The following is a 56227-nucleotide window of genomic DNA, read 5'->3' as shown; positions in this document are numbered from 1 at the left end:
GGCCTTCTCACCAACTGCGGGGGGCGGCGTTGCCGGGCTGTTGAACGTGTCGAGCGAGACCGTGTTGCCGCCGATGCCGACGCGAACCCGGATGACCGATCCGAGGAAATGCACTTCGGAGATTTCTCCGGATAGGCTGGAGTCACGGCCAGGCTGGCGGCCCAGCGAAATAGCTTCCGGACGCAGCGCCAGGGACAGCGTGTCGCCCGACTTGGAACCGTTGAGCTTGCCCTTGAGCGAGACCTGTTCGGAATTGACCCGCACCGTGCCCGCGGCGGCATCGGTGACGGTGCCTTCCAGCACATTCAGCGTGCCGACGAAATTGGCGACGAACTTGGTTGCCGGCCGGTTGTAGATCTCGAATGGCGTGCCGACCTGCTCGGCCTTGCCGCCATACATGACGGCGATGCGGTCCGAGATCGACAGCGCCTCTTCCTGGTCGTGCGTGACGAAGATGGTGGTGATGCCGAGCTTCTTCTGGATCGACCGGATTTCCTCGCGCAGCGACACGCGCACCTTGGCGTCGAGCGCCGACAGCGGCTCGTCGAGCAGCAGCAGCTTTGGCTTCGGCGCGATGGCGCGGGCTAGCGCGATGCGCTGCTGCTGGCCGCCCGAGAGCTGGTAGGGATAGCGATCCGCCATCTGCGGCAGCTTGATGATGCCGAGCATCTCGGCGACGCGGGCATCGATGTCCGCCCTCGGCATGCCGGCGACCTTCAAGCCGAAGCCGATATTCTGCGCCACGGTCAGGTTCGGGAACAGCGCATAGGCCTGGAACACCATGCCGACATTGCGCTGGTTGGGCTTCAGTCTCGTAATGTCCTTGCCGCTGACGACGATCGTGCCCGCGCTCGGCTCCTCGAAACCGGCAACCATGCGCAACACCGTCGTCTTGCCGCAGCCGGATGGCCCGAGGAAGGAGACGAATTCGCCGCGCTCTACGTCGAGATTGAAATCCTCCACCACCGTGGTGGCGCCGAAGGATTTTCGAACGTGCTGGATGGAGAGGAATGGGTCGGCCATGGCGTGGTTCTCTCGATCAATTTGGGCGGTTCGCCGATTTCGGCGCGAAGCGGGACAGGATCTGTATCAGCGACATGCAGCCCCAGGTGATGGCGAAGGCGATCACTGCAAGGGCTGCGGGCTCGTATGCACGGTTGGCGCCGATGTTCTGCAGATACGGGCCGAAAGCCGGACGGCTGAGCAGGCTGGCCATTGTAAACTCGCCAATGACGATGGCGAAAGTCAGGAATGCGCCGGACAGCACCGCGATCAGCACATTGGGCAGGATGACGCGGGTGATGATGGTGCCCCAGCCCGCACCCAGAATTTGCGCGGCTTCGGTCAGCGTACGCACATCGATGGTGCGCAGACCGGTGTCAACGGCCCGATACATGTAAGGCAGAGACAGCGTCGTATAGCCAATGACAAGCAACGCATTCGCACCCCAATTGCTTGCCAAGAATGGCAGCGGCGAGTTCGAGCCGTACATCCTGATATAGCCGAAGACGATGACGATTGCCGGAATGACCAGCGGCAAAAGGGTGATGAATTCGACGATTGGCCTGAGCTGAGGCAGACGCAGCCGGATCCAGTATGCCGCCGGCACCACGATCAGCACCCCCAGGATAATGGTGCAGAGCGCAGCGATGACTGAAAAAAGGAAAGTTGACTGGAAGCGCGCGTCTCCCAGCACGACTTGATAGGCGTCGAAGGAATGGACGCCGCGCCGCATGCGCAGCGAGAACTCGACCGTCGCCATCAACGGAATAAAGAAATAGGCGGCCCCGACAACAAAGACGACCCAGGCCCAGAACTTACCCGACTTCATTTGAGCCACCTTTCGGACCGAGTCCGAAACCAGATGTAGAAGACATTCGCAAGCCCGGTGATGACGATCATGCCAAAGGCTATGGCATAAGCGAGTTGCGGGTTGTGCAGCACGTCGCCGTTCATCTGCGAGTAGAGCTTGATCGGAACGATATTAAGCGTCGGACCGGCAAACGCATAAGCGGTGGCGATGGCGCCGAAGGCGTTCGCAAACAACAGGATGACCGTACCGAGAAAACTCGGCCATATCACAGGGATGACAACCATGCGCCAGTACTGCGCCTGCGTGGCACCGAGCGTGGCCGCAGCCTCGCCCCACTCCTTCTTCAAGCCGTCGATGGCTGACACGATGATGACCACCATCAGGGGAATCTGAAAGAACAGATAGACCGCGATCAGGCCCGTTGTGGTGAGAAAATTGAAGCCCATCGCGTAAATGTTGATGTTGAGCACGTCACGCAGAAGCGTCGTGACGATACCGACACGGCCGAGCGTAGCCAGGAACGCGAAGGCGAGCGGCAAGCCGGCAAAATTCGAGGCGACGCCCGAAAACGTCAGGGTCGCGGAGCGCGTCCAGCTTGGCAGTCCGCCGCGCACGATCGCGATCGCGATGGCGAGCCCGGCAAACGCCCCGATGATGGCCGACCAGAAACTGATCTTGATCGAAGACCAGTAGGAATTGCTGATCGACGGATCGCTGACCAGCTGCAGAATATTGTCGAGCGTGAACCCGCCTTCACCGTTCCGGAAGGCTCCCACGACGAGATAGAGCGTGGGCAGGATCAAGAACATTAGGGCAAAGATGAAGAACGGCGCCACGCCGATCCATTGCGTCGGCAAGCGGAAGGCGGTCGCCTCCTTCGGCGGCACCGGCTTGGTGGCGAATGCCTGATTTGAAAGCGAGAGATCGGTCATGCGCCGGCTACCGTCTTCGAGGAAGGACCGGGCGGCCTCGCGGCCGCCCGGTGGATTTCAGTCTTACTTGACGTTGGCGCCGACAGTGGCGTCCCAGTTCTTGCTGATAGCTTCCTTGGCCTTAGCCTGCTCGTCGAGCGACGGGAACGCGGCCGAGGCATAGGATTCCGCCGGCGGCAGCTTGGCCAGCACGTCCGCCGGGATCTTGCCGTTCTTGGCGAGATCGTTGAAGCGGATCGGGTGGCAATAGCCCTTCAGCCAGCCGATCTGGCCTTCGTCGGAGTAGAGGTATTCCATCCACAGCTTGGCTGCATTCGGATGCGGCGCGTAGGCGCTGATCGCCTGCACGTAGACGCCGGCAACGACGCCGGTCTTCGGCACGATGACGTCGACGGGCGGGTTGCCCTTCAGCGTGTCGCGGCCGGCGAGCGCGTTGTAGTCCCAGTTGATCAGGATCGGGGTCTGACCCTGGGCAAGCGTTGCCGGCTTGCCCACGACCGGAACGAAATTGCCGGCGGCGTTGAGCTTCTTGAAGAAGTCTAGGCCAGCAGTGCCGGCAGCTTCACCGGCTGCGGCGCCACCGGAAAGGCCGGCGGCGTAGACAGCCTGGATGGCCTGGTTTGAAACGCGCGGATCGCCGGCAAGAGCGACCGCGTTGGCGAATTCCGGCTTCAAGAGGTCGGCCCAGTCGGTGGGCGATTCCTTGATCAGGTCCTTGTTCACCATGAACGACAGAACGCCGTAATAGTCGCCGTACCAAAAGCCGTCGGCATCCTTGGCGCTGTCGGGGATCGAGTCCCAGGTCGACACCTTGTAAGGCTGGATCAGGCCATCGGCCTTGGCGGTCGGGCCGAAGGACAGGCCGACGTCGATGACGTCGGGCGCCTGCGGGCCCTTGTTGTCCTTGTTGGCCTTGATCGCCTCGACCTCGTCGCCGGAGCCGGCGTCGGGGTTGAGTTCGTTGACGGTGATTTCCGGATACTTCGCCTTGAAACCTGCGATGACATCGCCATAGCCGCACCAGTCATGCGGCAGCGCGATGGTGGTGAGCTGGCCTTCCGCCTTGGCAGCCTTGACGAGATCGTCCAGCGAATCCGCGGACGAAATCACCGTCGACGCGAAAAGCGCCGCGGCCGAAAGGGAAAGCACTTTCCCCGTGAACTTGAACATGTGTTCTCTCCGTTGAACTGACGCCGTTGGACGCCTGCGATGCGGTATCGTTTTCATGTGACAGCCAGATGAAAGCTTTGTGAAAGCGGCTGCTCGCAGTGCGAAAAAGTAAACTCTTTTTAACCTGATGTAGCAATCGCTCCGCGATTCTTTTTCCGGCTAACTAGTTTGTGCCTTGCCCGTCATCCTCCCCCTTGTTTTCCATAGCCCCTTTTCAGATCACTTTGCGGCGCGGAAAACGCCTCAGACCGTGCCGGCAATGGCGTTTTCGAGCAAGGTCAGCGCCGCCTTCTTGGTCAGCTTGACCGGGTTGCCGCCGGCGGTCGGATCGACCACCGCCATGTCGGCGATCAGCGCCTTGCGTTTCTTGTCCATGTCGAGCCCCTTGATAAGGCCCGGCAGCGCATGCGGCACCTTCAATTCCTTGCGCAGCTTGATAATCGCCTTGGCGAACCCGTCGAAGCCGCCCTTGATGCCGCAATAGGCGGCGAGCCGGCCGATACGCTCCTCGATGGAGTCACGGTTGAAGGCGAGCACATAGGGCATGAACACCGCATTGGTCATGCCGTGATGGGTGTCATAGAGCGCACCGACCGGATGCGACAGCGAATGGATGGCGCCGAGCCCCTTCTGGAAGGCAGTGGCGCCCATGGCGGCGGCGCTCATCATGTGGGCGCGCGCGACGAGATCCCTGCCGTTGGCATAGGCCTTCGGCAGGTTCTCGAAGACCAGCCTCACACCTTCGACGGCGATGCCGTCGGCCATCGGATGATAGCCCGGCGCGCAATAGGCCTCGAGACAGTGGGCGAGCGCATCCATGCCGGTGCCGGCGGTGATGAAGCCGGGCATGCCGACCGACAGCTCCGGATCGGCAATAACGATTGCTGGCAAAAGTTTCGGATGGAAGATGACCTTCTTGGTGTGCGTCGCCTCATTGGTGATAACACCGGCGCGGCCAACTTCCGATCCGGTCCCGGCGGTGGTCGGCACGGCGATGATCGGCGCGATGGCGTCCGAATTGGCGCGCGTCCACCAGTCGTCGACATCCTCGAAATCCCATACCGGCCTGACCTGCCCGGCCTGGAAGGCGATCAGCTTGCCGAGATCGAGCGCCGAACCGCCGCCGAAGGCGATGACGCCGTCATGTTTGCCCTTCTTGAACACGGCGATGCCGGCGGTCAGATTGGACTCGACCGGGTTAGGCCTGACCTCGGAGAAGACGCCGTAAGGAACCTTGGCGTCGTCGAGTATCTTCAGCGTCGAGGCGACGACCGGCAGTTTCGCCAGTCCAGGGTCGGTGACGAACAACGGCCGCTTGATGCCGGTGGCCGCCAGCACCTCAGGCAATTCCTTGATGCGGCCGGCGCCGAAGCGGACGGTGGTGGGGTAGTTCCATTTGGAGATCAGCTTGGACATTTTTGTCTTTCAATAAATCAGATGGCTTCGCGCAGATGGAATGATTTCGGCCGGGTCAGATTGTCGTAGCCGATGGCCGACAAGCCCGCACCCTTGCCGGTGTCCTTGACGCCGGTCCAGACCAAGGCCGGGTCGAGGTAGTCGCAGCGGTTCATGAACACCGTGCCGGTCTCGACGCGGTTGCCGATCGCCACGGCATGCTCGGTATCGCGCGTCCAGATCGAAGCGGTCAGCCCATAGGGACTGTCGTTCATCAGCGCGATCGCCTCTTCGTCGTTGCGCACCTTCATGATGCCGACGATCGGGCCAAAGCTTTCCTCGCGCATGACGCTCATCTGATGATCGACTTCTGTCAGCACCTCAGGTGCCAGATAAGGCGAACCAGCCTTGTCGTTAGCCACCTTCATGTTGATGTGCGCCTTGGCACCCTTGCGCAGCGCTTCCGCCTTCTGTTCACGGATCAGGTCAGCAAAGCGCGCCTGCGCCATCGGTCCCATCGTTATCGCCTGGTCGAGCGGATTGCCGACGACATAGTTCTTGGTCTCGGCGATGAAGCCTTCGACGAATTCGTCATAGACCTTCTCGTGCACATAAACGCGTTCGATGCCGCAGCAGCACTGGCCGGAATTGTAGAAGGCGCCGTCGACCAGATTGGCGACCGCATGGTCCATCTTGGCGTCGGGCAGCACATAGGCCGGATCCTTGCCGCCAAGCTCGAGGCCGAGCGTCATGAAGGTGCCCGCCGCCGCCTTTTCGATGGCGCGGCCGCCGCCGACCGAACCGGTGAAATTGACGTGGTCGATCTTGCCCGAGCCGAGCAGCCTTTCGGTCTGGGCGTGGTTCAGCACGACATTCTGGAACACGCCCTTGGGCAGGCCGATCTTGTCGAAAGCCTGCTGAAAGCGCTCGCCGACCAGCAGCGTCTGCGCCGCATGCTTCAGGATCACGGTGTTGCCGGCCATCAGCGCCGGCACGATGGTGTTGACGGCGGTCAGATAGGGATAATTCCACGGCGCGATCACCATGACGACGCCGAGCGGGTCTTTCTTCACATAGCGGCGGAAACCGTCCTTGGGGTTGGAGGCCGGCACCGATTTGAGCGCCTGCTCGGCGATCTCGACCATGTAGTTGGTGCGTTCCCTGACGCCGCCGAATTCGCCGCCATAGCGCACGGGGCGCCCCATCTGCCAGGCGATCTCCGGCACGATCTCGTCGGTCATCGCGACCAGCGCTTCCAGCATAGCCAACATGTACTTGCCGCGCTCGACGATAGGTGTCTCAGCCCACTTCTCTTGCGCCGCCTTGGCGCGTTCCACTGCGGCGTTGATCGCCTGGTCTGTAGCAATCGGCCGCTCGGCATAGATCGAGCCATCGACGGGGGTAATGAGTTTGACCGTCTCGGTCATTTTGTAAGTCCTCGTATTCTACAACAAAATCGTATGGCCTGGCGCTGCCCCTCATCTGCCTGCCGGCAGCCTCTCCCCACAGGGAGAGGCTAAGAGTGAAGGGGGGCGCCAACGAACCGTCGATACCTAATACCGCTCGAACCCTCTGTGCAGTTCCCAATCCGTAATCCGGCGGTCGTATTCGAACTGCTCCCACTTTGCGGTGTGGACATAGTGTTCGAGCACATCCTCGCCGAGCGCCTGCTTGAGCATCTTCGACTTCGCCAGCGTGTCGGTGGCATCGCGCAGCGTCTTCGGAATCTCCGGCAGGCGAGATGCCTGATAGGCATCGCCGACGAACGGCTTCTGCAATTCCAGCTTTTCGTCGATGCCGGCAAGGCCGGCGGCGATCAGGGCTGCGAAAGCAAGATACGGGTTGAGGTCGGCGCCACCGATGCGGCATTCCATGCGGATGCCCTTGGTGCCCTCGCCGCACAGGCGGAAGCCTGCGGTGCGGTTGTCCTCGCTCCACATGATCTTGGTCGGCGCGAAGGTGCCGGCCTGGAAGCGCTTGTAGGAGTTGATATAGGGCGCCAGGAACCAGGTGAATTCCTTGGCGTATTTGAGCTGGCCGGCGGCCCATTGCTGGCCGAGTGTCGACAGCGTCCAGTCGGCCTTTTTGTCGAAGAACAGCGGTGTCTTGCCGTCGGCGCTCCACAGCGAATTGTGGATGTGGCTGGAATTGCCGGCGAGCCCGTAATTATACTTGGACATGAACGAAATCGCCTTGCCCTCGGACTCGGCGATTTCCTTGGCGCCGTTCTTCAGGATGACGTGGCGGTCGGCCATGTCGAGCGCCTCGGCATAGCGCACATTGATCTCTTCCTGGCCAGGACCCCACTCGCCCTTGGAATTCTCGATCGGAATGCCGGCCGCTTCCATTTCGTTGCGAAGCCGGCGCATGACGCCTTCTTCCTTGGTGGTGATGCCGATCTGGTAGTCGCCGATATAGGGCGATGCGGTGTCGAGACTTTGCCAGTGCTTCTTGCGGGCCGAATCGTAGGTCTCGTTGAACAGATAGAATTCGAGCTCGGATGCGAAATAGCCGATATAGCCGCGCTCGCTCAGCCGCTTGACCTGCTTCTTCAAGATGGCGCGCGGCGAATGCGGCAGGTCGTCATGCGTGTGGTGGTCGAGCACGTCGCAGATCACGAGCGCGGTCTTTTCCAGCCAGGGAATGCGCCGCAGCGTGGCGAGATCCGGCTTCATGACGAAATCGCCATAGCCCTTCGACCAGCTCGCCGCCTTGTAGCCCGGCACCGGCTCCATATCGATGTCTGCGGCCAGCAGATAATTGCATCCATGCGTTTCGTCATGCGCGGAATCGACGAAGTACTGCGCCAGGAAGCGTTTTCCCGCCAGCCGTCCCTGCATGTCGACGATGCAGGCCAGCACGGTGTCGATCTCACCGCTGGAGACCGCTTTCTTCAACTGATCGAACGAGAAATTTCCGGCCATTCCTTTGGCACTCCAGCGCTTGGGCTTTGAATGAGTTGAACGAAACCATGGCCGGCACGATGCCGGCCATGGCCATGGTCGAGGTCAGTGGCCGGTTTCGCCGACTGCCTGTTCGGCCGCCTTGATGGCCGCCTGACGCGCCGCAATGATGTCGCCGAGCGGCGGCCCCTGGAAGCGGCGCTTCTCGAAGCCGAACCAGACGACTGCCGTCAGGATGAAGAAGCCGACGGTGATGTAGAGCGCCCAATCGTTCGGCGGCTGGATGCCGATGATGAAGATCAGGATCATTGAGACGATCGACAGGAAGGCGAACAGCATGAACACGCCGCGCCCCATGTTCCAGGGACCCATCTTGTCCCACTTCGGCGTGCCCCAGGCGAGCATGCCGAGCACGATCGGCACGGTGAAGGAGAGGAACAGGAAGATGACGGTGCAGGAAACCACGATGGTGTAGGCCGAAGTGCCTGCGACCGAAACCAGCGTCGAACCCCAGACGAACAGCACCGACAGGATCGAAGCCGTCCAGATCGCCGCCACCGGCGTGCGGTAGGTCGGGCTGACCTTGGCGAGTGCCGCCGAACCCGGCAGGCCGCCGTCACGCGAGAAGGCGAAGATCATGCGCGAGGCAGACGTCACCGTGGCAAGGCCGCACAGCAGCTGTGCGACGAACACGACGAGGTAGACGAACTCCTTGATGCCGGGGCTTACACGCTGGTCGAAGGCCCAGAAGAACACGTTCCAGCCCTGCTTGGCGGCATCGTCCATGTTCGGGATCATCAGCACGAAGGCGGCCAGGAACAGATAGCCGAAAACGGCCGACCAGATCACCGACATGACCATGGCGCGCGGCACGGAAGAAGCCGCCTTGATGGTTTCCTCCGAGGTGTGCGCGGAAGCGTCATAACCGGTGATCGTGTAGATCGGCAGCAACAGTCCGAGCGCGAACACCCAGGCATTCGAGACGGATGGCCACACGCCGGCGCCTGCGTCCCCGGAATAGTTCTTGAAGGTGAAGAGACGGCTGAAATCCCAGGTCTCAGCGGAAGCCAGGCAGACGATGGCGATCAGGATCGAGCCGAAGAAGATGAGATAGCCCGAGAAATCGGTCAGCTTCGCCGTCAGCTTGATGCCGAGATGGTTGATCAGCGCCTGCGCGCCGGTGATGATGATCAGAAAGATCATCTGGTTTGTCAGCGTGCCTTCGATTCCGAGCGTCGGGCCGAAAGCGCCGATGAAAAACGTCCAGGTGCCGACATTGATGGCGCCGAGCACGGTGATCAGGCCGAGCAGATTGAGCCATGCGGTGACCCAGCCGGTGCCGCGGTTGCCGAGGATCGAACCCCAGTGATAGAGGCCGCCGGCCGTCGGATAGGCCGAGCTGATCTGCGACATGGCGACCGCAAAGGTCAGCGAAACGAAGCAGCCGACCAGCCAGCCGATGCCGATGCCGATGCCGCCGGCGCCGGAGGTGGCCTGGGCCAGCGAATTGATGCCGCCCGACAGGATGCAGATGATGGAGAAGGAAACGGCGAAGTTCGAAAAGCGACTGAGGCGCCGCTCCAATTCCTGGGCATAGCCCATGCTGTGGAGGTGCTTTACGTCCTCCGCCTTGTCAACTTCAGTATAACCCGGTGCTGCCATTTTAGTGTCCCCTGTTGGTTTTCGGGTCGGGATGAGATCCCGCCCTAGCTAGCCGATTGAACTGACTTTCCGACTGAATGCGATCTGGTCTGTCCGGCCTCCTCTGGCTCCAGATCCGAAAAAATGCCCGTGAGCAGATCCGCCCATTTCCGCTGCCCGGTCTCGCCGGCGATTTCGTCATTGCGGATTTCGATCATCGCGCAGGGCAGTCCGCGCGAGCGCGCATGCCGTTCCAGCGTGAAATAGACTCGGTCATCAGGTGAATACGGCTCGTTGACCCCGACGGTGACACCGGAAAGCCGCTTCAGCGCCGATATCAGCGGCGCCGCCAGCCGGCGATCCTCGTCATGGATGATGCCGATATGCCAGGGCCGGTTGCGGCCCTTGTATACCGGCGTGAAGGAATGGACCGAAACCAGCCGCGTTTCCTGACCGTGTGACAGCCTGTGGCTGATGATATCCGCAATCGTATCGTGGAAAGGGCGCCACGAAAGCGCGACACGCGCGGCACGCTCACTTTCCGACAGGCCGGCATTGCCCGGTATGGCCGTTGTCTCACTGACCGGCGGCACCAGGTCGGGCGCGTCAAGCGGCCGGTTGCAGTCGATGACAAGGCGCGAAATGCGGGTTTCGACCAGCGTCGCGTCGAGCGCCTGCGCCATGCGGCGGGCAACCGGCAGCGCGCCGGGATCCCAGGCGATGTGGCGCGACAGGTCCTCGACAGCAAGGCCGAGCGTGCCGAATTCGGCGGGCAGGAAGTTCGAGGCGTGATCGCAGGTCAGCACGAAAGGGCTTGATCCGCCGGGGTTCGTCACCCTTACGGTATCAGACGATGCAAGGCTGGCGGGCCGTGCTTTCTCCATACTCTGCCGTCCCCGGGGAGCGCTGTATCGTATGTTACGTATTTTGCCTCATTGCGTCCCTGTGGATGATTTCATACAGTTTGTCCGGCTTTGTCAAATGCGATTTCGGAAAAGACCATCGACCGAGCCAGGGGTGGGGAAAAGATGATTTCCAACATTGCCGAACTGATCGCCGACCGCATCGGCACGATGCCGGCCAGCGAACGGCGCGCGGCCCAGACACTGATTGCCTTCTACCCGATGATCGGCTTGAAAACGGTCGCTGAATTCTCGGCCGCAGCCGGCGTTTCCTCGCCGACGATCCTGCGTTTCGTCGCCCGGTTGGGCTTTCAGAACTATCCGGAGTTCCAGTCGAGCCTGCAGGACGAACTGGCGGCGCAACTGCAATCGCCGGCGACAAGGACGCTCAATCCGCCCTCGCCCGGCGGCGGGACCGTGTCGCCGATGCTGGAAGCGACGCTCGACAATATGCGCGAGACATTCAGGCACCTGTCCGACAAGCAGCTTGCCGACATCGCCGCCCGGCTAGCGGACCGGCGCGGCAAGACCTTCCTGATCGGCGGCCGCTTCACCGATCCGCTGGCGCGCTACATGGCCGCCCACCTCGCCATCGTCCAGCCGGATGTCTTTCACCTCGCCGGGCAGGAAAGCATGTGGCGTGACCGGCTGATCGACATGGGCAAGCGCGACGTGCTGGTCATCTTCGACATCAGGCGCTACCAGGACAGCCTCCTCCGCTTCGCCGAGAAGGCGCATCAGCGTGGCGTGCAGATCGTGCTGTTCACCGACCAGTGGCTGTCGCCGATCGCCCGCCTTGCTCGCCATGTCATCGCCGGACGAACCGCAGTGCCGTCGGCATGGGATTCATCGGCGGCCCTTTTCGTCGTCGCCGAAACGCTGATCGGCGCCGTCACCAGGCAACTGGAAGCAGAAGGCGCCAAACGCATTCGCGAGATGGAAAGTCTGCGTTAGTGCATGTGCGATGATCCGAAGCGTTACGCATATTTTCTCAAATGTTACATATATTTAATGTGCGCAGCCCCCGGAGAATTGTCATAAAGACGCGATATCGAGGCGGCTTCTTTGCCTTACAATAGCCTCGCTGCGTCTGCTTCATTTCGGGAAACCGGTAGACGGAAGGATTGTTTTACCAACCGGAGTGCTGATGGCCGCCTGGAAACAGATACTTTTTGCACTCGTGGTGCTGGTGGTGGCGGCAGCCGCCTGGCTGCGCTTTTATCCCGGCGCACCGGACGTGCTGGCACGTTGGGGCATCGACTGGGCTTACGCGGCAACGCCCCCGGCTGAAACCGGTGCCGCCAACGCGAGGCAGGCAAACGGCCGCAACGGCAACCAGCGGGTAAACGTGGTCGCCTTGGCGGCCACTTCGGCTGTTATCAACGACCGCCTGCAGGCGATCGGCACCGGCCGTGCCAACGCCTCGGTGACCGTCAATCCTTACAGCTCCGGCCGCCTCGCCGAACTGCTGGTCGAATCCGGCAGCCATGTCGAAAAGGGGCAGATCCTCGCCACCCTCGATTCCGAGACCGAAGTGATCTCTCAGGACCGTGCCAAGCTCGCCTTGCAGGACGCTCAGTCCAAGCTCGACCGCGTCAAGTCGCTGCGTGCCTCCAATGCCGCGACCCCGGTAGCCGTGGCTGACGCCGAGGTGGTGCTGGCGGGCGCCAAGCTGGCGCTTCAGGACGCGGAACTTGCACTGCAGCGCCGGTCGATCCTGGCGCCGATCGCCGGCACCGTCGGCATCCTGCCGATCTCGGCCGGCAATTACGTCACCAACCAGTCGGCCATCGCCACGCTCGACGACCGGTCCTCGATCCTGGTCGATTTCCTGGTACCCGAGCGCTTCGCCGCCGCCGTCAAGGTCGGCGCGCAATTGACGGCGACGCCGATCGCCAATCCCAGCAACGCCTATAGCGGCACCGTTTCGGCCATCGACAACCACATCGATGAAAAGAGCCGCACCCTGCTGGTCAAGGCCAAGATCGCCAACCCGGCCGATTCGCTGCGCGCCGGCATGTCGTTCGGCATCACCATGAAATTTCCGGGGCAAACCTATCCGGCCGTCAGCCCGCTGGCGATCCTGTGGGGGTCGGACGGCGCCTATGTCTGGCAGATCGAGGATGGCAAGGCCAAGCGGGTCCCGGTGCGCATCATCCAGCGCAACACCGAGACCGTGCTGATCGACGCCGAGATCGACAATGGCGACATGGTGGTCACAGAAGGCACCCAGAGCGTCAGCGAGGGCGGCGCGGTTCGCCTTGCCGGCGAAGAGCAGCGCGCCGCGGACGCCGCCGCAGGCTCATGACCGGAACCATCAACACCGCCAGCGAGACCGGCTTCACCGCCCTGTTCATCCGCAGGCCGGTCATGGCCTTCGTGCTCAACACGCTGATCGCGGTCGCCGGCCTGGCCGCTTTCTACGGCGTCGAGATCCGCGAACTGCCTGATGTCGACCGCGCGGTCGTCACTGTTTCCACCACCTTCGAGGGCGCGGCGGCCGAGACCGTCGACCGCGAACTGACCGACACGATCGAAGGCGCCGTCGCCCGCGTCTCAGGCGTCAAGTCGATCTCGTCGTCTTCCTCGTTCGGCTCGAGCCGCGTCACCATCGAGTTCAACGACGGCGTCGATCTGAATGTCGCCGCCTCGGACGTGCGTGATGCTGTCGGCCGCGTCGCCAACCAGATGCCCGACACCGCCGATCCGCCGCGCATCGTCAAGGCCGACGCCAATTCCGACGCGGTGATGCGACTGGCGGTGACCTCGGACAACATGTCGATCCAGGACATGACCGTGGTGGTCCAGGACCAGATCGAGGACGAGCTTGCCGCCGTGCCCGGCGTTGCCGACGTCCAGGTCTATGGCGACCGCGACAAGATCTTTCGCATCGATGTCGACCAGAATAAGCTGGCCAGCCTCGGCTTCACGGTTGCCGATCTCAGGGCCGCCCTTGCCTCGGTCGCTTTCGATTCCCCTGCCGGTTCGATCACCACGACCAACCAGGACCTGATCGTCCGCACGACTGCCGACGTGACCACGCCGGAAGAGTTCGAAAACATCATTGTCGGCGGCACGACGCGCATCCGCGACGTCGCCACCGTCACGCTCGGTCCCGACGTCGGCCAGACCACGCTGCGCTCGGACGGCAAGACCGGCATCGGCATCGGCATCATCCGCCAGGCGGAATCGAACACGCTGGACATCTCGACCGGTGTCCAGGCCGCCGTCGCCAAGCTGCAGGAAAACCTGCCCAAGGGCATGTCGATCAAGATCACCAGCGACGACGCCGTCTTCGTCAAGGGCGCGGTGCACGAGGTCGAGATCGCACTCGGCCTGTCCGTGACTATGGTGCTGATCGTCATCTATGTGTTTCTCCTCGACTGGCGCGCGACGCTGATCCCCGGCCTGTCGATGCCGGTCGCCATGATCGGCACCATCGCTGCCATCTATCTGGCCGGCTTCTCGGTCAACATCCTGACCCTGCTCGCTCTGGTGCTGGCGACGGGACTGGTCGTCGACGACGCCATCGTCGTGCTCGAAAACATCGTGCGACGACGCAATGAAGGCATGGGGCCCCGCGCCGCCGCCGTGCTTGGCGCGCAGGAAGTGTTTTTCGCCGTCATTGCCACCACCTTGACGCTGGTCGCCGTCTTCGTGCCGATTTCGTTCCTGCCCGGCCAGACCGGCGGCCTGTTCCGCGAATTCGGCTTCGTGCTTGCCATGTCGGTGCTATTGTCCTGCGTTGTGGCGCTGACGCTGTGCCCGATGCTCGCCTCGCGCATGCTGACCAGCGCATCGCTCCACCACGAAGGGGGCCATGGCATCGGCGCCCGCATCGGCGGCGCGCTCAGTACGGCCTACAAGCGCGGCCTACACGCCTGCCTCGACGCGCCATGGATCGTGCTTCTGGTCGCGGTGCTGTTTGCCGGCACCGCCTTCACGCTGTTCGGCACCATCCGCCAGGAGCTGACGCCGACCGAGGACCGCGCCGCCGTGCTTCTGCGCATCAGCGCCCCGCAAGGCGTCAGCCTCGACTATACGACGCAGCAGATGCAGAAGATCGAGAGACTGATCCAGCCGATGCGCGATTCCGGCGAGATCCGCTCGACCTTCGAGAATGCCGGCCAGAACGGCTCCTACAATTCCGGCTTCATGGTGATGACGTTGGCGCCGTGGAACGAGCGCAGCCGCAGCCAGCAGGAGATCATGGCCGAGATCAGCCAGTTGACCAGGCAGGTGCCGAGCGTGCGCATCTTCCCGGTACAGCCCAACAGCCTCGGCATCCGTGGCGCCGGCAACGGCCTGCAGTTCGCGCTGGTCGGCAACGACCGCAAGGCGCTCGGCGACGCAGCCGTGAAGATCATCGCCGAGATGCAGAAGGACGCGCGCTTCCAGACACCGCGCCTGTCGATCGACCCGACGCAACCGCAGCTCGCCGTGGCCATCGACCGCGAGCGCGCCTCCGACCTCGGCATCGACATATCGGGACTGGCCAACACCTTGCAGGCCATGCTCGACGGCAACGATGTCGTCGACGTCTACATTGCCGACCGCAGCTACGGCGTGAAGCTGGTCTCGACCACCAATCCGATCAACGATCCGACCGATCTGGAAAACATCTTCCTGAAGACGGCAGACGGACGTTTCGTGCCGATGTCGACCATCGCCACGCTGACCGAACGTGCCGTACCGCCATCGCTGTCGCGCGAACAGCAGCAGCCCTCGGTGGCCATCACCTCCAACCTCAGTGGCGACTTCGCGCTTGGCGACGCGCTCACCCGCGCCGAGGAGATCGCCACGCCGCTGCTGCCTGCGGGCAGCCGCATCCTGCCTCTGGCCGAGGCGGCGACGCTGGGCGAAACCAACAGCGCCATGATCACCATTTTCGGCTTCGCGCTGGTCATCATCCTTTTGGTGCTGGCCGCCCAGTTCGAAAGTTTCGTCAGTGCCGTCATCATCATGGCGACGGTGCCGCTCGGACTGGCCTGCGCGATTTTCGCGCTTCTGCTCTCGGGCACCAGTCTCAACGCCTACAGCCAGATCGGCCTGGTGCTTTTGGTTGGCGTCATGGCCAAGAACGGCATCCTGATCGTCGAATTCGCCAACCAGCTGCGCGATCGCGGGCTTGGCGTGCGCGAAGCGATCGAGCAGGCCTCGATCATCCGCGTGCGGCCGGTGATGATGACGATGATCTGCACCGTGCTCGGCGGCTTGCCGCTGGTGCTGGCGAGCGGCGCCGGTGCCGAGGCGCGCGTCGCGCTCGGCTGGGTCATCGTCGGCGGCCTGGGGTTGGCCACCGTCTCGACGCTGTTCCTGACGCCGGTCGCCTATCTCTTGCTTGGCCGCTTCGTCACGCCGAAGACCCATGAGGAAGCGCGACTGAAGCGCGAGTTGGAGGAAGCCGCCTACACCAATGTGGAACCGGCGGAGTAAAGAAATCCAGGGAAAAGTGTGTAGCGGTTTTCCGTCCGGAATTTCGTAAGAAAAATAGTTCCGCCTATCTCAAGAACCGGCCTTCGATCGACCAGCGCGCGGCGAGGAAATTCAGCACCGCCGCCACCACGACACCGGCGATCTTTGCCGGCCACACTCCGGCGATGCCGGCAAACAGCGCGATGGAGAGGCTGGAGACGCCGAGCGAAATCAGCCCTCCAAGCGAGGCGAAGCGAAGGAATGCGTCACGCAGCCGGATGGCTCGATTGCGCTCGAACGACCAGAAGCCGTTCGCCGCGAAGGAAAAGGTGACGGCGATGAACCAGGCAGCAACGTTGGCCGGCAGCGGCGAAGCACCGAGCTTGAGCAGCAGGAAGAAGCTGGCAAGGTCGATGGCCGTGTTCGCCAGTCCGACAATGGCAAAGCGGACGATCTTGTTGCCGGTCGAACGCGGGGGCCGCTCGGCGTCGTTCATCCCCTGCCATCCATGATTGCGACATTGGCGCGGGCCAGGCTGGCTCCGAACGCGTCCGATGCCAGGGCCGCGAATTCGACCTCGCGCACAGCTTGCATCGTGTCGCGCGCGCGCAGCGTCTCGTCGACATGGCCGGGATGGCACATGAACAGCCCCCGTTCCGGCAACCCTTCGACGGCGGCCTGCAGAACCGCAGTGAATTTTTCGGGCTGCCGCCAGTCATAGATGCCGGCGAGCGGCTGGAAAACGATGAAGCCGGCGCGCTGCATCGAACGGTTGAACCCGGCAGCGAGCGCGGCAATCGCGGCGACCTTCGACCCTGCGGCCAGCGCCGGGCCGCCGCGTAGGGCCGGCCTGTCGGCGCCTTCTGGAAACCGCGCGCGCAGCCATGTGCGCACGACGGGAAGGAAATGCACATGCTGATGCCCGTCGACGAAATCGGGGCGGCGGCCAAGCGCCTCGACGAAGCGGCTGTACTGGGCGTCAAGCTCGGCATGAACATCGCGCTCGGCGATGCGGCCGCGCAGAACAGGCAAGGCCAGTGCGCGGAGCGGTGGCAGCCGGCCCTCCGGCGCCAGGCTCGACCGGCCGGTGACCGCCGGCTGGTCGGTCAAGGTGAGATGCAGCCCGACCGCGGCCCGGCCGCACAGCGGTTTTAAGCGCTCTGCCTCCGCTTCCCATTCCGGAAAGCCGGTCATGCAGCTGGTGCCGGTCAGGCGGCCGCGATCGAGCAGGTCGAGAATCGCAGCGGAAACGCCGGGCGCCAGGCCGTAATCGTCGGCGATCAGGCGGATGCGCCGCGTCATCTGTTCGAAGTGCCCGGCTCCGGCCGATCGGCGGGGGCCACGCTGCGCACGACGTCGCGCACGAGATAGACCGGGCGATCCTTGCTCTCGCTGAGCGTGACCCAGACGTATTCGCCGATCAGGCCAAGCAAGGTCAGGTTGAGGCCGCCGAGCAGGACGACGGCAACCAGCAGGCTGGGGTAGCCCGGAACGGCAATGCCGTAGAAGATCACCTCGAAGAGCACCTTGGCGCCATAGAGCGCACCGGCCAACGCCGCGAGCAGCCCGCTGAGGCTGATGAGACGCAAGGGAATGACGGAAAAGGAAGTAAAACCTTCGAGCGAGAAGGCGATCAGGTTGAGCCGGCTCCATTTCGACGTGCCGCTGGCGCGGCCTTCCGGCGAATAGGGCAACGCCTTCTGGCGAAAGCCGGCCCAGGCAAACAGGCCCTTGTTGAAGCGCCGCTTGTCGCGCAGGCTGGTCAGCGCGCGCGCCACGGCGCCGCGCATGACGCGAAAGTCGCCGGCATTTTCGGGAATATCGAAACGCTGGCTCGAGTTGATCAGGCTGTAGAAAAGCCGTGCAAGCTGGCTGCGCCGCCAGCTCGCCTCGCGGCGGTCGTTCTGCGCATAGACGACGTCGATGTCCGGATGGTCCACCAGCTCGGCGATCAGCTTCAGGCTGATGTCCAGGGAATGCTGGAGGTCGGCGTCCATGATCAGCACCATGTCGCCGCGCGACTGGTCGAGGCCGGCGAGCACCGCGACTTCCTTGCCGAAATTGCGGCTGAGGCGCACGATCTCCCACGACCCCGTCAGCGCTTGCGAAAACCGCACGGCGCCATCGTCACGACTGCCGTCATCGACGAGGATCTTGTGTACGGTCATGCCGAAGCGTTGTGCCACGGCCACTTCGAGCTCGCCCAGCAGGCACGCGAAGGCCGATGCCGATGCCGCCTCGTTGAAGAACGGTGCGACGATATCGAGGCTCGGCCGCAACTCAACCATTCGCGACTCCCGCATTCACCACCTTTTCCCGTGCCTTGGCCCAGAACCACCAGATCAGCAAACCGGCGATAAAAGTGACGGCGACCGGCCGGAACCAGGGGAAGAGGAAATCGTGCACATGGCGCTCGACGCCGCTCAACCCGGTCACGAACAGCGTCGTCGACAGCACCGAGGCAAGGACGCCGCCCCGTTCTTCGCGCCACAACAGGGCGATGGCAAGACCGGCTGGTACCGCGATCATGGCAAAGGTGTTTGGCTCGACGCGCGGGTTGAAGACGCACATGTAGAAAGTGGCTGTCAGGAAGATCGCCAGCGCCGCCTTTCCCTGTTCGAGCCTGCGGTCGAACCAGATGACGGCAGAAAGCGTAAACAGGGCCATGACCATGCGCACGATCGTTGCGCCGATTTCCGGTATCGGCAGTCCTATCGTGGTGAACGGTGCCGTGAAATCGGTGGGCACGAAATGGCTGGTGTTGTCGACGGCCATGGAGGTCAGCATCTGGATGAAGACACGATACTGATCGTTGAGATAGCCGGCGGGAGCAAAAGCGTAAGGCAGTGCCAGCACGAACAGCAGCGCCAGCACCAGCACCGGTATCAACCGGAGCCGAAGGGCTCCTACCAACAACAGCATTATGATCGCGGTCGGCTTGGCGATGATGGCAAGCGAAGCCCAGAAGAACGTCTCCGCCCGCCGCCCTTCCAGCGCCGACAGGGTGAGAAGCCAGCAAGCGCCGGTCAAAAGGATCGTCGCCTGGCCGTTGCGGATCGCCCCCACCGCCATCGGCAAAGCGAGGAAAAGACCGAAAGAAAGCAGCCATGTCAGTTCGCCGCCGCCGAGCTTGCGCACCTGCCGCATCGCGGCGTAGGTCAGCACCGCAAAGCCAATGGAATGCCAAACCAAGCCGCCCAGATGCGGACCGAGCTTGACTATTGGAGTGTAGAGCGCGGCAAAGGCCGGCGCGTAGAGATACCCCATCTCGGACTGGGTGTCGTAGAGCGGCAGACCGGCCTGAAGCGCCTCGCTGCCGTCGATATAGGCCTGCCATACCGTCCGCGTGTGCGGCGACCACAGGACCAGGGCAAGAACGACCAGGAACGCTCCGATCCACAGGCCAAACCCCAAACGGTCGAAAACCGGCTTGGAAATCGTCATCAAGGCGCTCCACACAATCCCGGAACTGGATCAGTCCAGCCTGTCCCGGCATTCGATGGCGGCGGCATATCACGGACGAAGCGGCGTGGCATAGGGGGCTGACGAACGTCAGGGCCGCACCTCCTTCGCCTCGAATATGCGTTCCCACCTTCATGGCTGCCGTCCGAGGCTGGCGACCTGACTAATCGTCAGTGAATTCGGGCAAACGAAAATAGGGGTTGCGCGGATCAAAGGGATATTTCGGCTCGCCCTTACCAGCAAGAACAGCCCCCGGAATCAGCACGCCTTTCGGCCCGAACTGATAGTCGATGCCGGCACAGAGGTGAGCGAGATCCTGGTAGTTGAAACTGCGCAACGCACTGCCACCTTCAAATGCAGCTGTTTTGAGTTGCTCAGGCGTGAGCGGCCCGATCATCCTGTCGCGATAGGCTTTGATCTTGGCCTTGTTGAGTCTGGAGGCCTGACATTCGGCGCCGACGACCCGCGCCAGCATGATATTCCTGACCGCGGTCCCGGCAGGATCATCCAGCGGGGCCGAATATTTCTTGAGAAAGTAATTCGTACTGGGATCGTTCGTCATCGCCTTGCGCCAAAACGGCGGGAACTTTTCGGCAGCCTGTGCACCAATGGTACTGGCCATCGACATGAGGACAATCGGGACAAACCACCATTTTCTCACAAGCAGCCCCTTTTTTGCAGTAACTGGACTTCGCCCGCCAGCCATTTTCCTTCAAGGCCGGATGAACACCTTGCCGTTGGGCTTGGCCAGTTCGGCTGGCAGCCGCGCCATTGCTTCGGCAAGCGGCACCACCGCCGTCACGTCGGTCGACCAGCGCCCATCGGAAAAACGCTTCTGCGCTTCCAGGATCGCCGGGCCGCGACGGTCGCGGAACTGGCGCATCCACTCACTCAGCCAAAACCCTTCGATATGCTTGTGCTGGAAGATCAGTTGGCCGGGCTCGCGGATAACGGTGGCTTCGGGATCGAGCCGCCCATAGATGATCCAGCGCGACCGCTTCGGCATGACGTCGAAGATGGCGGAGGCAAGCGGCCCGGTTACCGCGTCAAGGAAGATGCGCGGCTGTTCGGCCTTCATCACCTCGCGCAGCGCCGCCTTGAAATCCGGCGCCCTTTCATTGAGCACGTGCGCCGCGCCAAGCGCATTCAGAGCCGCGATCTGGTCGTCGCGGCGCACGGTGACGATCGGCCGGAAACCCTCTTCGCTGGCCAGGCCGATGATCAGCTTGCAGAGCTGGCTGGCGCCGGCGGTCATGACGAAGGCCTTCTCGCCTTCCTCCTTGACGATGTCGAACATGGCGAGCGCCGTGAGCGGGTTGACGATCATCGCCGCACCGTCCTCGTCGCGAACGGTGTCGAGCAGCGGGATGCAGGCAGCCGCCTCGGCGACGGCATAGTCGGCCCACGAGCCCCAGTTGGTGACGCCGGTGGCAAAGGCCACACGCTTGCCGATCAGGCTTTTGGGATAGGGCTCGTCCCCGCTGGCGACGACAATGCCGACACCCTCGAAGCCGGCCGGCTGGCCCTTGGCACGCGGCTGGCCGTACTGGCCCTTGACGAAGGCGACATCGGACGGATTGATCGAGGCGAGGCTGACCTTGATCAGCACCTGGCTGGGGCCCGGTGTCGGCACCGCGATGCTGCCCGGCTCGAGATAGGGCTCCATCGCCTCCAGCACACTGCCGCTCCGCGTCCTGGTGTAGCCATCGCCGACAAGCAGCAGCGCCTTCATTTCGGATGGGACGGTCATCGGAACACTCCTCGCTCGAGCCTCGGGTCGCGCCCGCATGACGATGCCGGCGCTCAAACCTTCTCCTGCGTGTATTTCCTCAACTCCGTCCGCGCCACCTGACGGCGATGCACGGCGTCCGGCCCGTCGGCAAGGCGCAAGGTCCGCAGATGCGTCCACGACCGCGCCAGCGGTGTGTCCTGGCTGATGCCTTGCGCGCCGAACATCTGCACCGCCTCGTCGGTGACCTTGAGCGCGACGCGCGGTGCGATCACCTTGATCTGGCTGATCCAGGGAGCAGCAGCCCGCGCATCGCCCTGGTCGATCATCCACGCCGCCTTGAGGCAGAGCAGCCGCGCCATCTCGATCTCCATGCGGCATTCGGCGATGATGTCGAAATTGGCGCCGAGCTTTGCCAGCTTCTGGCCGAAGGCCTCGCGGCGCACGGAACGCTGGCACAGCATCTCGAGCGCCATCTCGGCCTGTCCGATGGCGCGCATGCAGTGGTGGATGCGGCCGGGACCGAGCCGCCCTTGCGCGATCTCGAACCCCCTGCCCTCGCCGAGGATCAGGTTCGACGCCGGTACGCGCACATTGTCGAAGCGAAGATGCATGTGGCCATGCGGTGCGTCGTCATCGCCATAGACCTGCATGGCCCGCACCTTGGTCACGCCTTTGGTGTCTGATGGCACCAGGATCATCGAATGGCGGCGGTGCTGCGGCTCGTCATCGCCCCCGGTCCTGACCATGACGATGTAGATGGCGCAGCGCGGATCGCCGGCGCCCGAAGCCCACCATTTCTCGCCATTGAGCACATAGTCGCCGCCGTGGGGTTCACAACGCATGGCAATGTTGGTGGCATCGGATGAAGCGACATCCGGCTCGGTCATCAGATAGGCCGAGCGGATCTTGCCGTCGAGCAGCGGTTCCAGCCATGCTTTCTTGTGGTCGGCCGAGCCGTATCGCTCCAGCACCTCCATGTTTCCGGTGTCGGGCGCCGAGCAGTTGAAGGTCTCGGCGCCGAGATGCGCCTTGCCCATCTCTTCGGCCAGATAGGCGTATTCGACGGTGGAAAGACCATAGCCGCGTTCCGAGCCGGTCAGCCAGAAATTCCACAGGCCGCGCTCTCTTGCGGTCTTCTTCAGCCCTTCGAGGATCTCGCTCTGACGCGCACTGTAGACCCAGCGGTTGCCTGCCTTGCCCACTTCGCTGAGGAATTCATGGTCGAGCGGCATGATCTCGTCGCGCACCATGGCCGCGACGCGCGCGTGGATTGGCTTCAGCCGCTCGGTCATGCCGAGATTCATCTCCGTCATCGGTCGCTAACCCTTCATACACGCCAGGCATTTTGTCAGTGGCAAGGATGACCGTACTTCGGATAGCCTTGTCAACGAACTGTTTGCCCGCATGCCGAGCGCGGAGAATTGTGATGAGCTATCTGGACGAACTGTTTTCGGTGGCCGGCAAGACCGCGCTGGTGACGGGTGCCGCGACCGGCATCGGCCGCATGGCGGCGACCGCGCTGGTCAAGGCCGGCGCCAGCGTGATGATCGCGTCGCGCAAGGGCGAGGATTGTATCAAGGTCGCCGAAGAGTTGAACCAGCTTGGTGCACCGGGCCGGGCCGACGGCTTCGTCGGCGACGTTTCCAGCGAAGCCGGCATCGCCGCACTCGTCGCCGAGGTCAAATCGCGCATCGAACGGCTGAACATTCTGGTCAACAACGCCGGCGTCTCCTGGGGCGCGCCGCTGGAAAGCTTCCCCTATTCGGCATGGGCCAAGGTGTTTGGCGTCAACGTCACCGCGGTCTTCCATCTGACGCGCGAATTGCTGCCGCTGCTCGATGCCGCCGCCAGCGACGCCGATCCGGCCAGGGTGATCAACCTCGGTTCGGTGATGGGCACGCAGCCGCTGGCCGACGACGCCTATTCCTACACCGCCTCGAAGGCTGCGGTTCATCATCTGACGCGCACACTGGCGCTCGAGTTCGCCGCCCGCCGCATCACCGTCAACGCCTTTGCCCCCGGCCCCTTCCAGAGCCGGATGACGGCATTTGCCACCGCCACAGAGGAACAGGCCAGGCACGTCGGCAGCCATGTTCCGATCGGCCGTATCGGCGCACCGGATGACATTGCCGGCGCAACGCTCTATTTGTGCAGCCGTGCAGGCAGCTATGTCACTGGCGCCATCCTGCCGATCGACGGCGGACAGTCGGTGCAGCATGGGCTGACCTTGTTCAAGGAATGACATTTTCCGGCCACAGAAGCCGGGGGTGAACTGGAGGACATGAGCGTGGAACCGATCAGTCTCGATGTGCTTCTGGCCAGTGTCGGCAAGGAGGTCGGCGTGTCGCCGTGGCGGGTGGTCACGCAACGCATGATCGACCAGTTCGCCGACGCCACGGACGACCATCAGTTCATCCACTGCGATCCGGAGCGGGCGATGCGTGAAACGCCGTTCGGCGGCACCATCGCGCACGGCTTCCTGTCGCTGTCGCTGTTGTCGGCGATGACCTTCGAGACCATGCCGCCGCTGGAAAACGGCAAGATGGGCGTCAACCACGGCTTCGATTCGCTGCGCTTCCTGGCGCCGGTGAAAACCGGCGCGCGCATCCGCACGCGTTTCGTGTTGGCCGACGTCAAGGTCAGGCCGTCGGGCTGGGTGCAGACCGCGCATGACGTGACGATCGAGATCGAGGGTTCGAAGAAGCCGGCACTGACCGCGCGCTGGCTGACGCTGACCTTGATCGAACGCCAGCCCGAGACGGCATGAGTGATCCCGTTCTCGACCAGGCAGCGCTTGCGCCTTACCTCGAGGCGAACATACCGGGCTTTTCCGGGCTTGCGGCAGTCGAGAAGTTCAAATCCGGCCAATCGAACCCGACCTACCTTTTGACGGCGGCAAGCGGCCGTTACGTGCTGCGCGCCAAGCCGCCGGGGCAATTGCTGAAATCGGCGCACCAGGTCGACCGCGAATTCAGGGTGATGAGCGCGCTTGCCGGCACCGCCGTGCCTGTGCCGGCCATGCTGCATCTGTCGGCGGAAGGCTCGCCCATCGGCCGCATGTTCTACGTGATGGATTTCCTCGACGGCCGTATTTTCTGGGATCCGGCCCTGCCGGAGGCTGGCGACAATGATGAACGCGCCGCCATCTACGATGCCATGAACGACACCCTCGCCGCCCTGCACGAGGTCGATGTCGAAACAGTGGGACTCGGCGATTTCGGCCGGCCGGGCAATTATTTCGAGCGCCAACTGGCGCGCTGGACGAGCCAGTACCGTGCCTCGGAAACCGGCACCGTCGCCGACATGGACCGGCTGATTGCCTGGTTGGAAACGCATATGCCCGTAGATGACGGCCGGATCTCACTGGTCCATGGCGACTACCGGCTGGACAATCTGATCTTCGCGCCGGACCGGCCAACGGTTCTGGCAGTGCTCGACTGGGAACTTTCGACATCAGGCCACCCCTTCGCCGATATCGCCTATCAATGCATGCAATGGCGGCTGCCGCACGCTTCCGGCTTTCGCGGCCTGGGCGGTATCGATCGTTCCGCACTCGGCCTGCCTTCCGAAGAGGACTACGTCGCCGCCTACTGCCGGCGGCGCGGGCTCACCGGTATCGGCAACTGGACGTTCTTCCTCGCCTTTTCCTTCTTCCGGCTGGCTGCCATCTGCCAGGGCGTCTTCAAGCGGGCGCTGGACGGCAACGCCTCCAATCCCGAGAAGGCGAAAACCTATGGCGAGGCGGTGAAACTGCTTTCGTGTCTTGCCGCAGAACTGATCAACAGGGAGGCGTGATGGGCCATTTCGAGAGAGGAACGGTGCTGATCACGGGGCTGCCAAAATTCGAAAAGCGTCGGCACGATCCGAAGCATACCGTTTGGGAACTTCCCGTGCCCTTGTCCGTTTCCGTACAGCGTATATAATTTAGCCAGCCACCAACCCAACCGAAGGCACCAGATCTTGCCGCAGAGCGTCCAGACACGCCGCGAGAAACAAAAAGCAGAACTGCGCTCCGAATTGCTCGAGGCCGCGCATAAGCTTGTCCAGGAAGAGGGCTATGAGGGCCTGACCATCCGCAAGCTGGCCAAGCGGGTCGGCTACGCCCCGATGTCCGTTTATTCCTACTTCGCCGACAAGCAGGACATCCTGTTCGCTCTGGCCGAGGACGCATTCGAGACGCTCGCTCGCCGCATCGAGGAGCATCCGTCCGACGATCCGATCGCAGCCTTGCAGGCGGTGATGACGGAATATGCCGCCTTCGGGCTCGGCAATCCCAACGAATACCGCACCGTATTCATGACCGAAAAGACCAAGCTGCCGGAAGGCAGGAGCTACGACGACATGGAAGAGAGCAACCCGGCGATGAAGGCGCTGATCAGCCGGGTCGAGGCCTGCGTTTCCGCCGGAAAATTGCAGGGCGATCCGCGCGCCATCGCCACCATGCTGTGGGCGGTCGGCCACGGCACGATCTCGCTGCTCATCACCTTTCCATTCTACCCCTTCGGCGACCCGCAGGCCTTCGTGAAGCGGATGTGCGATTTCACGCTCGCCACGCTCAGCACGCAAAACGTCCCGCCGTTGACCGAGACACCGGTCAACTGCTGAACGCCGTTCCCTTTCATTTCCATATTTTCTCTCCGCCCCAGCCAAACCCTGGGGGGATTTCTTGGTTAACGAAAAATTTATCGTACGCGTACGGTTTTCCCTTGAATTCCCAATCGACGGCGTATATGTACAGCGTATCGTACATGTACGAGAAAAATTCACCCGTCGGTACGAATTGAATTCGACCCGGAAACCGGAGACTGACAATGAAAAAGACACTCCTCACCCTCGCCGCCGTGCTGGCACTTTCGGGCTCGGCTTTCGCCGCCAACACCACCCATCCGGTCAAGCATGCGCCGGTGGCGGCGTGCGTTGACACCAAGACCAACCTGAAGCTCGATTGCGCTTCGACCGGTTCGGTCGAGAAGAAGGATGCCACGGAAAACACCGCTGAAGGCAAGGGCCCGCGACTCGGCATCAGCATCAATCCATGGATTGTGCCGAGCGCATTCTGATATCAGCAAAGATCGCGTCTGGCCGGCACAAGCCGGCCAGCTTCAAGCGACCGAAATCGGCAGCTTCGCTGCTGAACTCTCAAAGGCTGCGTCGATCAGCTTCTGCATGTCGGCGGCGCGCCGGAACGACGGATCGCCATTCCGGCCTGCATCCAGCGCATCGGCAAAGCGTCGCGCATTGCGCTTGACACTGGGCAGATCCAAAGTCCGCCAGCGCTGAAGATCGACATCCCCGCCGAGGCAGGCCGACAGGCTCGATGCCTTGCCGTCGGTCTCGACCTTGATGGCGCCCTGGGTGCCGTGCAGGGCCAGCGACAAATCGTTGGCGTGACCGGTCATGTAGCGGCTCGCCACGATCGTGGCGAGCGCGCCGCAATCGAGCCGCGCCGTCAGTGCCACGCTGTCATTGGCGTCCAGCACATAGTCGCCATGCGCTCGCCCTCGGCCTTCGGAAACGTCACCAGATCGGCATGCAGGCTGACGATATCCTGGCCGGCGCCATAGGTGGCGAAATCCAGGATATGGATGCCGACATCGCCCAGCACGCCGGTCGAACCGTGCCGGCTGGACAAGCGCCACAGCCATTTGTCCTCGACCCGCCAGTCACCCCATGATTTGCTGACCAGCCAGCTTTGCCGGTAGCTCGCCTCGACATGGCGCAACGCGCCGATCTCGCCGGCCTGAACCATGCGCCGCGCCTCGTGGATCGCCGGTGAGTTGCGATAGGTGAGGTTGACCATGTTGATCACCCCGGCAGCCTCGGCCGCTTGCGTCATATCAAACGCGTCGGCGTAGTTCGGCGCCAGCGGCTTTTCGCAAAACACATGTTTTCCCACGCCGAGCAGCGCCAGCGTCGTCGCCCTATGCGCACCATCCGGCGTCGCGTTGATGGCGGCATCGAACTGGCCCCAGGCGATCGCCGCCTCCAGGCTCTCGAAAGAATCGCCGATCTTGCTGGCCGCGGCGAACGCCGCAGCGCGGCCGGGCACCTGGTCGACACAGGCGACGATGCTGCAGCCGGGAATCCCGGCAAACTCCTCGACATGATGCCCGGCGATACCGCCGGTGCCGAGCAGAAGAATCGATGCATTAGCCCCAAGCCCCCAAAATCAACTCACGCCTTGGGCAACTCAGGCCCCGATCAGCTCAGGCCGCCCCAATCAGCTCAGGCCCTTGTCGCCATCGGCATGCAGGCGCAGCCCCTTCTGCACGATCTTCTCCTTGGCCGCATCCGTCGGCACGTTCGGCGCATTGGTGATGCCGGACCAGGCCGGCGCCGGATTGTGCGCCCAATGGACGGCGTTGCGCAGCACCTGCTGCACGCCCTCATTGTGATAGATCGGATAGGTTTCGTGGCCGGGCGAGAAGTAGAAGATCCGTCCCGCGCCGCGCTGGTAGGTCAACCCGGACCGGAACACCTCGCCGCCCTCGTACCAGGAGACGAACACCGTCTCCAGCGGCTCCGGCACCGCGAACGGCTCGCCATACATTTCGGTCTCGCCGATCTCCAGGCACTCGCCAATGCCTTGCGCGATCGGGTGGCCGCGGTTGATCGCCCAGACGCGCTCGCGCTCGCCCGCCTCGCGCCATTTCAGCGAACAGGGCGTGCCCATCAGCCGCTTGAAGATCTTCGAGTAGTGGCCGGAATGGAGCACGATCAGGCCCATCCCTTCCCAGACCCGCTTCTGCACCCGCTCGACGATCTCGTCCTTGACCTCGCCATGCGCCGCGTGGCCCCACCACAAAAGCACGTCGGTGGCCGCCAGGCGCTTTTCGCTCAGGCCGTGCTCGGGCTCCTGCAAGGTGGCGGTGGCCGCCTCGATGCCCTTGTCCTGATTGAGCGCGGCGGCGATGGTGCCGTGCATCCCCAAGGGATAGAGTTCGCGCACGGCTTCATTGGTCTGCTCGTGGACATTCTCGCCCCAAACGATCGCTTTTGTCGGCATTTTCATCTCCCAAAGCGCTTTAAATAGCATGTCCAAGGGGATTGAGAAGGTCCCGATGCCGCCTGGCCTGATGAAAACTACGTCTTGCGCTTGCGCCCCGGAACGGTCTTGGCCTTGCCCGGTTTCGCCGGTGCGCCGGGGATGGCGGTTCCGGTAATGGATACCGGATCGCTGGCCGGGAACGTGTCTTCGAGGCCTTCCTCGAGTTCCTCTTCGGCGCTCGGGGCTTCACGTCGCTCATGTTCGAGCGAGCGGACGGCCGATGTCTTTTTGACCGGCGACTTCGGCGCGGAATTCGACGGCATCGGCATTCTCCCTCGGCGTGCGGATGCAGAACGAGCGCGCCCTGCAAAACGTTCCGAGTTCAGACCGCCGCGTCCCGCGATCCCTCGGACAGGAAAGTAAAGACATAGTCCGAGAAGGAACGCCAGCATTCAACCCGGAAGGCGTCCGCGGCTGTGCGCAACAGCACGATCTCGGTCTTGCCCAGGATGGTGCGCGACGCCGCTCCAACCGGGAACGCGTCGAGCGACAGGTCTTGCGGGCAGCCCGCATTGATCGTCGCCGCTGCCCCCGCGCCCGTCACGGCAATCGCGATGTTGCGATGCGAGATGCCGACCGCCGAGTGCAAAGCGGCAACCCCGGCGCAATCGGCCAGCGGATCGTTGCCGGCTTCATCGATGACAAGCCATTCGTCGGGGCCGAGCCACAAGGCGGTGCGCCCGCCCTTCGAGGCGGATGTCTTCGGCTTTTTCGGCAAGGTCACGCCGAGCGCCTTCGAAAGCGCTGCGGCCGAAGCCTCCGGCGCACGCAGCGAAATGCGCTCGGCCGGCGGCAGCACCTCGACCTTGACGGCGGCAGCAGTGGTGCTGCGTCCAGCCAGCGCCGGACGGCGCTCGACCGAAGGCGATGCAGCCGGAGCCGTCTTCCTTGCAGCGGCCTTAGCCATTGAGGCGCCCTCCCGTCTCGTCGAAGAACACCATGCCGGTAACCTCCACTTCGATCACCCCGTTCGGCATCGGCACGTAGAGCGTGTCGCCCATCCGGTCGCGGCCGCCGGCGACCAGCGCCAGCGCGATCGAGCGGCCGCAATTTTCCGACCAGTAGCTCGAAGTGACATGGCCGATCATCTTCATCGGGATCGCCTGCTTCGGATCCTCGACGATCTGCGCGCCTTCTTCGAGCACCACCTTGGGATCTTTGGTCTTGAGGCCCACCAGCTGCTTGCGGCCCTTGGCGACAAGGTCCGGCCGAGTCAGGCCGCGGATGCCGACGAAATCGGTCTTCTTCTTGCCGACCGCCCAGTCGAGGCCGGCGTCGTTCGGCGTTACCGTGCCGTCGGTGTCCTGGCCGACGATGATGTAGCCCTTTTCGGCGCGCAGCACGTGCATCGCCTCGGTGCCATAAGCAGCCGCACCATGCTTCTGGCCTTCGGCCCACAGCGCTTCCCAGACCGTCTGGCCATAATCGGCCGGCACATTGACCTCGAACCCGCGCTCGCCGGTGAACGACATGCGGAACAGCCGCGTCGGCACGCCGCAGATCTTGCCTTCGCGCACCGACATGTGCGGCAGCGCCTCGTCCGACATGTCGATGCCTGCGACCAGCGGCGCGATGATGTCGCGCGACTTGGGTCCCTGCACGGCGATGACCGCCCACTGCTCGGTGATCGAGGTCAGCCAGACATTGAGATGCGGGAACTCGGTCTGGAGATAGTCCTCCATATGGTTCATGACGCGCGGCGCACCGCCGGTCGTCGTCGTCACATGGAAGCGGTCGGCCGCCAGCCTGCCGACGACGCCGTCATCATAGATGAAGCCATCCTCGCGCAGCATGATGCCGTAGCGGCAGCGGCCGGGTTCCAGCTTCTCCCATGGGTTGGTGTAGAGCAGTTCCATGAACTTGGCCGCATCCGGCCCGACCACTTCGATCTTGCCGAGCGTCGAGGCATCGAACAGGCCGGCCGTCTTGCGCACGGCGACGCATTCGCGGTCGACCGCGGCGTGCATGTCCTCGCCCGCCTTGGGGAAATACCAGGCGCGCTTCCACTGGCCGACGTCCTCGAACACCGCGCCTAGCGCCTCGGCCCAGGGATGGATCGCCGTTTTACGCGTGGGGTCGAACAGCGGCCCGCGCGCATGGCTGACGATCGCGCCGAAGGTCACCGGCGTATAGGGCGCCCGGAACGTGGTCAGGCCGACCTCCGGGATCGGCTTTCCCAGCATCTCGGCGGCAATCGCCAGGCCGTGCATGTTGGAGGTCTTGCCCTGATCGGTGGCCATGCCGTTGGTGGTGAAGCGCTTGACGTGCTCGATCGAGCGCATGCCTTCGTGCACCGCCTGGCGGATATCCTTGGCGGTGACGTCGTTCTGGAAGTCGACAAACGCCTTCACCGTGGTGTCCGGCCCGGCGCCAGGAGCCGCACCCAGCATGCCGCGCGACCAGCTCTCCGAGGTGTCGACCTTCGGCTTCGTACCCTTGGCGGTTTTCGCGCCCGCATCCCTGGCCGCTTTGGCGCCCGCGGCATAGGCCTCGTCGACCGTCGCCGATAGGCCGTCGGTACCATTGCAGGCGCCGACAGAGACACAATCCTGCGCATAGGTGCCCGGCACGAAGCGCTTGGTCTCGTCGTTGAAGGCGACCTTGCCGCGCGACTGCGAGAACAGATGCACCGACGGCGTCCAGCCGGCCGACATCAGGATCGCGTCGACTGGAATGGTGCGTTCGCCGCCGCCATTCTTCGGCTGCACCGTCATCGAGGAAACGCGCAGCTTGCCGCCGGCGCGGATCACCGCGCGGCCGAAATTGACCTCGATGCCGAGCGCCCTCGCCTCGTCGATCACCGGTCCGGTCGGATTGTCGCGCAAATCGACGATCGCCGCCACGTTGACGCCGGCCTTCTTCAGGTCGATCGCCGCTGCATAGGCGGAATCATTGGCGGTGTAGACTCCGACATTCCTGCCGACCGCGACGCCATAGTGGTTGAGATAGGTGCGCGCGGCACCCGCCAGCATGATGCCCGGGCGGTCGTTGTCGGCAAACACCATGTGCCGCTCGATGGCGCCCGAGGCCAGCACCACGCGCTTGGCCCTGACCTGCCACAGCCGCTCGCGCGCCAGATCGTGGCCGGGAGCCTTCAGATGATCGCTGACACGCTCGACCAGGCCGACGAAATTCTGCGCGTAATAACCGAAAGCCGTCGTGCGCGGGAGCACGCGGACATTGTCCATCGCGGTGAGTTTCGCCACCGCAGCTTGCGCCCAGGCAAAGCCGTCCTGGCCGTCGATTTTCGCGCCGCTCTCGAAACGCAGGCTGCCGCCGAACTCGGCCTGCTCGTCGGCGAGGATGACGCGCACGCCGGTCTCCGCCGCTGCCAATGCCGCCGCGATGCCCGCCGCACCGCCGCCCAGCACCAGCACGTCGCAATGCGCGTAGCGTGACGAATAATGGTCGGGATCGGGCTGGTCCGGGGAAACGCCAAGCCCGGCCGCGGCGCGGATCTTTGGCTCGTACAGGCTCTTCCATGCCGCCTTCGGCCACATGAAGGTCTTGTAGTAGAAGCCGGCCGAAAACATCGGCGACGCGATGTCGTTGACCGCACCGACGTCGAAGGACAGCGACGGCCAGCGGTTCTGCGACTGCGCCTCGAGCCCGTCATAAAGTTCCTGCACGGTCGCGCGCACGTTCGGCGTCTTGCGTGCCGCGTCGCGCCTGATTTCGACCAGCGCGTTCGGCTCCTCGGCGCCCGCCGACAGGATGCCGCGCGGACGGTGGTACTTGAACGAACGGCCGACCAGATGGACGCCATTGGCGAGCAGCGCCGAGGCCAGCGTGTCGCCCTCGATGCCGGCATAGGACTGGCCATCGAAGCTGAAACGCGCGGTCTTGGCTTGGCTGAAGCGGCCGGCGCCGGAAATGCGGTACGACGCGCCGCTCATTTGCCAACTCCCGGCAGCTTGGAGGGTTTGGGTTCGCCAGCCTTGTAGGTCATGACGAACCTGTCGGTGACGGTGTCGCGCACGGCGTTGAAGAAGCGCGCGCAGCCATGCATGTGCCGCCACCGCTCATAGATGATGCCCTTGGGGTTGGAGCGGATGAAAAAGAACTTTTCGAAATCGTCGTCGCTCTCGCCGGCCATATTGGCCGAGCGCGCGATATGCGCCTCGCCGGCGTTGCGAAACTCGAGTTCCGGACGCTCTTCCTCGCAATAGGGGCAGCGGATGAGAAGCATTTGTTCGTTCCTACAATTCGCCGTGGCCGACGCGGGCGCCCGCCGGTTGATCGCAAAGCTTCTGTCCCAGGGTCGCGAACGGCGCGACGAGCCGGATGCGTTCCTCCACGCTTGCAGCGGGACGAAACAGATCGCGCGACGCCATGTTGCCGAGAGTGAGTTGCATCGGATCGGTGGTGACGATGACTTGACGCGGCTGGAATGTCTCGTCTTCGTCAAGCCCTTCGGGACGTCTCTCGAAGAACATCACCACCCGCTGGCCGCCGCTCCAGACGCAGGCCAGCGTGCCGTCGTCGACCGAAAACGGCCAGACGGTCTCGTTGCCGGTGCGGCTGATCGGTTGCGTGCGCACTTCGTCAGCCGACGGAAAATGGAACATGCCCCGTTCCCCCGCCAGCACGTGTTCCCCCGCCAGAATCAGCGGCATCGCGACAGCCATCCCAGCCATCATCAGTGCGCCACCGCCGCCGCCGCCGCCTCGTCGATGAGCCGGCCGGTGCGGAAGCGCTCGATGGTGAAGGGCGCGTTGATCGGATGCGGATCGTCTTTGGCGATGGTGTGGGCAAAGACATGGCCCGAGCCCGGCGTCGCCTTGAAGCCGCCGGTGCCCCAGCCGCAATTGACATAGAGGCCGGGCACCGGCGTCTTGGCCAGGATCGGCGAGCGGTCGGGCGTGACGTCGACGATGCCGCCCCACGAGCGCAGCATCTTCATGCGCGTGAAGATCGGGAACATCTCGCAGATGGCGTCCAGCGTGTGCTGCAATATGTGCAGGCCGCCGGTCTGCGAATAGGAGACATACTGGTCGGTGCCGGCGCCGATCACCAGCTCGCCCTTGTCGGACTGCGAGATATAGGCGTGCACCGTGTTCGACATGACCACGCAGGGCACCACCGGCTTGACCGGTTCCGACACCAGCGCCTGCAATGGATAACTCTCCAGCGGCATGCGCACGCCGGCCATGTTCATGATCACTGAGGAATGGCCGGCGGCAACGACGCCGACCTTCTTGGCACCGATGAAGCCGCGCGTCGTGTCGACGCCCAAAACCGCGCCATTGGCCGCCCGCTTGACCCCGGTGACCTCGCAATTCTGAATGATATGGACGCCGCGCGCCGAGGCGCCGCGCGCATAGCCCCAGGCAACCGCATCGTGGCGCGCCGTGCCGCCGCGCCGCTGCAGCGCCGCACCGACCACCGGATAGCGCGCATCCTTGGAGGTGTTGAGCGGCGGGCAGAATTCCTTCGCCTGCTCCGGCGTCAGCCACTCATTGTCGATACCGTTCAGCCGGTTGGCGTGCACGTGGCGCTTTAGCACCTGCACGTCGTGCACATTGTGCGCGAGCATCATGACGCCGCGCGCCGAATACATGACGTTGTAGTTGAGCTCCTGGCTCAGCCCATCCCACAGCTTCAGCGCATGATCGTAAATGCCGGCGCTCTCGTCATAGAGATAGTTGGAGCGGATGATGGTGGTGTTGCGGCCTGTGTTGCCGCCGCCGAGCCAGCCCTTTTCCAGCACCGCGACATTGGTGATGCCGTGAACCGTGGCGAGGTAATAGGCGGTGGCCAGGCCATGGCCGCCGGCGCCGACGATGATGACGTCGTATTCTTTCCTGGGCTCAGGCGAGGACCATTGTTCCTCCCAGCCCTTGTGACCGCGCATGGCTTCACGGGCGATGGCGAATACCGAATATTTCTTCAACGTCCCAACCTCGCCCCAAAAAGGCTTCGCGAATGGCGGCCGGCGTTCAGTCGGTCCCGGCGCGCGAGGTGTATCACTAGCGAAACAGCGCTTCCACCCTTGCGCTGTTTGCGACGGCGCTTGCCGTTTTGCGCCGTGGTGAAAAAGACGTATCCGGCGCGTCGGCGCTTTCCAGCATCTTGGCGGGTATCGGGTGGCTCGCCTGGCCTCGATCTGCGACCAAGCATCCCAACTGCCGGTCAAGCCGGCGCGAAGAAAAGGATGCAAAAATGTTCGCACTCGCCAACAAGGTCGCCATCGTCACCGGCGCCAGTTCCGGCATCGGCCGCGCCACCGCAAAACTCTTTGCCGAGGAAGGCGCCAAGGTCATCGTCGCCGCCCGCCGCCAGGCCGAGCTCGACGCGATTGTCGCCGAAATCGCGGATGCCGATGGCATCGCCATCGCGCTTGCCGGCGATGTCCGCGACGAAGCCTACGCAAAGGCCCTTGTCGATCTGGCGGTCGAAAAATTCGGCGGGCTCGACATCGCCTTCAACAATGCCGGCGCTGTCGGCCTGATGGGACCGATAGCCGAACTGCCGCTGGAAGGCTGGCGCGAGACGCTCGACACCAATCTCACCAGCGCGTTTCTCGGCGCCAAATACCAGGTGCCGGCAATGGTCGAGCGTGGCGGTGGTTCGCTGATCTTCACCTCCACCTTCGTCGGCCACACAGTCGGCATGCCAGGCATGACCAGTTATGCCGCAAGCAAGGCCGGCCTGATCGGACTGACACAGGTGCTGGCCGCCGAATACGGCCCGAAAGGCGTGCGGGTCAACGCGCTGCTGCCCGGCGGCACAGACACGCCGGCGGCAACCTTCAAGACCCCGGAATCACGGGCCTTCGTCGAAGGCCTGCATGCTTTGAAGCGTGTCGCCCGTTCGGCGCTCTATCTCGCGTCCGATGCCTCGAGCTTTACCACCGGAGCCGCTCTGTTTGCCGATGGCGGCGTGTCGATCAACCGGACGTGAAGACTTTTCGCGTCCGGAATGCATGTTCATAGCCGCCAGGCAGACGGCCGGTCTTGATTTTTCGCCGCGATTTGGCGATTCCGTTTCTGTCCAAAAGCGGGGTCTGGAACCATGTTGCTGATCAGAACCTATGTGACTGCGAGTGCGATCGAAGGCGTCGGCGTGTTCGCTGCGGAGCCGATCAGGAAAGGGGCTTCGATCTGGCGGCTCGATCCGGATTTCGACCGACTGGTCCCCATGGACAAATACGAAGCGGCCCCCCCGCATCTCAGGGAACTGCTCGACCGCTATGCCTATCCCAGCCCCGACCGGCCAGGTTTCATGGTCTATGAAGTCGACAATGGCCGCTTCATGAACCATTCCAGCAATCCGAATACGAATTTTTCGCAATATGGCGGGGCCACCGCGACCCGCGACATCGCCGTGGGCGAGGAGATCACCTGCGACTACGGCGAGTTCTTCGAGGATTTCGAGCTGCTGCACCTCGCGACGGCCTAGTCGGCTCCTTATCTCAAGGCAAACAGACTGCGGCTGACACCGCAAATTCATTTCCGCTGTGGACAGCGCGGCATGATTCTGCTATCAGCCGCCACAATTCGTGGTGTAAACCGCCGCGGAGGCTAGCGGCTATGATCGCTTGCCTGTTGATATCAAACCCGAAAGACAGGATTGCCCGTGCAGGTACTCGTCCGCGACAATAACGTTGATCAGGCGCTTCGCGCTCTCAAGAAGAAGATGCAGCGCGAAGGCATTTTCCGCGAAATGAAGATGCGCGGTCACTACGAGAAGCCGTCTGAGAAGCGCGCCCGCGAAAAGGCTGAAGCCGTTCGCCGCGCCCGCAAGCTGGCCCGCAAGCGCGCCCAGCGCGAAGGCCTGCTGCCGATGACGCCGCGCCCTGTTGCAGCCGGCGCCGCTGGTGGTGCAGCTGGCGCTCCGCGTCCGCCGCGGTTCTAACGCCAATTTTTCGTCCTTTTCGAAGGATATCAGAGGTGGCGCGATGTGGAATCGCCGCCACCTTTTTGTTTTGATGTGACCGGTCCGGAGGGGGAGCCGGATCTGAACGACGCGGCTTGAAGTGAGGACAGGGCAGACATGAACGCAACGAGCGTGGAGCGCGGGACCGCATTGCGTGGTTTCGCCCTGACAGCGGCCCTGCTCTCCGGACTGGCGCTTGCCGGCTGCCAAACGGCGGGCCCGACCGGTGAATTCAACAACATCGACAAGGCGCAAGGCTCGAGCGAGAACATTTCCTCGCTGTCGGCGGTCATCCAGCGCAATCCCCAGGATCCCGAAGGCTACAATGTGCGCGGCTCGGCCTATGGCCGTGGCGGTCAGTACCAGGCGGCGCTCAAGGATTTCAATCAAGCCATCCAGCTCAATCCGAATTTCTTCCAGGCCTATTCGAATCGTGCGCTCATCCAGCGCTTCCTCGGCAACCAGGAAGCCGCACTCGCGGACTACAACCGTTCGATCCAGATCAACTCGAACTATGACGCCGCCTATATCGGCCGCGGCAATCTCTACCGCAAGGCGGGTCGCACCCAGGACGCCTTCAACGACTTTCAGAAGGCGATCCAGCTCGATACGACCGACGCGCGCGCCTACCACAATCGAGGCCTGATCTATCAGAGCCAGGGCCAGCACAAATTCGCCATCGAGGATTTCTCGACCGCCATCTCGCTGGCGCCGGACGCCGCCGAGCCCTACAACGGCCGCGGCCTCTCCTATCTGGCAACCAATGACGAGGACAACGCTTTCTCCGATTTCAACATGGCGATCAAGCTCGACGGCAAGAACGCCGAGGCCTGGGCCAACCAGGCGCTGATCTACGAGCGGCGCGGTGACAAGGCGAAAGCCGCGAAATCCTATAAGGAAGCCGTTCGCCTCGACCCGACCTACCAGCCGGCCAAGGATGGCCTCGCCCGCGTCAGCTGATCTCGGTTTCGGCAAACGCTTCCCATACAAATCCGCGTGACATCCAAATGCCGCGGGATCCTTGGCGTGTCCGAAAAGACGCACTTCGCAACCGCGCATTAACCCCGGCAGGAGGCTTTCGGCCCCTGCCTTGATCGCGCCAAGTTTTCAGCGGAACGGTCTGGCCTCCCAAGCCGTTATCGAAAAGCAATTTGCGAAAGGACCCTCCCATGATCAAGAAACTCGCCTGCGCCGCTGCCCTCGCCACGACGATGTTCGCGGTGGCTCCAGCCAGCGCCGGCAAGCTGCAACTCGGCACGCTCGATTGCACCATCGACGGCGGCACCGCTTATATCGTCGCTTCCAACAAGGGCGTGTCCTGTGTCTTCCGGCCTCATCATCACGGGCCGTCCGAGGTTTACACAGGCGTCATCTCCAAGATCGGCCTCGATGTCGGCCAGACGCATCAGGGCCAGCTCGTTTGGGCCGTGCTGGCTGCGACCCGGGACCGTGACGGAGGCGATCTCGCCGGCAGCTATTACGGCGTCAACGCCGAGGCGAGCGTGGTGACCGGCGGCGGCGCCAATCTGCTGGTTGGCGGCTTGGACAGCGCCTTCATGCTGGAGCCGCTCAGCGTCCAGGCGCAGACCGGCGTCAACCTTGCCGTGGCCGTGACCTCGCTCCAGCTGATCCATTCATTCAAGTGATCGCATGGAGCCGTGCGCTCCATGACCCCTCACCCCGCGGCGCGGAACCAGATAGGATGGTTCCGCGCCGTTGATTTTTGAGGGACCATCATGCTGAAGACAGCCATTGCTGCTGCCATATTCGCTACCGTGTTTGTCGGAGCAGCGCAGGCGCAGGACGGTGGCGTAGAACTCGGCACGCTTGACTGTGCCATTGGCGGCGGCACCGGCTTCATCTTCGGCTCGAGCAAGGATCTGAGCTGCACCTTCAACCCCGCCGACAAGAGCTTCGCGCCGGAAGCCTATTTCGGCGCCGTCAACAAATACGGCCTCGACATCGGCACGACGAAGCAGACGGTCATGCAGTGGATCGTGCTGACGCCGCTGAAGAACATCTACGCGCCGGGTGCGCTGGCCGGCGACTACATCGGCGCCAGCGCCGAGGTGACGGCCGCCGTCGGCGCCGGCGCCAATCTCCTGGTCGGCGGCTCCGCTCAGGCCTTCACCTTGCAGCCGCTCAGCTTGCAGACGCAGACCGGCATGAACCTCGCGATCGGCGTCAGCCAGTTCCAGCTGCGCAGCACCGAGAACTGATCGCGCAACGAACCCGCCACTCGGAAAGGCTGCCGCGCGAACGGTCCTCAAAAAACCGCTTGAGCTCAACTCCGGTTGAGGTTTTACAAGCCTGCCCCGAACGCAACAACGCCTCGATGCGGCGCCCGATCCGGCGCTGTCGAACCGCATGGTCCTGCCGGAAAGCCGCACTGGCTTCTGGCGTCCTGCGCTGGCGTCGAGATATGCAAGACAGGGGTGGAAATGACCGGGATCAGCACAAACAAGGTCGACTGGCGCGGATTATGGGCAAGCGGCGACCTGGCGCGCTTCTGCTTCATCAGCCTCGGCATCCTGTTGCACGCCACCAACGAGACGATGGTGGCAACGGTGATGCCGGCCATGGTCGGCGAACTGGCGGGCGTGCAGCTCGTCGGCTGGTCGCTGGCGATCTACGAACTCGGTGCCATCGTTGCCGGCGCGGCCGCCGGACGGCTGGTGAGTTATGTCCCCTTGCGCACCAACATGGTGGTCGCAGCCCTGCTCTACGCAGCAGGCGCCCTGATCTGCGCCACCTCGCCTTCCATGCAACTGTTCCTCGCCGGTCGCCTGATCGAAGGACTTGGCGGCGGTGCGCTGGTGTCGCTGGCCTTCGTCTCGGTCGAACGACTGTTCTCGCGCGCCATCTGGCCGCAGCTTTTCGGCATCATGTCGGCGATCTGGGGCGTCGCCGCCTTCAGCGGACCATTGCTCGGCGCGATCATGACCGAGCTTTTGTCATGGCGCTGGGCCTTCGGCATCTTCACCCTCGGCGGCGCAGCCATGGCGCTGGCAAGTTTCATCGTGCTCGACACGCCGGAGGCGACGAGGCCGAAGGCGAGCGCAGGCGGGGCGCCGCCCTTCCCGTTCGCGGCCCTTGCCTGCCTTACCGTTGCCGTGGTGTTGATCGCCTCGGCCGGCGTCGACATCGCCTTGCTGCGCTCTTCGCTGCTGATGGCCTTCGGCCTCATCGGCCTGCTGCTGTTCTTCACCATCGACGCGCTGAAGCCGCCTTCGCGGCTGTTCCCGGCGCGGCTGTTCTCATGGCGCACGCCGGTCGGCGCCGGCATGACCATGGTTGCCGCCTTTTCGGTGGCCACCTGTTCCTTCGGCGTCTACGGGCCGCTGCTGCTGACCAGCCTTCACGACATTCCGCTGCTGACCACCGGCTACATCATCGCCGCCGAATCGATCGCCTGGTCGATCCTGTCGATCCTGGTCGCCAACGCGCCGCCGCGGCGCGAGCGGCTGATTATCATCGGCGGCGCGGTGATGATCGCGGCAGGCATCGCCGGCTTTGCCTACACGATACCCCTGGGTTCCATCCCGCTCATCCTGATCTGCGCCCTGTTGCAAGGCGGCGGCTTCGGCATCGCCTGGCCGTTCCTGACACGCGTCATCGTCGCCTCCGCCCCGAAGAGCGAGCAGACCATCGCCTCGGCGGCGGTGCCGACCATGCAGCGCATCGGCTACGCCGTGGGTGCAGCCCTTGCCGGCATCGTCGCCAATGCCAGCGGCTTTTCGCAAGGTTTGAACCACGACGCGGCGGCGAATGTCGCGTCCTGGCTGTTTCTTGCCTTCATCCCGCTCGGCATTGTCGGCTGCCTGGCGGCCTTGCGGGTTTCCAAGCCGCTTGGCCAGCAGCTGGAAGCTACTGGCTAGAAGCGCCCAACCCGCTCATTCGACCTCGCGCAGGCGGTAGCCGACGCCGGTCTCGGTGGTGATGTAGCGCGGCTGATCGGGGCTCTTCTCGATCTTCTGCCTGAGCTGCCGCACATAGACCCTGAGATACTGCACGTCGGTCGAGTCGCCCCAGACCTGCTTCAACAGGAAATGGTGGGTCAGCACCTTGCCGGCGTGCTGCACCAGCATGCGCAGGATGTCGTATTCCTTCGGCGACAGCTTTACCTCCTTGCCCTCGACCTTGACGATGCGCTTGACCAGATCGACGCTGAGATCGCCGGTCTGGAAAATCGGCTTCTCGCCCTGTTGCTGGAACTTGTGGCGGAGCGCCACGCGGATGCGTGCGACCAGTTCGTTCATGCCGAAGGGTTTGGTGACATAGTCGTCGGCGCCGAGCTCCAGGGCCTGGACGATACCGGCCTCGTCGGTCCGGCTGGACAGGATGACCACCGGAATGTCGAGGCCGTCGTCGCGCCATTTGCGCAGCAACTCATGGCCGCTCATGCCGGGCAGGCCAAGGTCGAGCAGGACGAGGTCCGGCTTCTCCGCCTCCATCAGCTCGATGGCCGCCCTGGCATTCGGCGCCTCGCTGATCGCGTAGCCCTGGCTGCCGAGGCCGACGCGCAGCAGCTTGCGGATCGGCGGCTCGTCATCGACGACCAGTATCCTGACGTTCGAGTTTGTCATGCCAGGTCACCCACATCGTCGGTATTCGAAGCGTCGAAATTGGGCGGATTTGCCGGCTTGGGCATTTTGATGGTGAAGACCGCGCCCGAACCGTCGGTCCGGTTTGCCGCCGTGATCGTGCCACCCATCGCCTCGATGAAGCCGCGGCAGATCGACAGGCCGAGCCCGGTGCCGGCGCGGATCTGGTCGCGCTTGCGCACCCGGTAGAAGGTGTCGAAAATCCGTTCCAGATCGCCGGGAGGAATGCCCGGCCCTTCATCCATGATCTGCAGCAGGACGGAGCCATTGTCGGTCCAGCCCTGGACGCGGATCGTCGAGCCTGCCGGGGCATATTTCGCCGCATTGTCGAGAAGATTGAACAACGCTTGCTCGAACAGCACCGGGTCGACCTTCAACATCGGCAAATCCCTGGGAATGTCCGTCTCGATCTTGTGCTGGCCGGTGATTTTCCTGGCCCTTTGCAGGGCGGAGCCGACGATGTCGCCGACATAGTGAAAGGCGTAGTTCGGCTCCATCGCGCCGGACTCGATCTTGGTCATGTCGAGCAGATTGGCGATGAAGCGGTTCAACCGCTCGGATTCGTCGAGCACCGTCGACAGCAGTTCGACCCGGTCCGGTTCGGGAAGTGCTGCTGAAAAATCCCGCAGCGTGCCGGCGGCGCCCATGATGGCGGCGAGCGGCGTCTTCAGATCATGGGAAATGGAGGTGAGCAGCGCCGAGCGCAGCCTGTCCGCCTCGGCGGCGAGCTTGGCCCGGTCGACATCGGCGACCAGTTGGATACGCTCGATGGCGACTGCCGCCTGGTCGGCCAATGCGTCGAGAAGCCGCTGCTGCTCGGGCGTCAGCAACGGTCCCTGCTTGTCGTTGTCGAGGCCGACGACACCGATGGCCGTGCGCCCGGTCCGCAAGGGCAGATAGAGGCGCTTGGCGCCCGGAAGCGTGTCGGCGCCGCGCCCCGCGGCACGATTGTGCTCCCAGGCCCAGCGGGCGGCGGCGATGTCGGCTTCGGCCAGCGTGTCATCAGGCGGATAGCCGGCCTTGACGGTGATCGTCCCGTCTTCCGGCAAAAGCAGCACCACGCGCAACTTCAGCATCGAGGCGATCTGGAAGGCGGTGGCCCAGAGGACGTCGTCCAGCGTCCCGGCGCCGGCGAGCTTCTTCGAAAAGAGGTAGATATCCTCGGTCGCCCGCGCCCGCGAGCGGGCGGCGACCGCCTGGCGCTGCACGCGCGCCGTCAGATTGCTGGCAATGACCGCAACGACGAGAAAGACCCCAAGCGCGACGATGCTCTCCGGATCCCTGATCGTCAGCGTATAGCGCGGCTCCAGGAAGAAATAATTGAAAGCAAGGGCGCTGACGAAACAAGCATACAGAGCCGGCCACAGGCCGCCGGTCACCGCCGATGCCAGCACCCCGATGAGCAGAATGATCGCCAGATTGCGAACGTCGAGAAACTGATCGAGAAGGACGGCGAAGGCGAGCGAGCCGATGACAAAGGCCGTCGCCTTGAGATAGGGCCGGATTTCGAACTGCCACTGCTCGTCGGCCGCCTTGACGCTCCGCGACGCCGCCTCGGTGCCGCGTTCGCTTCCCGAAATGACATGGACGCTGATATCGCCGGCATTGCGGATGAGATCGTAGGTGAGCGAGCCTTCGATCAATTCGCGCCAGCGCGACCGGGTCGGCCTGCCGACGACGATATGGGTAAAATTGTTCGCCGTCGCATAACGCACGATGTCCTGCGCCACATTCTGACCCGGAATGGTCGTCACCTCGGCGCCAAGCTGCTGGGCAAGGCGCAGGTTCGTCGCCAGCCGGTCCTTGTCATTCTCGGGCATGCTGGCCGAGCGCGTGCTGTCGACGTGCAGCGCCGTCCACGGCGCACGCAGCCGGTCGGCCAGCCTGCGTGCATAGCGCACGCGGGCCGCTCCTCCAGGTCGCGCGTCGAGGCAGACGAGGACCCTTTCGCCTGCCGCCCACGGTCCTGGAATGGCGTGCGCCTTCATATGGATGAGCAACTGGTCGTCGACACGCTGCGCGGTGCGGCGCAGCGCCAGTTCCCTGAGCGCCGTCAGATTGCCCGGCGAGAAATAGTTCTCGATCGCGCGCTGCGCGGTATTGGGGAAATAGACCTTGCCTTCCTCGAGCCGCTTGATCAGGTCGTCGGGGGTGAGATCGATGATCTCGACATCGTCGGCCTGGTCGATGATGGAATCGGGAACCGTCTCGCGAACCCTGACCTTGGTGATCTGGGCGACGACGTCGTTCAGGCTTTCGACATGCTGGATGTTGAGCGTCGTATAGACGTCGATGCCGTGCGTCAGGATCTCCTGGACGTCGAGATAGCGCTTGGGATGGCGGCTGCCGGGCGCATTGGTATGGGCGAGTTCGTCGACAAGAACCAGCGCCGGGCGCCGGGCGAGGATGGCATCGATATCCATCTCGTCGAGGATACGCCCCTTGTAGTCGACCTTGCGGCGGGGAATGACCTCATAGCCCTCGACCAGGGCCAGCGTCTCCTTGCGGCCATGCGTCTCGACGACGCCGATCACCACATCCACGCCGTCGGCCAGCCTGGCGCGGCCCGACATCAGCATCTCATAGGTCTTGCCGACGCCGGGTGCCGCGCCGAGGAAAATCCGCAACCGGCCGCGACCCTCCCGCTCGGCATGGTCAAGCAGTGCGTCGGGCGAGGGTCTGGTATCGCTGCTTCTGTCGTCAGGCATCGGGATCGATCATGGATGGCGCCGGGGGTACTGTCGATCCCCGGCCGCCGCCATTCACTCTTTCGCTACGTCCAGCGCAAGGTTGAGACCGAGCACATTGACCACAGGCTCGCCCATGAAGCCGAGTTCCCTGCCCTCGACTTGGGCATCGACAAGCGCCTTGACCCTGGCCTCCTCGATGCCCCTGGCCTTGGCCACCCGGGCGACCTGGAAGTAGGCGGCTTCCGGGCTGATGTCGGGATCGAGGCCACTGCCGGACGTCGTCACCAGGTCCATCGGCACAGGCTGGTTCGGCTTTTCCGCTTTCAACTTCTCGGCCTCGCCCTTGATACGATCGATCAGCTTGGGATTGGTCGGACCGAGATTGCTGCCGCTCGAGGCGGCTGCATTGTAGCCGTCGCCGGCAGCCGAGGGGCGGCCGTGGAAATACTTGTCGCTGGCAAACCCCTGGCCGATCAATTCGGAGCCGATGATCTTGCCGTCCCTCTCGACCAGGCTGCCATTGGCCTGCCGCGGAAACAGCGCCTGGGCGATGCCGGTCATGCCCAGGGGATAGATCAGGCCGGTCAGGACCGTGAAGAAGACGATCATGATGATCGCGGGTCTTATCTGGGTGAGCATGGAGATGTTCCTCAAAGCAATTCCAGGAAAAGTGTGAAGCGGTTTTCCCTAGGGAATTGCGTTAAAACAAAGAGTTAAGCGAGGCCAAGCGCGGTGACGATCATGTCGATCGCCTTGATGCCGACGAAAGGCACGATGAGGCCGCCGAGGCCGTAGACGAGAAGATTGCGGCTGAGCAGCGCGCCGGCGCCGATGGCCCGATATTTGACGCCCTTCAGCGACAGCGGGATCAGCGCGATGATGATCAGCGCGTTGAAGATGATGGCCGACAGGATGGCACTCTGCGGCGTCGCCAGATGCATGACGTTAAGTGCCTGCAGCGGGCCGGTCGTCTGTCCCGGTGCGACGTAGAAGACGGCGAACATCGCCGGGATGATGGCGAAATACTTGGCGACGTCATTGGCGATCGAGAAGGTCGTCAGCGAGCCCCGCGTCATCAAGAGCGCCTTGCCGATCTCGACGATCTCGATGAGCTTGGTCGGATCGCTGTCGAGATCGATCATGTTGCCGGCCTCGCGGGCGGCAACCGTGCCGGTGTTCATGGCGACACCGACATCGGCTTGCGCGAGGGCCGGCGCATCGTTGGTGCCGTCGCCGCACATGGCAACCAGCTTGCCCTTGGCCTGTTCGTCGCGGATCAGCTTCAGCTTGTCCTCCGGTGTGGCCTGGGCGAGGAAGTCGTCGACGCCGGCTTCCGCAGCGATGGCCGCCGCCGTCATCGGGTTGTCGCCGGTGATCATCACCGTGCGGATGCCCATGCGGCGCAGTTCGGTGAAGCGCTCCCTGATGCCGCCCTTGACGATGTCCTTGAGGTGGATGACGCCGAGCAGGCGGCCGTCGCGTTCGACCGCCAGCGGCGTGCCGCCGGACTTGGCGATCTCGTCGGCGATGGCCTGGAGATCCCTGACGGTATCGCTGCCGGGCCGCGTGGCATGGGCTGCGACCGTCGATTGGTTGACATGGGCAAGCACGGAATCCACGGCGCCCTTGCGCACCGACGAACCATCGATGTCGACGCCGCTCATACGGGTCTGTGCTGTGAAGGGCACGAAGGTGGCGTGCAGCGTTGCCATGTCGCGGGCGCGGATGGCGTATTTCTCCTTGGCCAGCACGACGATGGAACGGCCTTCCGGCGTTTCGTCGGCGAGCGAGGCAAGCTGGGCCGCGTCGGCCAGTTCCTGTTCGGTGACGCCCTTGACCGGGCGGAACTGCGTCGCCTGGCGGTTGCCGAGCGTGATCGTGCCGGTCTTGTCGAGCAGCAGCGTGTCGACGTCGCCTGCGGCTTCCACGGCGCGACCCGACATGGCCAGCACGTTGAATCGCACCAGGCGGTCCATCCCGGCGATGCCGATGGCCGAAAGCAGCGCCCCGATCGTGGTCGGGATCAAGGTGACGAACAGCGCCACCAGAACGGTCACCGAAATGTAGCCGCCCGAATAGGAAGCAAAACTCGGGATCGTCGCGGTGGCCAGCACGAAGATCAGCGTCATGCCGACGAGCAGGATGTTGAGCGCGATCTCGTTCGGCGTCTTCTGGCGCTCCGCACCTTCGACCAGCGAGATCATGCGGTCGAGGAAGGTGTGGCCGGAAGCCGCCGTGATGCGCACGCGAACCCAGTCGGACAGCACCTGCGTGCCGCCGGTGACCGCCGAACGATCGCCGCCGGATTCGCGGATCACCGGCGCGGATTCGCCCGTGATCGCGGCCTCGTTGACCGAAGCGACGCCTTCGATCACTTCGCCGTCGGACGGGATGATGTCGCCGGCCTCGACCAGCACGGCATCGCCGACCTTGAGGCTGGTGCCGGGCACAAGTTTGTATTTGGTGCGGTCTTCACCGGTCAAAAGCTTGGCCTTGGTCTCGGTGCGTGCCTTGCGCAGCGAATCCGCCTGCGCCTTGCCGCGGCCTTCTGCGACCGCTTCGGCGAAGTTGGCGAACAGCACGGTGAACCAAAGCCAGATGATGATCTGCAGCGTGAAGCCGAGATTGCCGCCGCCGGAGACCAGGTCCTTGACGAACAGCGCCGTGGTGAGCGCCGAGACGACGGCAACGACGAACATCACCGGGTTCCTGGCCAGCGTGCGCGGGTCGAGCTTGCGGAAGGCGCCGCCGATGGCGGGAAGCAGGATGCTGGCATCCATGATGCTGGCTGATTTCGAGTTGCTCATTTTGAAGCTCCGGCTTCGGTGTTGTTGGACGGCACCGGATGATCGGATGCCGAAAAGAGATGGGGCGGCCCGTAGGCCAGCAGCCAGAGGACGAGCATGACTGCCGCAAGGCCGAGAAACGTCGACAGGGTCGGGAAAGGAGGAGGTCCCTCCTCCTTTCCGTGATCGTCCCTGTGGGCGACCTTGCGGCGCATGGCATTGAACCACGACATGGCGGCCTCAGAAGGTCTGCCCGTGAGCCATCGCCAGGTGCTCGATGATCGGCCCGACGGCGAGCGCGGGAAAGAAGGTGAGGCCACCGACGATCAGGATGACGCCGACCAGCAGCCCGACGAACAGCGGGCCATCGGTCGGGAAGGTGCCGGCGGAGGCCGGAACCGTTTTCTTCGCCACCAGCGAGCCGGCAATGGCCAGTGCCGGGATGATGACCAGGAAGCGGCCCATCAGCATGCCGATGCCGATGGTGATGTTGTACCAGGGCGTGTTGCCGCTGAGGCCGCCAAAGGCCGAACCGTTGTTGGCCGCCGCCGACGTGTAGGCATAGAGGACCTCGGAGAAGCCGTGCGGGCCGGCATTGCCCATCGACGCCACGCCGGTCGGCAGCACGACGGCGATGGCCGTGAAGATCAGCATCGCCAGCGGCAGGCACAATATGGCCAGCATCGCCATCTTGACCTCCTTGGCCTCGATCTTCTTGCCGAGATATTCGGGCGTGCGACCGACCATCAGGCCTGCGACGAAGACGGCGACGACGATGTACATCAGGATGCCGTAGAGGCCCGCGCCCACACCGCCGACGATGACTTCGCCAAGCTGCATGTTGATGATCGGGATCATGCCGCCGAGCGCCGTGAACGAGCCGTGCATGGCGTTGACGGCGCCGCAGGAAGCGGCCGTGGTGATGACGGCAAACAGCGCCGACAAGGCGATGCCGAAACGTGTCTCCTTGCCCTCCATGTTGCCGCCGTCGATGCCCAGCGCATGCACCAGCGGGTTGCCGGCGGCTTCCGCCCAGTAGCAGATGGCGACACCGGCGATGAACATGACGCCCATGGCCGAGAGGATCGCCCAGCCCTGGCGCTGGTTGCCGATCATGCGGCCGAAGACATTGGTCAAGGCGGCGCCGATGGCGAAGATCGACACCATCTGGATCAGGTTGGAGATCGCGTCGGGGTTCTCGAACGGGTGCGCGGCATTGGCGTTGAAGAAGCCGCCGCCATTGGTGCCGAGCATCTTGATGGCCACCTGCGAAGCGACCGGGCCGACGGCGATGGTCTGCTGCGCGCCTTCGAGCGTCGTGGCGTTGACATAGGCGCCCAGCGTCTGCGGCATGCCGAGCCAGACATAGGCCAGCGTCAGCACGATGCAGAACGGCAGCAGCAGATAGAGTGTGGAGCGGGTCATATCGACCCAGAAATTGCCGATCGACTTGCCCGAAGCCCGGGCAAAGCCGCGGATCAGCGCGATGGCGATGGCAATGCCGGTGGCCGCCGAAACGAAATTCTGCACCGTCAGCCCGGCCATCTGCACGAGATAGGACATCGTGCTCTCGCCACCATAGTTCTGCCAGTTGGTGTTGGTCATGAAGCTGGCGGCCGTGTTGAAGGCGAGCCCAGGCTCGACCGCTGTCATGCCGGCCGGGTTGTAGGGCAGGCTGCCCTGCAGGCGCTGCAGGGCGTAGAGCACCAGGAAGCCGGCAAGGTTGAAGAGCAGCAGGGCGACCGCATAGGTGGTCCAGTGCTGTTCCTCGCGTTCGCTGGTTCCGCAAACACGGTACAGCCCGCGCTCGAGCGGGCCAAAGACGGGCGAGAGCAGCGTCCGGTCGCCGTTGAAGACCCGGTGCATGTAGCCGCCGAGCGGCTTCACCAGCAATATCACGATCCCGCAATAGACCAGGATCTGTATCCAACCGTTCAGTGTCATGGCTGTGGCTTTCCGTGCCTTCAGAAGCGTTCTGGACGAACGAGCGCGTAGGTCAGGTAGGCGAGCAGGAACAGCGTCACGCCGCCACCGAGAATATAGTCGACGATCATTTTCTCAGCCTCGCTCTAGAGCGCGTCGCAAGCTTTGATGTAGGCGAAACAAAGGGTGAAGAACAAAATTCCGACCCCGATAACGGATATATCCATTGTGTTATTCCTTTTGTTCTTTTGTACTTTGCGAATTTGACAGGAGATTTCGCAATATCTCGAAAGTGTCCCGTCGCATCTTTGGCGACGAAACCGAATGTGTTTTCTGAAGGGAATATGGACCCGATCGCCATAAAGGTTCGAGACGGGGCGCAGTGGAAAGAAATAGGAATTTCATAAAGATTTTTGCGCGGGCTCTTCCCAACACTCCACGCAGGGATTGTCGCGCAAGGCAGGCGGCCAGCCACAGGATTGCGATTTGCTTGCGAGCTGCCGGAAACGGGAAAGCCCGGCTGGGGCCAGCCGGGCCTTCTATGGTGGTGTGGCTTTAGTCGCCACGGAGGGTATCGATCTTCAGGCGGCGTAGCCGCCATAGCCACGCGCAACGGCGTGCACGCCCGCCACCGGCTCGAGGTCCGGCCACAGGATACAAGAAGCTTGCGCAAACTGGACGAGCGCGTGGCGGGCCTGCTCGATGGTCACATAGCCTGGGATGGCGAGTTCACATGCTTCCACCGCGTTGCGGTAGAGCGGGCCGCGGCGGGAGGTCGTCCAATTGGTGAGGAAGTCGTGCATTTCGGCCAGCGACGCAATCTCGCGTTTGAAGCCAAGGCCGACCGAGAGTGCGACCGGGGAATGAAACGGCTTGTCGTGCATGAAGCGGGCTCCTGGTTTTTTTGCGCGCTTGGAGAGATATCCGGCGGGTCCGCGACCGGGACGCCCTGAAACGCGCAATGAGGCCGGAGGTTCCAAGCTTGGGTCTTGGCGGTTTTTGATTGTGCCTGGTCGGCGAAATTATCAATTTCGCAGCGCAACGATCATGTGCCGGACGCTCAACGGCTCCGCTTCCACTTGGCGACGGCAGGCTCTCCAAAATCCCGAAGGAGCCATCGAGATCGCTTGCCGCCCTGAGGCTCACGCCTTCTTCACGAACTCGGTCTTGAGCACCAGGCCTTTCACTTGCTTGGTGCTGCATTCGATCTCGCCGGGATTGCCGTTCAGGCGGATAGCCTTCACCAACGTGCCGCGCTTGATCGTTTCCGAAGTGCCTTTGACTTTGAGGTCCTTGATCAGCGTGACGGAATCGCCGTCATTCAATTGAGCGCCATTGCTGTCGCGCACGATTACATCGTTCGGCATGCCATCTCCTGTGATTGGCAGGTTTCAAGGCCAGAGTGCAGCGGGATGTTTACCGCCCTGCTTCGCGCAAAGGCTCGGGCTTGTCCTGCGAAGCTCGTAGAGCGAAGCAGGATGGCGGAGAGAGCGGGATTCGAACCCGCGTTACGGTCTCCCGTAAACACACTTTCCAGGCGTGCGCCTTCAACCACTCGGCCACCTCTCCGTCCATGCATGTCGCGTCGACCGGTTTTGCCGCGCGGGTTGGGGAGATGCACCTCCCTTGGGGCAAGACGGAACTTCCGCCATCGGCGTCGCCAACCAGCAAACGCCTTCCCCTGCACCTGAGCCGTCGAAGCAACAGGCGCGGGGCTCATCTAGTCGATCCGACGGCGAATGCCAAGCCATAACGGCAGTCTATTCGCTTTGCCGGCCACACAGTCTTTCACGAGGCCGCCGGCATGCCCGTTTTTGCGGGCGCCGCCGCTGCAATGGTGTGCACAGGCAGGACCGCAGGGACGGCCGCCCTTGACTTCCCCCGGAGTTGCCTGTCGGGTGCCGAGGCTTTGCGGGGGCATTGTGCGGACATGACATCGAGCAATGGACAGACGCCAGTCAGGCGGCCGGACAGCGGGCTGTCCTTCGTGCCGGTGGGCTGGCTTGTCTTCGTCATGGCGTGGTCGGTCTACGGCCTGATCTCCGTCTGGCCCGCGGTCGGCGCCACCGGCCTGCCAGACAGCGTGCTTTACCTTATCTATGGCGGGCTCGTCGTCGACATCGTCACCATCCTATGGGGGCTTTACCTGCTCGGCCTCGCCTTCGGCCGCTCGGCCCGCTTCCCGCGCCAGTTCACGATCTGGCAGATTGCCATAATCGTCGGGCTGCTGGTCATCCATGCCTATGCCCCTACGGTGCCGGGATTCGTCTTCTCGGGCCAGGCGCTTGTCATCACCGGCGCCGAAATCGCCATCGGCGCGCTCTGCATCTATCTGCTGCGCCATGGATCCGAAGCCGATGCCGTTTATGTCAATCCGAAAACCGAGAGCCCATCGGCCTTCGTCTCGGTCATCGCCGCGCTGCTCGGCATCGTCCTGGGCGCGGTCATCGGCGCCGTGGGCGGATTCGCCATCGGCTCGGTGATCGCCGATGCCACCGAGATGAGCTGTTTCGAGGGCGCCTGCGGCTATTTCGCCGTGTTCACCGGCCTGGCCGGTCTGGTGATCGGCGCCATCGGCGGCGGCGTTTTTGCTGTCTGGCGTATCCACCGGCACAAAAGGAAGCCGGCCGCATAATTCGCGCGGGCAACAAATCCGGGTTCACACGGTCTTTGGAGACTTCGCCGGCGCGTCGGCTTGCGACCACCAAACGCAAAAACCCGCCTGTCCGGCGGGTCATCGGCGCAAGTCAACGCCATACCGAAATTATTAGCATAGCTGCCCTCACATGTCAATGAAAAGCGACCCGACTGACTGTCGTCCGGCCCTCCGTTGACCTGAGTTTGGAGTCTGCAAATTCGCGTTTGGCGATTGCGATCCAGCCATGCGCATTCTATCTCTGAAAAGCCCCTCGGGAGAGGACCAGCCCGGAGGAGGGTTCTGATGTTTCGCTTCGTCTTTCGTCTTGCCGCAATGATCGCGCTGTCGATTTCCGTCATCATGGCGGTGCTCGACGCGACACGCACAGTGGCGGCCTCCGTGCTGGTGCTGACCCCGCTCAACAGCAGTTGGCTGGCGGTCTCGCCCGACACGCGGGCCGCCTTCGAGACCTTCATCCGAACCAAGACCAGCCCGCTGCTGTGGGATGGCGCCATCGCCTGGGTGCTGAACCAGCCGGGCTTCGCCGTGTTCGCGGTGCTGGCTTTCCTGCTCTATGCGATAGGCTACAGGCGGCAACGTCGCGCCGGACAGTTCGTCGCAAACTGATCCGCTTTCCGCGAAGAGAGGGAAACCCGCGCATGTTCTTTCTCAGCGATATGCTGAACAAGAAGCTCAATCTGCCGAAGCCCTCCGAGGCCCTGCCGGGCCGCGCCAGGGCGATCCCGACCGCATCCAGGCACAAGGTCTTGAAAAGACCGCTCAAGGGTCCTTATCCCGAGGGGCTGGAGACGGCCATGTTCGGGCTCGGCTGCTTCTGGGCTGCGGAGCGGCTGTTCTGGCAGATCGAAGGCGTCTGGGTCACCGCGGCCGGCTATGCCGGCGGCTTCACGCCCAATCCGACCTATCAGGAGACCTGCACCGGGCTAACCGGTCATGCCGAAGCGGTGCTGGTGGTCCATGACCCCGGGATCGTCTCCTATGCTGGGCTTCTGAAGCTGTTCTGGGAAAGCCACGATCCCACGCAGGGCATGCGCCAGGGCAATGATGTCGGCACCGCCTATCGCTCCGCGATCTACACGAGCGACGAGGCGCAATTGTTGGCGGCGAGCGCCTCGCGCGATGCGTATGAGACCTCGCTGCGCGGTGCCGGCCACGGCAGGATCACCACCGAGATCGCCCCGGCGGCCGAATTCTACTTCGCCGAAGCCGATCACCAGCAATATCTGGCAAAGAACCCTTACGGCACGTGCAATCTCAAAGGCACCGGTGTCGCTTGCGCCATCCCTGCCGCCGCCTCCGCCTGACACTTGGCGCAAGGACAAGCTGCGGTGCGGCTTGCCCGCACCAAGCTTTTCCAAAAGGTCAAAATTCCGCGTGAATTTTGTTTCGGGCCATGCCAGATTGCCGCCGAGCGGGAGGGAATACACTCCTGGCTGACGTCGCATGCCTGCCGGAGAACCGGGCCGGCATGCGGTGCGTAACGGAAAAAATAACCGACAGGGTGTGGATCACATGAAACGTATCGTTCTCGGCCTCCTGGCCGCAACCGCAATGGTTCTTCCGGCTTTCGCCGCGGATGTCCAGCCGGCCATCCTCTATGATCTCGGCGGCAAATTCGATAAATCCTTCAACGAGGCTGCCTATCACGGCGCCGAGAAATTCAAGACGGAAACCGGCACGGCCTACGTCGAATTCGAGGTCTCCAACGCCTCGCAGCGTGAGCAGGCGCTGCGCCGCTTCGCCGAGGACGGCCACAACCCGATCGTCATGGCCGGCTTCGCCTGGGAGGATGCGCTGAAGAAGGTCGCGGCCGAATATCCCGATCTCAACTTCGCCATCATCGACGACGCCGTCGACATGCCCAATGTCCGCTCGCTGGTATTCAAGGAAAACGAAGGCTCCTATCTCGTCGGCATCATGGCGGCGATGGCCTCGAAGTCGAAGAAGGTCTCCTTCGTCGGCGGCATGGACATCCCGCTGATCCGCAAGTTCGAATGCGGCTATGTCGGCGGTGCCAAATCGGCCGGCGCGACCGATGTCATCCAGAACATGACGGGTGACACGCCGGCTGCCTGGAACGATCCGGCCAAGGGCGGCGAGATCGCCAAGACGCAGATCGACCAGGGCTCCGACGTGGTCTATGCCGCGGCAGGCGGCACCGGCGTCGGCGTGCTGCAGGCGGCGGCAGATGCCGGCAAGCTCGGCATCGGCGTCGATTCCAACCAGAACGGCCTGCAGCCCGGCAAGGTACTGACCTCGATGCTGAAGCGCGTCGACGTCGCCGTCTACACCGCCTTCATGGACGGCAAGAACGGCACCTTCAAGGGCGGCGTCGAGAATCTCGGCCTCAAGGAAGGCGGCGTCGACTACGCCATGGACGACAACAACAAGGCGCTGGTGACGGACGAGATGAAGGCGGCCGTCGAAAAAGCCAAGGCCGACATCATTGCCGGCAAGGTCGAAGTACACGACTATACGACTGACAACGCCTGCCCCTATTGAGCGGCACGAACACACAGCCATGATCTGCAAACCGCCGGGCGCCAGCCCGGCGGTTTTGCCTTTACCGGATCGAGCGAAACCTTCGCTCCGTGCCGGACACCGTTTCGAGATACAGATGCAGCCGACGATCGGACCCATGGGCGAGCACGACGTAGCAGCGGTCGCGCAACTGCGCCTGTCTGCCTTTTTCGAGGGAACCGGAAGGACTCTCGGGGAAGATGCTGCAGGGCTTCGCGACTTGATCGCCGGTGACGGTTTCGAGGCGGCATTCGTGGCCCGGATCGGCGACACCCCGGTCGGGACATGCCTGCTGGTCCGCCACGAACTGGAGCCCGCGCATGATCTGACGCCATGGCTGGCCGGGTTGGTTGTCGATGCAAGGTATCGACGCCAAGGCATCGCCACCGCGCTGGTCAAGGCAACGGAAGCCCATGCGGCGTCACGGGGCGTCGAGATGCTCTATCTCTACACATGGGATGCGCGTGGTTTCTACGCGGCCCTCGGCTGGAACATCGTTGAGATATGCAGTTCGGACGGCGAGACGATGGCTCTGATGTCTCGCCGGCCTCGCCTATAGCAGCTTCGCGACGAGACAACCGAGCGCGAACGCCACCATCAGTCCGGCGGCAACCACAAATCCACGCCGGCCGCCCAGCGCGTGGACGCCGACGCCGTATGGCCGCTGCGACAGGCTTCGGATCACGGTTGGCGGCCTGGCGTCGCTCAGGCCAGAACTACGCATCTGCGGCAGGTCGCCAATGCGCTGCGTGATCTGCTTCCAGCGCTCTTCGCCATCCCCCGGTTCGGCACGGTCGAAGACGTGCATGCGCTCGGCAAGTCGCACGACCTCGTCGCGGAAGGCCGGGTCGATCTCCAGATCACGTTCGGCCCGTTCGCGCTCCGCATCGTTCATCAGGCCACGCACATAGTCGCTGGCCCGTGCAATGCGATCGCTTTCACTGGCCATGGCGTGCGCCCTTCCTTTTTCCTCACCAGTGCGGCGGCTTGGTTACAGGCACTTCATCTCCCGTCTGCTCCTCCAGCGCCAGGAAGCGATCCGTCAGCGCGTCGAGCTTGCGCTGCATGCGCTCGATCACTTTCCACTGCTCGGCGATCTGGCCGGACAGTTCCTCGATGGTCTTCTCCTGCTCGGCGGCGCGGATTTCCAGCGTCGTCAGCCGGTCGGCGGGTATGGTCATGTGAATTCCCCAGTCTTCACCGCGATGTCGTTCACCGCGATGTCTTGCGCCGCAATGCGAATTTCGGCTCCGTCATACTAGCGAATGTGAAGGCCCCGGCCACGTTGCAAATTGACAAGCGCACCGGGATTTGTCGAGAGTGAACCTGCTCCGCCAATTGGCACGGGCGGAGCGTCATGCTAGGCGTTTTGACCAAGCGATAAAAAAATAAGAGTGGGACAGGCTGCATGGCGCAAGCCGCAATCGAGTTGATCGGCATCAACAAGAGTTTTGGTGCGGTTCGCGCCAACCGGGACATCAATCTTGAGATCGGTCGCGGCACGATCCACGGCATTGTCGGCGAGAACGGCGCTGGCAAGTCGACGCTGATGTCGATCCTCTACGGCTTCTACCAGGCCGACAGCGGCGAGATCCGCGTTGGCGGCCAGCCGGCTTCGATCAAGACCCCCAATGACGCCATCGCGCTCGGCATCGGCATGGTGCATCAGCACTTCATGCTGGTCGACAATTTCACGGTGCTGGAGAACGTCATCCTCGGCGCCGAAAGCGATGCGCTCTTGAAGAAGAGCATCGCCAAGGCGCGCTCCGAACTGGAGCGGCTGGAGCGTGAATACGGGCTGGAAGTCGATCCCGATGCAATCATCGAGGAACTGCCGGTCGGCCTGCAGCAGCGTGTCGAGATCCTGAAGGCGCTCTATCGCGGCGCCGAGATCCTGATCCTCGACGAACCGACGGGCGTTTTGACGCCGGCCGAGGCCGACCATCTGTTCCGCATCCTTCGGCAGTTGAAGGACCAGGGCAAGACGGTGGTGCTGATCACCCACAAACTGCGCGAGATCATGGCCATCACCGACACGGTGTCGGTCATGCGCCAGGGCACGATGGTGGCGACGCGCGAGACCAGGAAGACGACCGTCGAGGAACTGGCCGAGCTGATGGTCGGCCGGCGCGTGCTCTTGCGGGTCGAGAAGGGCGAGGCAGAGGCTGGCGCCGTCAAGCTCGCAGTCAAGAACCTGACGGTCAGGGATACGCGCGGCGTCACCATGGTCGACGACATCTCCTTCGATATCAGGGCCGGCGAGATCGTCGGCATCGCCGGTGTCGCCGGCAACGGACAATCCGAACTGCTCGAGGCGATTTCCGGCATCAGGCGTGCCGTTTCCGGCTCGGTCATGCTGGATGGCAAGCCGATCGACCTGACCGGTGCCGCCGACCCCGGAGAGTTGCGCGACCGTGGCCTGGCGCATGTGCCGGAGGACCGCCATCACGTCGGGCTGGTGCTGGCCTTCGAGGAGAACGAGAATTCGATCCTCGGCTATCACGATGATCCCCGCTATTTGAAGGGGCCGTTCCTCAACATCGATGCCATCCGCAACGATGCCAGGGACAAGATCGCCAAATACGACATCCGCCCGGCCGACTGCCGGCTGAAGACCGCCAATTTCTCCGGCGGCAACCAGCAGAAGATCGTGCTGGCACGGGAGATGGAACAGGACCCGGGCGTGCTGATCGTCGGCCAGCCGACACGCGGCGTCGATGTCGGCGCCATCGAGTTCATCCACAAGCGCCTGAT

The 56227-nt window shown here is 63.3% G+C and carries 55 protein-coding genes, 1 tRNA gene and 1 pseudogene (2 of these 57 cut by a window edge); 21 read left to right on the top strand and 36 right to left on the bottom strand.

Annotation, left to right across the window (positions count from 1 at the left end):
* From AC0L2D_RS10325 to AC0L2D_RS10285, 9 genes are all read right to left on the bottom strand, one after another.
* Nucleotides 1–1023, bottom strand: the 5' portion of a protein-coding gene (locus AC0L2D_RS10325) for an ABC transporter ATP-binding protein (protein ID WP_473540963.1). 42 nt of this gene lie to the left of the window's left edge; the window shows 1023 of its 1065 coding nt (coding positions 1–1023); its start codon is at nt 1021–1023; its stop codon lies off the left edge, out of view.
* Between the two features lie 16 nt (nt 1024–1039).
* Entirely contained in the window at nt 1040–1831 is a 792-nt protein-coding gene (locus AC0L2D_RS10320) for an ABC transporter permease (protein ID WP_013529687.1), read from the bottom strand.
* On the bottom strand, nt 1828–2622 hold the full coding sequence (locus tag AC0L2D_RS10315; RefSeq protein WP_473541014.1) for an ABC transporter permease: 795 nt from the start codon (nt 2620–2622) through the stop codon (nt 1828–1830). The genes AC0L2D_RS10320 and AC0L2D_RS10315 overlap by 4 nt, the downstream gene beginning before the upstream one ends.
* A 186-nt stretch (nt 2623–2808) precedes the next feature.
* The gene (locus AC0L2D_RS10310; RefSeq protein ID WP_013529685.1) at nt 2809–3915 is read right to left on the bottom strand and encodes an ABC transporter substrate-binding protein; all 1107 of its coding nucleotides are present in this window, start codon (nt 3913–3915) and stop codon (nt 2809–2811) included.
* 243 nt (nt 3916–4158) lie between these two features.
* Nucleotides 4159–5331: an iron-containing alcohol dehydrogenase gene (locus AC0L2D_RS10305; protein ID WP_013529684.1), complete on the bottom strand. Its 1173-nt coding sequence runs from the start codon at nt 5329–5331 to the stop codon at nt 4159–4161.
* Between the two features lie 17 nt (nt 5332–5348).
* Nucleotides 5349–6737 (bottom strand): aldehyde dehydrogenase family protein, encoded by a 1389-nt coding sequence (locus AC0L2D_RS10300; protein ID WP_473540961.1) that lies wholly within the window; start codon nt 6735–6737, stop codon nt 5349–5351.
* A gap of 126 nt (nt 6738–6863) precedes the next feature.
* Entirely contained in the window at nt 6864–8234 is a 1371-nt protein-coding gene (locus AC0L2D_RS10295) for a glutamine synthetase family protein (protein ID WP_024502759.1), read from the bottom strand.
* An 84-nt stretch (nt 8235–8318) separates the two neighbouring features.
* Nucleotides 8319–9875: an amino acid permease gene (locus AC0L2D_RS10290; RefSeq protein ID WP_013529681.1), complete on the bottom strand. Its 1557-nt coding sequence runs from the start codon at nt 9873–9875 to the stop codon at nt 8319–8321.
* 44 nt (nt 9876–9919) lie between these two features.
* Nucleotides 9920–10738, bottom strand: a complete 819-nt coding sequence (locus AC0L2D_RS10285) for an N-formylglutamate amidohydrolase (protein ID WP_473540960.1) — start codon at nt 10736–10738, stop codon at nt 9920–9922.
* Between the two features lie 144 nt (nt 10739–10882).
* Between AC0L2D_RS10285 and AC0L2D_RS10280 the strand changes: the two genes are divergently transcribed.
* From AC0L2D_RS10280 to AC0L2D_RS10270, 3 genes are all read left to right on the top strand, one after another.
* Nucleotides 10883–11710: a MurR/RpiR family transcriptional regulator gene (locus tag AC0L2D_RS10280; protein WP_127366003.1), complete on the top strand. Its 828-nt coding sequence runs from the start codon at nt 10883–10885 to the stop codon at nt 11708–11710.
* Nucleotides 11711–11903: 193 nt separating this feature from the next.
* Entirely contained in the window at nt 11904–13064 is a 1161-nt protein-coding gene (locus AC0L2D_RS10275) for an efflux RND transporter periplasmic adaptor subunit (protein ID WP_473540959.1), read from the top strand.
* On the top strand, nt 13061–16192 hold the full coding sequence (locus tag AC0L2D_RS10270; RefSeq protein WP_027161377.1) for an efflux RND transporter permease subunit: 3132 nt from the start codon (nt 13061–13063) through the stop codon (nt 16190–16192). The genes AC0L2D_RS10275 and AC0L2D_RS10270 overlap by 4 nt, the downstream gene beginning before the upstream one ends.
* Nucleotides 16193–16256: 64 nt before the next feature.
* Here the strand turns inward: AC0L2D_RS10270 and AC0L2D_RS10265 are convergent, their stop codons facing one another.
* The 7 genes from AC0L2D_RS10265 to AC0L2D_RS10235 all read right to left on the bottom strand — a co-directional run bounded on the left by AC0L2D_RS10265 (nt 16257) and on the right by AC0L2D_RS10235 (nt 22678).
* Nucleotides 16257–16667, bottom strand: coding sequence for a GtrA family protein (locus AC0L2D_RS10265; protein WP_013529676.1), 411 nt, complete (start codon nt 16665–16667; stop codon nt 16257–16259).
* Entirely contained in the window at nt 16664–17473 is an 810-nt protein-coding gene (locus AC0L2D_RS10260; protein WP_473540957.1) for a ChbG/HpnK family deacetylase, read from the bottom strand. Before AC0L2D_RS10260 ends, AC0L2D_RS10265 begins: the two co-directional genes overlap by 4 nt.
* Nucleotides 17470–18459, bottom strand: coding sequence for a glycosyltransferase family 2 protein (locus AC0L2D_RS10255; RefSeq protein ID WP_064995601.1), 990 nt, complete (start codon nt 18457–18459; stop codon nt 17470–17472). Before AC0L2D_RS10255 ends, AC0L2D_RS10260 begins: the two co-directional genes overlap by 4 nt.
* Nucleotides 18452–19615 (bottom strand): glycosyltransferase 87 family protein, encoded by a 1164-nt coding sequence (locus tag AC0L2D_RS10250; protein ID WP_473540955.1) that lies wholly within the window; start codon nt 19613–19615, stop codon nt 18452–18454. The genes AC0L2D_RS10255 and AC0L2D_RS10250 overlap by 8 nt, the downstream gene beginning before the upstream one ends.
* Nucleotides 19616–19796: 181 nt before the next feature.
* Nucleotides 19797–20261 (bottom strand): hypothetical protein, encoded by a 465-nt coding sequence (locus AC0L2D_RS10245; protein WP_473540954.1) that lies wholly within the window; start codon nt 20259–20261, stop codon nt 19797–19799.
* An 84-nt stretch (nt 20262–20345) separates the two neighbouring features.
* Nucleotides 20346–21383 (bottom strand): zinc-binding dehydrogenase, encoded by a 1038-nt coding sequence (locus AC0L2D_RS10240; protein WP_013529671.1) that lies wholly within the window; start codon nt 21381–21383, stop codon nt 20346–20348.
* Nucleotides 21384–21436: 53 nt separating this feature from the next.
* Nucleotides 21437–22678, bottom strand: a complete 1242-nt coding sequence (locus AC0L2D_RS10235; RefSeq protein WP_473540952.1) for an acyl-CoA dehydrogenase family protein — start codon at nt 22676–22678, stop codon at nt 21437–21439.
* A gap of 113 nt (nt 22679–22791) precedes the next feature.
* Here AC0L2D_RS10235 and AC0L2D_RS10230 point away from each other — a divergent pair, with 113 nt between their 5' ends.
* From AC0L2D_RS10230 to AC0L2D_RS10210, 5 genes are all read left to right on the top strand, one after another.
* Nucleotides 22792–23607: an SDR family oxidoreductase gene (locus AC0L2D_RS10230; protein ID WP_027161371.1), complete on the top strand. Its 816-nt coding sequence runs from the start codon at nt 22792–22794 to the stop codon at nt 23605–23607.
* A 39-nt stretch (nt 23608–23646) separates the two neighbouring features.
* Nucleotides 23647–24132: a MaoC family dehydratase gene (locus tag AC0L2D_RS10225; protein ID WP_263484965.1), complete on the top strand. Its 486-nt coding sequence runs from the start codon at nt 23647–23649 to the stop codon at nt 24130–24132.
* Nucleotides 24129–25160, top strand: a complete 1032-nt coding sequence (locus AC0L2D_RS10220) for a phosphotransferase family protein (protein WP_224621348.1) — start codon at nt 24129–24131, stop codon at nt 25158–25160. Before AC0L2D_RS10225 ends, AC0L2D_RS10220 begins: the two co-directional genes overlap by 4 nt.
* 165 nt (nt 25161–25325) lie before the next feature.
* A complete protein-coding gene (locus tag AC0L2D_RS10215; protein ID WP_473540951.1) occupies nt 25326–25970 on the top strand; it encodes a TetR/AcrR family transcriptional regulator in 645 nt (214 codons plus the stop codon).
* A gap of 206 nt (nt 25971–26176) precedes the next feature.
* A complete protein-coding gene (locus AC0L2D_RS10210; protein WP_473540950.1) occupies nt 26177–26425 on the top strand; it encodes a DUF680 domain-containing protein in 249 nt (82 codons plus the stop codon).
* A gap of 42 nt (nt 26426–26467) precedes the next feature.
* Here the strand turns inward: AC0L2D_RS10210 and AC0L2D_RS10205 are convergent.
* From AC0L2D_RS10205 to AC0L2D_RS10170, 8 genes and pseudogenes are all read right to left on the bottom strand, one after another.
* Nucleotides 26468–27507: pseudogene (locus tag AC0L2D_RS10205) on the bottom strand (Gfo/Idh/MocA family protein).
* Between the two features lie 78 nt (nt 27508–27585).
* Entirely contained in the window at nt 27586–28371 is a 786-nt protein-coding gene (locus AC0L2D_RS10200) for a ThuA domain-containing protein (protein WP_027161369.1), read from the bottom strand.
* A 77-nt stretch (nt 28372–28448) separates the two neighbouring features.
* Nucleotides 28449–28676 carry a hypothetical protein gene (locus tag AC0L2D_RS10195; protein WP_013529661.1) on the bottom strand — a complete coding sequence of 76 codons (228 nt, stop codon included), beginning with the start codon at nt 28674–28676 and terminating at the stop codon, nt 28449–28451.
* Between the two features lie 59 nt (nt 28677–28735).
* Nucleotides 28736–29320 (bottom strand): sarcosine oxidase subunit gamma, encoded by a 585-nt coding sequence (locus AC0L2D_RS10190; RefSeq protein ID WP_337123665.1) that lies wholly within the window; start codon nt 29318–29320, stop codon nt 28736–28738.
* Nucleotides 29313–32309 (bottom strand): sarcosine oxidase subunit alpha, encoded by a 2997-nt coding sequence (locus AC0L2D_RS10185; RefSeq protein ID WP_473540949.1) that lies wholly within the window; start codon nt 32307–32309, stop codon nt 29313–29315. Before AC0L2D_RS10185 ends, AC0L2D_RS10190 begins: the two co-directional genes overlap by 8 nt.
* Entirely contained in the window at nt 32306–32602 is a 297-nt protein-coding gene (locus AC0L2D_RS10180) for a sarcosine oxidase subunit delta (RefSeq protein ID WP_013529658.1), read from the bottom strand. The genes AC0L2D_RS10185 and AC0L2D_RS10180 overlap by 4 nt, the downstream gene beginning before the upstream one ends.
* Nucleotides 32603–32612: 10 nt before the next feature.
* Nucleotides 32613–33053 carry a hypothetical protein gene (locus AC0L2D_RS10175; protein WP_224675281.1) on the bottom strand — a complete coding sequence of 147 codons (441 nt, stop codon included), beginning with the start codon at nt 33051–33053 and terminating at the stop codon, nt 32613–32615.
* Complete coding sequence (locus AC0L2D_RS10170; RefSeq protein ID WP_064995592.1) at nt 33053–34306, bottom strand: sarcosine oxidase subunit beta; 1254 nt, start codon at nt 34304–34306, stop codon at nt 33053–33055. Before AC0L2D_RS10170 ends, AC0L2D_RS10175 begins: the two co-directional genes overlap by 1 nt.
* A gap of 269 nt (nt 34307–34575) precedes the next feature.
* On the opposite strand from AC0L2D_RS10170, the gene AC0L2D_RS10165 reads away from it, so the two are divergent.
* The 7 genes from AC0L2D_RS10165 (at nt 34576) to AC0L2D_RS10135 (ending at nt 40169) form a co-directional block, all read left to right on the top strand.
* On the top strand, nt 34576–35316 hold the full coding sequence (locus tag AC0L2D_RS10165) for an SDR family oxidoreductase (protein ID WP_473540948.1): 741 nt from the start codon (nt 34576–34578) through the stop codon (nt 35314–35316).
* Nucleotides 35317–35427: 111 nt separating this feature from the next.
* Nucleotides 35428–35814 carry an SET domain-containing protein gene (locus tag AC0L2D_RS10160; RefSeq protein ID WP_473540947.1) on the top strand — a complete coding sequence of 129 codons (387 nt, stop codon included), beginning with the start codon at nt 35428–35430 and terminating at the stop codon, nt 35812–35814.
* A gap of 177 nt (nt 35815–35991) precedes the next feature.
* Complete coding sequence (rpsU, locus tag AC0L2D_RS10155) at nt 35992–36270, top strand: 30S ribosomal protein S21 (protein ID WP_013529653.1); 279 nt, start codon at nt 35992–35994, stop codon at nt 36268–36270.
* A 138-nt stretch (nt 36271–36408) separates the two neighbouring features.
* On the top strand, nt 36409–37251 hold the full coding sequence (locus AC0L2D_RS10150; protein WP_013529652.1) for a tetratricopeptide repeat protein: 843 nt from the start codon (nt 36409–36411) through the stop codon (nt 37249–37251).
* A 209-nt stretch (nt 37252–37460) separates the two neighbouring features.
* Nucleotides 37461–37937, top strand: coding sequence for a DUF992 domain-containing protein (locus AC0L2D_RS10145; RefSeq protein ID WP_024502781.1), 477 nt, complete (start codon nt 37461–37463; stop codon nt 37935–37937).
* 90 nt (nt 37938–38027) lie between these two features.
* A complete protein-coding gene (locus tag AC0L2D_RS10140) occupies nt 38028–38510 on the top strand; it encodes a DUF992 domain-containing protein (RefSeq protein WP_024502782.1) in 483 nt (160 codons plus the stop codon).
* Between the two features lie 222 nt (nt 38511–38732).
* The gene (locus tag AC0L2D_RS10135) at nt 38733–40169 is read left to right on the top strand and encodes an MFS transporter (protein ID WP_473540946.1); all 1437 of its coding nucleotides are present in this window, start codon (nt 38733–38735) and stop codon (nt 40167–40169) included.
* Nucleotides 40170–40184: 15 nt separating this feature from the next.
* Here the strand turns inward: AC0L2D_RS10135 and AC0L2D_RS10130 are convergent, their stop codons facing one another.
* The 10 genes from AC0L2D_RS10130 to AC0L2D_RS10085 all read right to left on the bottom strand — a co-directional run bounded on the left by AC0L2D_RS10130 (nt 40185) and on the right by AC0L2D_RS10085 (nt 49863).
* Entirely contained in the window at nt 40185–40877 is a 693-nt protein-coding gene (locus tag AC0L2D_RS10130) for a response regulator transcription factor (RefSeq protein ID WP_013529648.1), read from the bottom strand.
* Nucleotides 40874–43603, bottom strand: coding sequence for a DUF4118 domain-containing protein (locus AC0L2D_RS10125; protein WP_473540945.1), 2730 nt, complete (start codon nt 43601–43603; stop codon nt 40874–40876). The genes AC0L2D_RS10130 and AC0L2D_RS10125 overlap by 4 nt, the downstream gene beginning before the upstream one ends.
* 54 nt (nt 43604–43657) lie before the next feature.
* Nucleotides 43658–44224: a potassium-transporting ATPase subunit KdpC gene (gene kdpC / locus AC0L2D_RS10120; RefSeq protein WP_127365906.1), complete on the bottom strand. Its 567-nt coding sequence runs from the start codon at nt 44222–44224 to the stop codon at nt 43658–43660.
* A 74-nt stretch (nt 44225–44298) separates the two neighbouring features.
* Nucleotides 44299–46392, bottom strand: a complete 2094-nt coding sequence (gene kdpB, locus AC0L2D_RS10115; RefSeq protein WP_473540943.1) for a potassium-transporting ATPase subunit KdpB — start codon at nt 46390–46392, stop codon at nt 44299–44301.
* A complete protein-coding gene (locus AC0L2D_RS10110; protein ID WP_224621338.1) occupies nt 46389–46586 on the bottom strand; it encodes a hypothetical protein in 198 nt (65 codons plus the stop codon). The genes kdpB and AC0L2D_RS10110 overlap by 4 nt, the downstream gene beginning before the upstream one ends.
* A 25-nt stretch (nt 46587–46611) precedes the next feature.
* Complete coding sequence (gene kdpA / locus AC0L2D_RS10105; protein ID WP_027161360.1) at nt 46612–48315, bottom strand: potassium-transporting ATPase subunit KdpA; 1704 nt, start codon at nt 48313–48315, stop codon at nt 46612–46614.
* Nucleotides 48316–48335: 20 nt separating this feature from the next.
* Nucleotides 48336–48425 carry a K(+)-transporting ATPase subunit F gene (locus AC0L2D_RS10100; protein ID WP_032808122.1) on the bottom strand — a complete coding sequence of 30 codons (90 nt, stop codon included), beginning with the start codon at nt 48423–48425 and terminating at the stop codon, nt 48336–48338.
* A 450-nt stretch (nt 48426–48875) separates the two neighbouring features.
* Complete coding sequence (locus AC0L2D_RS10095; RefSeq protein ID WP_473540941.1) at nt 48876–49178, bottom strand: DUF982 domain-containing protein; 303 nt, start codon at nt 49176–49178, stop codon at nt 48876–48878.
* 258 nt (nt 49179–49436) lie between these two features.
* Entirely contained in the window at nt 49437–49661 is a 225-nt protein-coding gene (locus tag AC0L2D_RS10090; RefSeq protein WP_127368209.1) for an alkylphosphonate utilization protein, read from the bottom strand.
* A 112-nt stretch (nt 49662–49773) separates the two neighbouring features.
* A tRNA-Ser gene (locus AC0L2D_RS10085) sits at nt 49774–49863 on the bottom strand.
* Between the two features lie 361 nt (nt 49864–50224).
* Between AC0L2D_RS10085 and AC0L2D_RS10080 the strand changes: the two genes are divergently transcribed.
* The 5 genes from AC0L2D_RS10080 (at nt 50225) to AC0L2D_RS10060 (ending at nt 54032) form a co-directional block, all read left to right on the top strand.
* Nucleotides 50225–50929 (top strand): hypothetical protein, encoded by a 705-nt coding sequence (locus AC0L2D_RS10080; RefSeq protein ID WP_473540940.1) that lies wholly within the window; start codon nt 50225–50227, stop codon nt 50927–50929.
* A 306-nt stretch (nt 50930–51235) separates the two neighbouring features.
* Nucleotides 51236–51559 (top strand): hypothetical protein, encoded by a 324-nt coding sequence (locus AC0L2D_RS10075; protein ID WP_024502789.1) that lies wholly within the window; start codon nt 51236–51238, stop codon nt 51557–51559.
* A gap of 32 nt (nt 51560–51591) precedes the next feature.
* Complete coding sequence (gene msrA / locus AC0L2D_RS10070) at nt 51592–52257, top strand: peptide-methionine (S)-S-oxide reductase MsrA (RefSeq protein ID WP_013529638.1); 666 nt, start codon at nt 51592–51594, stop codon at nt 52255–52257.
* A gap of 208 nt (nt 52258–52465) precedes the next feature.
* Nucleotides 52466–53455 (top strand): BMP family lipoprotein, encoded by a 990-nt coding sequence (locus AC0L2D_RS10065; RefSeq protein ID WP_024502791.1) that lies wholly within the window; start codon nt 52466–52468, stop codon nt 53453–53455.
* A gap of 115 nt (nt 53456–53570) precedes the next feature.
* A complete protein-coding gene (locus AC0L2D_RS10060) occupies nt 53571–54032 on the top strand; it encodes a GNAT family N-acetyltransferase (RefSeq protein ID WP_013529636.1) in 462 nt (153 codons plus the stop codon).
* Here AC0L2D_RS10060 and AC0L2D_RS10055 read toward each other — a convergent pair.
* Together AC0L2D_RS10055 and AC0L2D_RS10050 are read right to left on the bottom strand one after the other, a co-directional pair.
* On the bottom strand, nt 54027–54422 hold the full coding sequence (locus AC0L2D_RS10055; protein WP_127368211.1) for a hypothetical protein: 396 nt from the start codon (nt 54420–54422) through the stop codon (nt 54027–54029). The genes AC0L2D_RS10060 and AC0L2D_RS10055 overlap by 6 nt on opposite strands.
* 22 nt (nt 54423–54444) lie before the next feature.
* Nucleotides 54445–54654 carry a SlyX family protein gene (locus tag AC0L2D_RS10050; protein WP_013529634.1) on the bottom strand — a complete coding sequence of 70 codons (210 nt, stop codon included), beginning with the start codon at nt 54652–54654 and terminating at the stop codon, nt 54445–54447.
* A gap of 227 nt (nt 54655–54881) precedes the next feature.
* On the opposite strand from AC0L2D_RS10050, the gene AC0L2D_RS10045 reads away from it, so the two are divergent.
* Nucleotides 54882–56227, top strand: the 5' portion of a protein-coding gene (locus tag AC0L2D_RS10045; RefSeq protein WP_473540938.1) for an ABC transporter ATP-binding protein. The gene runs 187 nt beyond the window's last position; 1346 of the gene's 1533 nt are visible here — the first part of the coding sequence; its start codon is at nt 54882–54884; the stop codon falls past the right edge of the window.

The organism is Mesorhizobium sp. WSM4833 (assembly GCF_055811095.1).
The sequence above is the reverse complement of the archived record's forward strand: the minus strand, read 5'-3'. Positions and strand labels throughout refer to the sequence as shown.

Coding starts and splice junctions, on each gene's coding strand:
- AC0L2D_RS10285 (WP_473540960.1), bottom strand. CDS start 10,738: ATGGAGAAAGCACGGCCCGCCAGCCTTGCATCGTCTGATACCGTAAGG.
- AC0L2D_RS10075 (WP_024502789.1), top strand. CDS start 51,236: ATGTTTCGCTTCGTCTTTCGTCTTGCCGCAATGATCGCGCTGTCGATT.
- AC0L2D_RS10055 (WP_127368211.1), bottom strand. CDS start 54,422: ATGGCCAGTGAAAGCGATCGCATTGCACGGGCCAGCGACTATGTGCGT.
- AC0L2D_RS10080 (WP_473540940.1), top strand. CDS start 50,225: ATGACATCGAGCAATGGACAGACGCCAGTCAGGCGGCCGGACAGCGGG.
- AC0L2D_RS10150 (WP_013529652.1), top strand. CDS start 36,409: ATGAACGCAACGAGCGTGGAGCGCGGGACCGCATTGCGTGGTTTCGCC.
- AC0L2D_RS10100 (WP_032808122.1), bottom strand. CDS start 48,425: ATGATCGTCGACTATATTCTCGGTGGCGGCGTGACGCTGTTCCTGCTC.
- AC0L2D_RS10320 (WP_013529687.1), bottom strand. CDS start 1,831: ATGAAGTCGGGTAAGTTCTGGGCCTGGGTCGTCTTTGTTGTCGGGGCC.
- AC0L2D_RS10310 (WP_013529685.1), bottom strand. CDS start 3,915: ATGTTCAAGTTCACGGGGAAAGTGCTTTCCCTTTCGGCCGCGGCGCTT.
- AC0L2D_RS10135 (WP_473540946.1), top strand. CDS start 38,733: ATGACCGGGATCAGCACAAACAAGGTCGACTGGCGCGGATTATGGGCA.
- AC0L2D_RS10240 (WP_013529671.1), bottom strand. CDS start 21,383: ATGACCGTCCCATCCGAAATGAAGGCGCTGCTGCTTGTCGGCGATGGC.
- AC0L2D_RS10140 (WP_024502782.1), top strand. CDS start 38,028: ATGCTGAAGACAGCCATTGCTGCTGCCATATTCGCTACCGTGTTTGTC.
- AC0L2D_RS10165 (WP_473540948.1), top strand. CDS start 34,576: ATGTTCGCACTCGCCAACAAGGTCGCCATCGTCACCGGCGCCAGTTCC.
- AC0L2D_RS10125 (WP_473540945.1), bottom strand. CDS start 43,603: ATGCCTGACGACAGAAGCAGCGATACCAGACCCTCGCCCGACGCACTG.
- AC0L2D_RS10230 (WP_027161371.1), top strand. CDS start 22,792: ATGAGCTATCTGGACGAACTGTTTTCGGTGGCCGGCAAGACCGCGCTG.
- AC0L2D_RS10145 (WP_024502781.1), top strand. CDS start 37,461: ATGATCAAGAAACTCGCCTGCGCCGCTGCCCTCGCCACGACGATGTTC.
- kdpC (WP_127365906.1), bottom strand. CDS start 44,224: ATGCTCACCCAGATAAGACCCGCGATCATCATGATCGTCTTCTTCACG.
- AC0L2D_RS10280 (WP_127366003.1), top strand. CDS start 10,883: ATGATTTCCAACATTGCCGAACTGATCGCCGACCGCATCGGCACGATG.
- kdpA (WP_027161360.1), bottom strand. CDS start 48,315: ATGACACTGAACGGTTGGATACAGATCCTGGTCTATTGCGGGATCGTG.
- AC0L2D_RS10195 (WP_013529661.1), bottom strand. CDS start 28,676: ATGCCGTCGAATTCCGCGCCGAAGTCGCCGGTCAAAAAGACATCGGCC.
- AC0L2D_RS10315 (WP_473541014.1), bottom strand. CDS start 2,622: ATGTTCTTGATCCTGCCCACGCTCTATCTCGTCGTGGGAGCCTTCCGG.
- AC0L2D_RS10235 (WP_473540952.1), bottom strand. CDS start 22,678: ATGACGGAGATGAATCTCGGCATGACCGAGCGGCTGAAGCCAATCCAC.
- AC0L2D_RS10265 (WP_013529676.1), bottom strand. CDS start 16,667: ATGAACGACGCCGAGCGGCCCCCGCGTTCGACCGGCAACAAGATCGTC.
- AC0L2D_RS10270 (WP_027161377.1), top strand. CDS start 13,061: ATGACCGGAACCATCAACACCGCCAGCGAGACCGGCTTCACCGCCCTG.
- AC0L2D_RS10190 (WP_337123665.1), bottom strand. CDS start 29,320: ATGGCTAAGGCCGCTGCAAGGAAGACGGCTCCGGCTGCATCGCCTTCG.
- AC0L2D_RS10065 (WP_024502791.1), top strand. CDS start 52,466: ATGAAACGTATCGTTCTCGGCCTCCTGGCCGCAACCGCAATGGTTCTT.
- AC0L2D_RS10210 (WP_473540950.1), top strand. CDS start 26,177: ATGAAAAAGACACTCCTCACCCTCGCCGCCGTGCTGGCACTTTCGGGC.
- AC0L2D_RS10245 (WP_473540954.1), bottom strand. CDS start 20,261: ATGTCGATGGCCAGTACCATTGGTGCACAGGCTGCCGAAAAGTTCCCG.
- AC0L2D_RS10260 (WP_473540957.1), bottom strand. CDS start 17,473: ATGACGCGGCGCATCCGCCTGATCGCCGACGATTACGGCCTGGCGCCC.
- AC0L2D_RS10110 (WP_224621338.1), bottom strand. CDS start 46,586: ATGCGCCGCAAGGTCGCCCACAGGGACGATCACGGAAAGGAGGAGGGA.
- AC0L2D_RS10050 (WP_013529634.1), bottom strand. CDS start 54,654: ATGACCATACCCGCCGACCGGCTGACGACGCTGGAAATCCGCGCCGCC.
- AC0L2D_RS10090 (WP_127368209.1), bottom strand. CDS start 49,661: ATGCCGAACGATGTAATCGTGCGCGACAGCAATGGCGCTCAATTGAAT.
- AC0L2D_RS10200 (WP_027161369.1), bottom strand. CDS start 28,371: ATGCCGACAAAAGCGATCGTTTGGGGCGAGAATGTCCACGAGCAGACC.
- AC0L2D_RS10225 (WP_263484965.1), top strand. CDS start 23,647: ATGAGCGTGGAACCGATCAGTCTCGATGTGCTTCTGGCCAGTGTCGGC.
- AC0L2D_RS10300 (WP_473540961.1), bottom strand. CDS start 6,737: ATGACCGAGACGGTCAAACTCATTACCCCCGTCGATGGCTCGATCTAT.
- msrA (WP_013529638.1), top strand. CDS start 51,592: ATGTTCTTTCTCAGCGATATGCTGAACAAGAAGCTCAATCTGCCGAAG.
- AC0L2D_RS10095 (WP_473540941.1), bottom strand. CDS start 49,178: ATGCACGACAAGCCGTTTCATTCCCCGGTCGCACTCTCGGTCGGCCTT.
- AC0L2D_RS10295 (WP_024502759.1), bottom strand. CDS start 8,234: ATGGCCGGAAATTTCTCGTTCGATCAGTTGAAGAAAGCGGTCTCCAGC.
- AC0L2D_RS10220 (WP_224621348.1), top strand. CDS start 24,129: ATGAGTGATCCCGTTCTCGACCAGGCAGCGCTTGCGCCTTACCTCGAG.
- AC0L2D_RS10255 (WP_064995601.1), bottom strand. CDS start 18,459: ATGGTTGAGTTGCGGCCGAGCCTCGATATCGTCGCACCGTTCTTCAAC.
- AC0L2D_RS10130 (WP_013529648.1), bottom strand. CDS start 40,877: ATGACAAACTCGAACGTCAGGATACTGGTCGTCGATGACGAGCCGCCG.
- AC0L2D_RS10180 (WP_013529658.1), bottom strand. CDS start 32,602: ATGCTTCTCATCCGCTGCCCCTATTGCGAGGAAGAGCGTCCGGAACTC.
- AC0L2D_RS10060 (WP_013529636.1), top strand. CDS start 53,571: ATGCAGCCGACGATCGGACCCATGGGCGAGCACGACGTAGCAGCGGTC.
- AC0L2D_RS10305 (WP_013529684.1), bottom strand. CDS start 5,331: ATGTCCAAGCTGATCTCCAAATGGAACTACCCCACCACCGTCCGCTTC.
- AC0L2D_RS10290 (WP_013529681.1), bottom strand. CDS start 9,875: ATGGCAGCACCGGGTTATACTGAAGTTGACAAGGCGGAGGACGTAAAG.
- kdpB (WP_473540943.1), bottom strand. CDS start 46,392: ATGAGCAACTCGAAATCAGCCAGCATCATGGATGCCAGCATCCTGCTT.
- AC0L2D_RS10185 (WP_473540949.1), bottom strand. CDS start 32,309: ATGAGCGGCGCGTCGTACCGCATTTCCGGCGCCGGCCGCTTCAGCCAA.
- AC0L2D_RS10250 (WP_473540955.1), bottom strand. CDS start 19,615: ATGACGATTTCCAAGCCGGTTTTCGACCGTTTGGGGTTTGGCCTGTGG.
- AC0L2D_RS10275 (WP_473540959.1), top strand. CDS start 11,904: ATGGCCGCCTGGAAACAGATACTTTTTGCACTCGTGGTGCTGGTGGTG.
- AC0L2D_RS10160 (WP_473540947.1), top strand. CDS start 35,428: ATGTTGCTGATCAGAACCTATGTGACTGCGAGTGCGATCGAAGGCGTC.
- AC0L2D_RS10175 (WP_224675281.1), bottom strand. CDS start 33,053: ATGATGGCTGGGATGGCTGTCGCGATGCCGCTGATTCTGGCGGGGGAA.